49 protein-coding genes, 1 pseudogene and 1 riboswitch (1 of these 51 running past the window's edge) are annotated in these 57,671 nt (G+C 66.2%); of the genes and pseudogenes, 29 read left to right on the top strand and 21 right to left on the bottom strand.

Annotation, left to right across the window (positions count from 1 at the left end; translation table 11 throughout):
• Together ACXR2W_RS07000 and ACXR2W_RS06995 are read left to right on the top strand one after the other, a co-directional pair.
• Window positions 1-861 carry the 3' portion of a YihY/virulence factor BrkB family protein gene (locus ACXR2W_RS07000; protein WP_458813588.1) on the top strand. It extends 186 nt beyond the left edge of the window, so only the last 861 of its 1,047 coding nucleotides appear in the window; the start codon falls outside the window, past its left edge; it ends in the stop codon at window positions 859-861.
• 27 nt (window positions 862-888) lie between these two features.
• A complete protein-coding gene (locus ACXR2W_RS06995; protein WP_458813586.1) occupies window positions 889-3,171 on the top strand; it encodes a bifunctional alpha,alpha-trehalose-phosphate synthase (UDP-forming)/trehalose-phosphatase in 2,283 nt (760 codons plus the stop codon).
• A 120-nt stretch (window positions 3,172-3,291) separates the two neighbouring features.
• Here the strand turns inward: ACXR2W_RS06995 and ACXR2W_RS06990 are convergent, their stop codons facing one another.
• The 3 genes from ACXR2W_RS06990 to ACXR2W_RS06980 are packed head-to-tail and all read right to left on the bottom strand — an operon-like array spanning window position 3,292 to window position 8,530.
• A complete protein-coding gene (locus ACXR2W_RS06990) occupies window positions 3,292-5,847 on the bottom strand; it encodes an ATP-binding cassette domain-containing protein (RefSeq protein ID WP_458813584.1) in 2,556 nt (851 codons plus the stop codon).
• Window positions 5,844-6,860 carry an ABC transporter permease gene (locus ACXR2W_RS06985; protein ID WP_458813582.1) on the bottom strand — a complete coding sequence of 339 codons (1,017 nt, stop codon included), beginning with the start codon at window positions 6,858-6,860 and terminating at the stop codon, window positions 5,844-5,846. The genes ACXR2W_RS06990 and ACXR2W_RS06985 overlap by 4 nt, the downstream gene beginning before the upstream one ends.
• Window positions 6,861-6,868: 8 nt before the next feature.
• The gene (locus tag ACXR2W_RS06980) at window positions 6,869-8,530 is read right to left on the bottom strand and encodes an ABC transporter substrate-binding protein (RefSeq protein WP_458813580.1); all 1,662 of its coding nucleotides are present in this window, start codon (window positions 8,528-8,530) and stop codon (window positions 6,869-6,871) included.
• Window positions 8,531-8,627: 97 nt separating this feature from the next.
• Between ACXR2W_RS06980 and ACXR2W_RS06975 the strand changes: the two genes are divergently transcribed.
• Window positions 8,628-9,224 (top strand): TetR/AcrR family transcriptional regulator, encoded by a 597-nt coding sequence (locus ACXR2W_RS06975; RefSeq protein ID WP_458813578.1) that lies wholly within the window; start codon window positions 8,628-8,630, stop codon window positions 9,222-9,224.
• Here ACXR2W_RS06975 and ACXR2W_RS06970 read toward each other — a convergent pair.
• From ACXR2W_RS06970 to ACXR2W_RS06955, 4 genes are all read right to left on the bottom strand, one after another.
• Entirely contained in the window at window positions 9,181-10,656 is a 1,476-nt protein-coding gene (locus ACXR2W_RS06970) for an MFS transporter (RefSeq protein ID WP_458813576.1), read from the bottom strand. The genes ACXR2W_RS06975 and ACXR2W_RS06970 overlap by 44 nt on opposite strands.
• Window positions 10,653-12,020: a M20/M25/M40 family metallo-hydrolase gene (locus ACXR2W_RS06965; RefSeq protein ID WP_458813574.1), complete on the bottom strand. Its 1,368-nt coding sequence runs from the start codon at window positions 12,018-12,020 to the stop codon at window positions 10,653-10,655. Before ACXR2W_RS06965 ends, ACXR2W_RS06970 begins: the two co-directional genes overlap by 4 nt.
• 9 nt (window positions 12,021-12,029) lie before the next feature.
• Window positions 12,030-14,093 (bottom strand): oxidoreductase, encoded by a 2,064-nt coding sequence (locus ACXR2W_RS06960; protein WP_458813572.1) that lies wholly within the window; start codon window positions 14,091-14,093, stop codon window positions 12,030-12,032.
• Between the two features lie 156 nt (window positions 14,094-14,249).
• On the bottom strand, window positions 14,250-14,453 hold the full coding sequence (locus ACXR2W_RS06955; RefSeq protein ID WP_458813570.1) for a cold-shock protein: 204 nt from the start codon (window positions 14,451-14,453) through the stop codon (window positions 14,250-14,252).
• Between the two features lie 383 nt (window positions 14,454-14,836).
• Between ACXR2W_RS06955 and ACXR2W_RS06950 the strand changes: the two genes are divergently transcribed.
• The 5 genes from ACXR2W_RS06950 to ACXR2W_RS06930 all read left to right on the top strand — a co-directional run bounded on the left by ACXR2W_RS06950 (window position 14,837) and on the right by ACXR2W_RS06930 (window position 20,764).
• Window positions 14,837-15,733, top strand: coding sequence for an NUDIX hydrolase (locus ACXR2W_RS06950; RefSeq protein WP_458813568.1), 897 nt, complete (start codon window positions 14,837-14,839; stop codon window positions 15,731-15,733).
• Between the two features lie 90 nt (window positions 15,734-15,823).
• Window positions 15,824-17,194, top strand: a complete 1,371-nt coding sequence (nadA, locus tag ACXR2W_RS06945; RefSeq protein WP_458813566.1) for a quinolinate synthase NadA — start codon at window positions 15,824-15,826, stop codon at window positions 17,192-17,194.
• Entirely contained in the window at window positions 17,191-18,777 is a 1,587-nt protein-coding gene (locus ACXR2W_RS06940; protein WP_458813564.1) for an L-aspartate oxidase, read from the top strand. The genes nadA and ACXR2W_RS06940 overlap by 4 nt, the downstream gene beginning before the upstream one ends.
• On the top strand, window positions 18,771-19,619 hold the full coding sequence (gene nadC, locus ACXR2W_RS06935) for a carboxylating nicotinate-nucleotide diphosphorylase (RefSeq protein ID WP_458813562.1): 849 nt from the start codon (window positions 18,771-18,773) through the stop codon (window positions 19,617-19,619). Before ACXR2W_RS06940 ends, nadC begins: the two co-directional genes overlap by 7 nt.
• Window positions 19,616-20,764 carry a cysteine desulfurase family protein gene (locus tag ACXR2W_RS06930; protein WP_458813560.1) on the top strand — a complete coding sequence of 383 codons (1,149 nt, stop codon included), beginning with the start codon at window positions 19,616-19,618 and terminating at the stop codon, window positions 20,762-20,764. Before nadC ends, ACXR2W_RS06930 begins: the two co-directional genes overlap by 4 nt.
• On the opposite strand, the gene ACXR2W_RS06925 is transcribed toward ACXR2W_RS06930, so the two are convergent.
• The 3 genes from ACXR2W_RS06925 to ACXR2W_RS06915 all read right to left on the bottom strand — a co-directional run bounded on the left by ACXR2W_RS06925 (window position 20,730) and on the right by ACXR2W_RS06915 (window position 23,865).
• The gene (locus ACXR2W_RS06925; protein ID WP_458813558.1) at window positions 20,730-21,935 is read right to left on the bottom strand and encodes a DUF4192 family protein; all 1,206 of its coding nucleotides are present in this window, start codon (window positions 21,933-21,935) and stop codon (window positions 20,730-20,732) included. The genes ACXR2W_RS06930 and ACXR2W_RS06925 overlap by 35 nt on opposite strands.
• Window positions 21,936-22,102: 167 nt before the next feature.
• Complete coding sequence (gene sufU, locus ACXR2W_RS06920; RefSeq protein WP_458813556.1) at window positions 22,103-22,573, bottom strand: Fe-S cluster assembly sulfur transfer protein SufU; 471 nt, start codon at window positions 22,571-22,573, stop codon at window positions 22,103-22,105.
• A complete protein-coding gene (locus ACXR2W_RS06915) occupies window positions 22,570-23,865 on the bottom strand; it encodes an aminotransferase class V-fold PLP-dependent enzyme (RefSeq protein WP_458813554.1) in 1,296 nt (431 codons plus the stop codon). The genes sufU and ACXR2W_RS06915 overlap by 4 nt, the downstream gene beginning before the upstream one ends.
• 82 nt (window positions 23,866-23,947) lie before the next feature.
• On the opposite strand from ACXR2W_RS06915, the gene ACXR2W_RS06910 reads away from it, so the two are divergent.
• Window positions 23,948-24,580 carry a trimeric intracellular cation channel family protein gene (locus ACXR2W_RS06910; protein ID WP_458813552.1) on the top strand — a complete coding sequence of 211 codons (633 nt, stop codon included), beginning with the start codon at window positions 23,948-23,950 and terminating at the stop codon, window positions 24,578-24,580.
• Window positions 24,581-24,647: 67 nt separating this feature from the next.
• Here the strand turns inward: ACXR2W_RS06910 and ACXR2W_RS06905 are convergent, their stop codons facing one another.
• Both ACXR2W_RS06905 and ACXR2W_RS06900 read right to left on the bottom strand, forming a co-directional pair.
• Window positions 24,648-25,892: an MFS transporter gene (locus tag ACXR2W_RS06905; RefSeq protein ID WP_458813550.1), complete on the bottom strand. Its 1,245-nt coding sequence runs from the start codon at window positions 25,890-25,892 to the stop codon at window positions 24,648-24,650.
• A gap of 46 nt (window positions 25,893-25,938) precedes the next feature.
• Window positions 25,939-27,048, bottom strand: a complete 1,110-nt coding sequence (locus ACXR2W_RS06900) for a DsbA family protein (protein WP_458813548.1) — start codon at window positions 27,046-27,048, stop codon at window positions 25,939-25,941.
• A 63-nt stretch (window positions 27,049-27,111) separates the two neighbouring features.
• Between ACXR2W_RS06900 and rsmI the strand changes: the two genes are divergently transcribed.
• The 7 genes from rsmI (at window position 27,112) to ACXR2W_RS06865 (ending at window position 34,534) form a co-directional block, all read left to right on the top strand.
• Entirely contained in the window at window positions 27,112-27,927 is an 816-nt protein-coding gene (gene rsmI / locus ACXR2W_RS06895; RefSeq protein ID WP_458813546.1) for a 16S rRNA (cytidine(1402)-2'-O)-methyltransferase, read from the top strand.
• 48 nt (window positions 27,928-27,975) lie between these two features.
• On the top strand, window positions 27,976-28,446 hold the full coding sequence (locus tag ACXR2W_RS06890) for a hypothetical protein (protein WP_458813544.1): 471 nt from the start codon (window positions 27,976-27,978) through the stop codon (window positions 28,444-28,446).
• A gap of 114 nt (window positions 28,447-28,560) precedes the next feature.
• Window positions 28,561-29,592, top strand: coding sequence for an FKBP-type peptidyl-prolyl cis-trans isomerase (locus ACXR2W_RS06885; protein WP_458813542.1), 1,032 nt, complete (start codon window positions 28,561-28,563; stop codon window positions 29,590-29,592).
• A gap of 102 nt (window positions 29,593-29,694) precedes the next feature.
• Window positions 29,695-30,783: a 1-deoxy-D-xylulose-5-phosphate reductoisomerase gene (dxr, locus tag ACXR2W_RS06880; protein ID WP_458813540.1), complete on the top strand. Its 1,089-nt coding sequence runs from the start codon at window positions 29,695-29,697 to the stop codon at window positions 30,781-30,783.
• A 59-nt stretch (window positions 30,784-30,842) separates the two neighbouring features.
• Window positions 30,843-32,216 carry a M50 family metallopeptidase gene (locus ACXR2W_RS06875; protein WP_458813538.1) on the top strand — a complete coding sequence of 458 codons (1,374 nt, stop codon included), beginning with the start codon at window positions 30,843-30,845 and terminating at the stop codon, window positions 32,214-32,216.
• Window positions 32,217-32,334: 118 nt separating this feature from the next.
• The gene (gene ispG / locus ACXR2W_RS06870) at window positions 32,335-33,465 is read left to right on the top strand and encodes a flavodoxin-dependent (E)-4-hydroxy-3-methylbut-2-enyl-diphosphate synthase (RefSeq protein WP_458813594.1); all 1,131 of its coding nucleotides are present in this window, start codon (window positions 32,335-32,337) and stop codon (window positions 33,463-33,465) included.
• 16 nt (window positions 33,466-33,481) lie between these two features.
• Window positions 33,482-34,534, top strand: coding sequence for an LOG family protein (locus ACXR2W_RS06865; RefSeq protein ID WP_458813536.1), 1,053 nt, complete (start codon window positions 33,482-33,484; stop codon window positions 34,532-34,534).
• Here ACXR2W_RS06865 and ACXR2W_RS06860 read toward each other — a convergent pair.
• Entirely contained in the window at window positions 34,524-36,887 is a 2,364-nt protein-coding gene (locus ACXR2W_RS06860; protein WP_458813534.1) for an ATP-binding cassette domain-containing protein, read from the bottom strand. The two genes, ACXR2W_RS06865 and ACXR2W_RS06860, sit on opposite strands and share 11 nt — an antisense overlap.
• Before the next feature lie 93 nt (window positions 36,888-36,980).
• Between ACXR2W_RS06860 and ACXR2W_RS06855 the strand changes: the two genes are divergently transcribed.
• A complete protein-coding gene (locus ACXR2W_RS06855; RefSeq protein ID WP_458813532.1) occupies window positions 36,981-37,889 on the top strand; it encodes a CPBP family intramembrane glutamic endopeptidase in 909 nt (302 codons plus the stop codon).
• 76 nt (window positions 37,890-37,965) lie between these two features.
• Here the strand turns inward: ACXR2W_RS06855 and aroQ are convergent, their stop codons facing one another.
• A complete protein-coding gene (gene aroQ / locus ACXR2W_RS06850) occupies window positions 37,966-38,406 on the bottom strand; it encodes a type II 3-dehydroquinate dehydratase (RefSeq protein ID WP_458813530.1) in 441 nt (146 codons plus the stop codon).
• A 78-nt stretch (window positions 38,407-38,484) separates the two neighbouring features.
• Here aroQ and trmB point away from each other — a divergent pair, with 78 nt between their 5' ends.
• The 9 genes from trmB to ACXR2W_RS06805 all read left to right on the top strand — a co-directional run bounded on the left by trmB (window position 38,485) and on the right by ACXR2W_RS06805 (window position 49,931).
• Window positions 38,485-39,231 (top strand): tRNA (guanosine(46)-N7)-methyltransferase TrmB, encoded by a 747-nt coding sequence (gene trmB, locus ACXR2W_RS06845; protein ID WP_458813528.1) that lies wholly within the window; start codon window positions 38,485-38,487, stop codon window positions 39,229-39,231.
• 741 nt (window positions 39,232-39,972) lie between these two features.
• On the top strand, window positions 39,973-40,383 hold the full coding sequence (locus ACXR2W_RS06840) for a putative endonuclease domain-containing protein (protein WP_458813526.1): 411 nt from the start codon (window positions 39,973-39,975) through the stop codon (window positions 40,381-40,383).
• A gap of 84 nt (window positions 40,384-40,467) precedes the next feature.
• Entirely contained in the window at window positions 40,468-41,295 is an 828-nt protein-coding gene (locus ACXR2W_RS06835; protein WP_458813524.1) for a flavin reductase family protein, read from the top strand.
• The gene (locus tag ACXR2W_RS06830; RefSeq protein ID WP_458813522.1) at window positions 41,292-42,290 is read left to right on the top strand and encodes an NAD(P)H-dependent flavin oxidoreductase; all 999 of its coding nucleotides are present in this window, start codon (window positions 41,292-41,294) and stop codon (window positions 42,288-42,290) included. The genes ACXR2W_RS06835 and ACXR2W_RS06830 overlap by 4 nt, the downstream gene beginning before the upstream one ends.
• 43 nt (window positions 42,291-42,333) lie before the next feature.
• A riboswitch (glycine riboswitch) is annotated at window positions 42,334-42,428 on the top strand.
• A gap of 165 nt (window positions 42,429-42,593) precedes the next feature.
• Window positions 42,594-45,461, top strand: a complete 2,868-nt coding sequence (gene gcvP / locus ACXR2W_RS06825) for an aminomethyl-transferring glycine dehydrogenase (RefSeq protein WP_458813520.1) — start codon at window positions 42,594-42,596, stop codon at window positions 45,459-45,461.
• Window positions 45,462-45,492: 31 nt separating this feature from the next.
• The gene (gene gcvT, locus ACXR2W_RS06820; protein WP_458813518.1) at window positions 45,493-46,617 is read left to right on the top strand and encodes a glycine cleavage system aminomethyltransferase GcvT; all 1,125 of its coding nucleotides are present in this window, start codon (window positions 45,493-45,495) and stop codon (window positions 46,615-46,617) included.
• Window positions 46,618-46,674: 57 nt separating this feature from the next.
• A complete protein-coding gene (gene gcvH, locus ACXR2W_RS06815) occupies window positions 46,675-47,055 on the top strand; it encodes a glycine cleavage system protein GcvH (protein ID WP_458813516.1) in 381 nt (126 codons plus the stop codon).
• 26 nt (window positions 47,056-47,081) lie between these two features.
• Window positions 47,082-48,503: an L-serine ammonia-lyase gene (locus tag ACXR2W_RS06810; RefSeq protein WP_458813514.1), complete on the top strand. Its 1,422-nt coding sequence runs from the start codon at window positions 47,082-47,084 to the stop codon at window positions 48,501-48,503.
• A 30-nt stretch (window positions 48,504-48,533) separates the two neighbouring features.
• The gene (locus ACXR2W_RS06805) at window positions 48,534-49,931 is read left to right on the top strand and encodes an MFS transporter (RefSeq protein ID WP_458813512.1); all 1,398 of its coding nucleotides are present in this window, start codon (window positions 48,534-48,536) and stop codon (window positions 49,929-49,931) included.
• A 34-nt stretch (window positions 49,932-49,965) separates the two neighbouring features.
• Here ACXR2W_RS06805 and ACXR2W_RS06800 read toward each other — a convergent pair.
• The 5 genes and pseudogenes from ACXR2W_RS06800 to ACXR2W_RS06780 all read right to left on the bottom strand — a co-directional run.
• Window positions 49,966-50,577 (bottom strand): annotated as a pseudogene (locus tag ACXR2W_RS06800) (sulfite exporter TauE/SafE family protein); the annotation flags it as partial.
• A 110-nt stretch (window positions 50,578-50,687) separates the two neighbouring features.
• Window positions 50,688-51,878 (bottom strand): ABC transporter permease, encoded by a 1,191-nt coding sequence (locus ACXR2W_RS06795; protein WP_458813510.1) that lies wholly within the window; start codon window positions 51,876-51,878, stop codon window positions 50,688-50,690.
• Entirely contained in the window at window positions 51,871-52,584 is a 714-nt protein-coding gene (locus ACXR2W_RS06790; RefSeq protein WP_458813508.1) for an ABC transporter ATP-binding protein, read from the bottom strand. Before ACXR2W_RS06790 ends, ACXR2W_RS06795 begins: the two co-directional genes overlap by 8 nt.
• Window positions 52,581-53,633, bottom strand: coding sequence for a peptidoglycan-binding protein (locus tag ACXR2W_RS06785; RefSeq protein ID WP_458813506.1), 1,053 nt, complete (start codon window positions 53,631-53,633; stop codon window positions 52,581-52,583). Before ACXR2W_RS06785 ends, ACXR2W_RS06790 begins: the two co-directional genes overlap by 4 nt.
• On the bottom strand, window positions 53,630-54,190 hold the full coding sequence (locus ACXR2W_RS06780) for a hypothetical protein (RefSeq protein WP_458813504.1): 561 nt from the start codon (window positions 54,188-54,190) through the stop codon (window positions 53,630-53,632). The genes ACXR2W_RS06785 and ACXR2W_RS06780 overlap by 4 nt, the downstream gene beginning before the upstream one ends.
• Window positions 54,191-54,423: 233 nt before the next feature.
• Between ACXR2W_RS06780 and ACXR2W_RS06775 the strand changes: the two genes are divergently transcribed.
• Window positions 54,424-55,110, top strand: a complete 687-nt coding sequence (locus tag ACXR2W_RS06775) for a response regulator transcription factor (protein ID WP_458813502.1) — start codon at window positions 54,424-54,426, stop codon at window positions 55,108-55,110.
• The gene (locus ACXR2W_RS06770; RefSeq protein ID WP_458813500.1) at window positions 55,067-56,242 is read left to right on the top strand and encodes a sensor histidine kinase; all 1,176 of its coding nucleotides are present in this window, start codon (window positions 55,067-55,069) and stop codon (window positions 56,240-56,242) included. The genes ACXR2W_RS06775 and ACXR2W_RS06770 overlap by 44 nt, the downstream gene beginning before the upstream one ends.
• On the opposite strand, the gene ACXR2W_RS06765 is transcribed toward ACXR2W_RS06770, so the two are convergent.
• Entirely contained in the window at window positions 56,239-56,424 is a 186-nt protein-coding gene (locus tag ACXR2W_RS06765; RefSeq protein WP_458813498.1) for a DUF8730 family Cys-rich protein, read from the bottom strand. The two genes, ACXR2W_RS06770 and ACXR2W_RS06765, sit on opposite strands and share 4 nt — an antisense overlap.
• A gap of 115 nt (window positions 56,425-56,539) precedes the next feature.
• On the opposite strand from ACXR2W_RS06765, the gene ACXR2W_RS06760 reads away from it, so the two are divergent.
• Entirely contained in the window at window positions 56,540-56,827 is a 288-nt protein-coding gene (locus ACXR2W_RS06760; RefSeq protein WP_458813496.1) for a metal-sensitive transcriptional regulator, read from the top strand.
• Here ACXR2W_RS06760 and ACXR2W_RS06755 read toward each other — a convergent pair.
• Window positions 56,811-57,461 (bottom strand): GNAT family N-acetyltransferase, encoded by a 651-nt coding sequence (locus ACXR2W_RS06755; protein ID WP_458813494.1) that lies wholly within the window; start codon window positions 57,459-57,461, stop codon window positions 56,811-56,813. The two genes, ACXR2W_RS06760 and ACXR2W_RS06755, sit on opposite strands and share 17 nt — an antisense overlap.
• Window positions 57,462-57,671: the final 210 nt, after the last annotated feature.

Genomic DNA, 57,671 nt, shown 5'->3' with positions numbered 1-57,671 from the left:
TGGCTCGGTAGCGACCACGATGCGCTCAAAGCGGTCGAACGTGCGCTCAACACCGTGATCCCGGGGCTCGCAGACATCGTCGACATGGAGCAGGCGACGGCTCCGATCGAGTTCACGATCGTGGGTATTATCTCGCTGCTCGGTCTCGTGGGCGCCGGTATCAGCGCAATTGCAAGCCTGCGCACCGCGCTCGGAGTGCTCGACGACCGCATCCATGACGAGGGCAACTTTGTGTGGGTGCTGCTGCGTAACCTGTTCGTGGGCATCGGGTTTGCGGGTCTTGTGGGCGCTGCCGCCGTGCTCAGCATCGGTGCCGACGAGATCGTGGCGTGGCTGCTGCCCGCAATGCAGATCGATGAGGGCTCGTTCATGGCACGGGCGATTACGCGCGTGGCCAGCGTGATCGTCGTACTCGTGATTGACGCGGTTGCGGTCGCGCTCGTGTTTCGAGTGCTGTCGGGTATTCGCCCGCGCCAGCGCGATCTGTGGAAGGGGGCGGTGCTGGGAGCGGTGGGACTGACGGTGCTGCAACAACTGTCGAGTCTGTTTGTGAGCGGGGCCACTTCTAACCCGTTGCTTGCCTCGTTTGCGGCGTTAATCGCGCTGCTGCTGTGGCTCAACCTGTCGGCGCAGGTGATCTTGATCGCCAGCTGTTACATCTTTACCGCGACGGCCGAGGCACACGACAAGACCGGCCTCGAGCAGGGCGCGCACACGCTCGCACAGCGGCGCCTTAAACGCGCAGAAGACATGATGCGCGTGTCCCTTGAAGAGCTCGAAGCTGCGCAGAAGGCCGAAGCCGACGAAGCTTCGCGTGCCGAGAAGAAAGCCGAACGAGCGGCTCAAAAGGCGGCCCGATAGACTGCCCCCAGAGCCCCTGGAGGTAAAGTGACCGCGAAGACGCTGCCTGTAGCCGAACAAACCGAGCGCGAGCTCGTGATGGTATCTAATCGACTCCCCGTTGACCGAGTAACGCTCGAAGACGGCACGACGAGCTGGCGTGCCTCGCCCGGCGGGCTTGTCACCGCCGTCGAACCCATCGTTGAGCAGCTCGGCTGCGTGTGGGTGGGTTGGGCGGGTGATGCGGGTGAGCAGATCGAGCCGTTTGATGTCGGGCGCATGCGGCTCGCCCCGGTGATGCTCAGCGAAGATGAGGTCGCCGAGTACTACGAGGGATTCTCGAACGGTACCCTCTGGCCGCTGTACCACGATGTAATCGCGAAACCCGAGTATCACCGCGAGTGGTGGGACCGGTACAGGATCGTCAATCAGAAATTTGCTGACCGGGTGGCACAAGAAGCAAGCCAGGGTGCGATTGTGTGGGTGCACGACTACCAGTTGCAGCTCGTGCCCGACATGCTGCGCGCCGCCCGCCCCGACCTGACGATCGCGTTCTTTCTGCACATCCCGTTTCCACCGCGGCGTATCTTCGCGCAGCTGCCCTGGCGCCGGCAGATCGTCGAGGGGCTCTTGGGCGCCGACGTGATCGGGTTTCAGCGCGTCGCCGACGCGATCAGTTTTCGCGCCGTCGCCGAACGGTACGCCAAGGCTCCCGCGATCGGCAACACCGTGGTGGCGCCCGCCCACAATGGCCACCCGAGCCACACCGCGCTGGCACAAGAATTTCCCATCTCGATCGATGCCGCGGCGTTCGCCGAGATCGCCTCACGCCCCGAGATTCAGGCGCGCGCACAAGAGATTCGCCACGACCTCGGTAACCCCAAGACGATCATGCTGGGGGTCGACCGGCTCGATTACACCAAGGGCATTCGGCACCGTCTTAAGGCGTTCGACGAGCTCATGGCTGATGGCGAACTTGACCCCACAGACGCCGTGCTCGTGCAGGTGGCGAGCCCCAGTCGCGAGCGCGTGGACGCGTACAGGTTGCTGCGCGACGAAGTCGAGGTGACCGTTGGCCGCATCAACGGCGAGCGCGGCACGATCGGCCGCTCGCCCGTCATCTACCTGCACCGCAGTTTCACGAAGGACGAGATGGTGGCGCTGTACCTGGCCGCCGATGTGCTGCTCGTGACACCGCTGCGCGACGGCATGAACCTCGTCGCAAAAGAGTACGTGGCCTGCCGCGATGACGAGCGCGGTGCGCTCGTGCTGAGTGAGTTCGCGGGCGCGGCCGATGAACTCAAAGACGCGCTACTCGTAAACCCGCACGACATCGAGGGGCTCAAGGCTGCGATCTTGCGCGCCGCGCACATGCCCGAGCGTGAGCAAGCCCGGCGCATGCGCGGTATGCGCCGGGCAGTGCACGACAACGACGTTGCGCACTGGGCGCAGAACTACCTGGGCGCGGTGCACGCGGCGGCCGACGCCCGCGCTGTTGCACGCCGAGGCGGCCGCACTGAACCCATTCAGGTGTCGGCGGCGTACGTGCCAAGGCCTGTGGACGACCGCATCAGGCGCCTCGCGGCATCGCCGACGCTCACCGTCGCGATTGACTTCGACGGCACGGTGTCTCCGATCGTGGCGCGGCCGCAAGACGCGCGCATTTTGCCGCGAGCGCAGCAGGCGCTCGACGTGTTGCACACCGCCCCGGGGGTACGGGTCGTACTGTTGACGGGGCGCTCTCTCGAGGGGCTCGCTGAGACACGGGTTTCGAGTGACGGCTGGGTGATCTCGGGCTCGCACGGCGCCGAACTTGAGGGGCTGCCAGAGCTGGCCGCCGAGCTGGGGCAGCCGCTCACCGATGCCGAGCGGGCGCAGCTGCACAAAGCGAAGCGGCGCGTGCAGCGTGCACTCGGGCAGGTGCCCGGTGTGCGGCTCGAAGATAAACCGTTTGGGTTCGCGGTGCACACGCGCGAGGTGGCTGATCCGGTCGAGGCTGACGAGCTGCTCACGGCGGCCGTCGAAATCGGTGAGGCGGCGGGCATGCACACACGGTCGGGCAAGTGCGTGCGCGAGATCGCGGTGCGCGAGAGCGACAAGGGGGCGGTGCTCGGCCGTATCCGCGCGCACCTGCCCGCGGCGCCCGTACTGTTCTTGGGCGACGATGTCACCGACGAAGACGTGTTCACGGTGCTCGGTCCCGACGATCTCGGCATCAAGGTGGGCGACGGCGAGACCGCCGCGAGTGAGCGCATCGCCGACCCCGAGAGCGCGGCCGCGGTGCTCGCGATGCTTGCCCAGCTGCGCACCGGCACCGTCATCGGCTCGTAATCAGCGCCGGATCAGGGCCGGGCAGGCCGGCCGGGTAGCGTCGCCAGCGCCCAAGCGCCGACGAGACTGCATCGAAACGACGAGCCGGTATCGAAAATGCGTATTTATCGGGCCGGCTCGTTACTTCGATGCCGACTCGTGGTCGCGGCGCTCCGGACTCGTCGCAGCGAGGCTCGCGATGATGTCTTCGGTGTCTCCCTGCTCGACGATGCGGCCGTCACTCATGACGGCGGTACGGTCGGCCACGAGGCGCACCGCCGCAAGATCGTGCGAGATAAACACGATGGACAGGTTGCATCGCTCTTGGAGGTCAGCCAGCAACGACAGCACCCCCTGCTGGGTCGTGACGTCGAGGGCCGAGACGGCCTCGTCGCACACGAGCACATCTGGTCTGGCGGCGAGGGCGCGCGCGATCGCGACGCGCTGGCGCTGCCCGCCCGACAGCTGCGCGGGGTGCGCATCAAGCACGCTGGCGTCGAGTCCCACGAGTGCGAGTAGTTGGGCGGGGGATTCGGCGTCATTGCTTGTGGTGGGCGCGGCACTCGTCGCGACTGTCGGGCTCTCCGCGCCCGCCGCAGCCGTCGCGCCCGCCGCAGCACGCTGCACACGGTGTAGCGAAGCTTCGAGGATCCGCTGCACGCGCCACCTCGGGTCGAAGCTTGCGAGCGGGTCCTGTGGAATCAGTCGCACGCGAGTGCCTGGAGCGAGGGTGCGGGTGCCACGCTCGGGGCTCTGGGCGCCGATGATGACGCGACCGAGTGTGGTCTTGCCTGCGCCCGATGCTCCGACAACGCCGAGCGTCTCGCCCCTGCGCAGGGTGAGATCGACGTCAAACATGCCGGCGCGGGTGCCCCCGGGCGCCACGAAACTGCGGCTGGCGCCCTGCAGCTGCAGCACGGGTTCAGCAGAAGGAGTGTGCTGGCGCGCGGGCTTGGGGCCCGTGGGTATCGCGGCGACAAGCGCGCGCGTGGCCGCGTGCTGCGGTGCTGAGAGTACCTGCGCGGTGCCACCCGTTTCGACGATGCGGCCGCGCTCAAGCACTGCGATGCGGTCGGCCACGTGTGCGACGCTGGGCAGGTCGTGGCTGATGAGCAGCACGCCCCGGCCGCCCTGCACGATCTCACGCAGCTGCTGCTGCACACGCAGCGAGGTGGCCGGATCGAGCGCGGTCGTCGGCTCGTCGGCGATGAGCACGGCGGGGGAGCCGATGAGTGCTGCGGCGATGAGGGCGCGCTGGCGCATACCGCCTGAAAGTTCGTGGGGCCGCTGCCTCAGGCGAGCACGACCGTCCGGTAAGCCTGCACGCTCGAGCGCCGAGACAACACTGGCCCGCAGCGCTGCACCGCGCACACCGCGTATGGCGAGTGTTTCACCCACCTCCGCTTCGATGGTGCGCAGCGGGTCGAGCGACTGCAGCGCGTCTTGCATGACGAGGGCGATGCCGGGGCCGCGCACCCGACGCCACGCCCTCGGTGAAGCGTGCGTGAGGTCAACGTGTGCGAACTCATTGCTCGAAAGGCTGAGTGCGCTCGCCGACACCCGCCACGAGGGGTCACCCTGGGTGAGGCCGAGCAGCGTACGCGCGAGCACCGACTTGCCCGCGCCAGACTCTCCCACGATCGCGAGGCACTCGCCCGGCGCGACCGTCAGTGCGACGCCTTCGAGCACCGGCACACCGTTCGACGTAGTGACGTGCAGCCCCGACACGTGCAACCCCGGCACCTGCAACCCCGGCACCTGCAGCCCCGGCACTTGCAGCCCTGCTGCTCCGGGCAGTGTCTGAGCGTACGCGGCAGCGGGCCGCGATCCGGTGCTGGCCAGACCCCGTGAGCGAGCCCAGCCCCGTGAGCGGGCCCTGCCCTGTGAACGGGGTGCGCCAGCGGCGCGGCCCAGCACGGTGAGGGCGCTCGCGACGGCGACGATCGCGAGGCCGGGAAACAGGGTCATCCACCAGGCCGAGGTGAGGTAGACGCGGCCCGCGTTGAGCATCGCGCCCCACTCGGGGGCGGGCGGGGCGGTGCCGAGGCCGAGAAATCCGAGTGATGACACCCAGATGATCGACTGGCCGACGCCGAGCGTTGCGGCGGCGGCGAGCGGCCACAGTGAGTTGGGGGCGATGTGGCGGGCGAAGACGCTCGCACGCCCCGCTCCGTCGAGCCGTGCCCACTCGACGTAGGCACTGCTGCGCACGCCGCGCACGCGGGCGCGCAGCATGCGGGCGTACCCGGGAATGGTGGCGATGCCGATCGCGAGCACCGAGGAGGCAGTGCCGCCGCCCATCACCGAGATGAACAACAGCGCAAGCACGAGCGTGGGCAGCGCGAACAGCACCTCGAAAAGCCTTGCAAGGGCGCGGTCGGCAAGCCGCGGGCCGAGGCCAGCCGCGAACCCTCCCATAGCGCCGATGCCCGCGCTGATGAGTGTCGCCGCGACGCCAATACCAACCGACGCGCGGGCGCCGTGCACCACGCGGGTGAGCACGTCGCGCCCTGACTCGTCGGTGCCGAAGGGGTGCGCGAGCGAGGGCTGCGCGAACGCCTCTGCTGGGTTGATCGCGAGCGGGTCTCCAGGCGCGAGGAGCGCGGGCGCGGCCACGGCCGCGAGCGTCACGGCGACGACCGTGATGCTCGCGGCGACGGGCCACGTGATGCGCCGGGCCGTGAATCGTGTGGTCATGCGACGACCTCCTGAGGGCGAGCGGGGCGAGCGCGGCGAGTACGGCGAGCACGGCGTGCGCGTCGGTCGGGGTGTGATCCGGAGAGCAGCCGCGGGTCTACCGCGATTTCGATCGCGTCAGTAACGAGCATGATCACCACGTACGACAGCGCGATGATTGCGACGCCGCCCACCACGACCGGCACGTCGCGGCCGGTCGCGGCCTCGAGCAGCAGCCGGCCGAGACCCGGCCGGGCAAAGAGTGCTTCAACGACGACGGCGCCGCTCAAGAGCGAGCCGTAGGCCCAGCCAGACAGCGCCAACGCCGGCAGGGCCGCGTGTCGGATAGTGTGGCGCAGCGCCACGCGCGCCTCAGACGCTCCGCGGGCGCGGGCCGAGAGCGCGAAGGACGCGCTATCTGCCTCGGCGAGCGATGCGTGCATGATGTGCGCGAGGTACCCCGCTACGGGCACCGCGAGCGTGATGACGGGCAGCACGAGGCCAGATGCGCCCGTGCCGGTGACGGGCAGCAGCCCGAGTCCGCTCGCGAATACGAGAATGAGCAGCGCGCCGAGAAAGAACTGCGGCATCACCGAGGCGATCGTTTCGATGCTGTGCAGCGCCCCGCGCACGAGCCGTGCGGCCCGGCCACGAGTGGTTTGCGCGATCAGCACGCCCGCGAGAGCGAGTGCCCAGGCGAGGGCCAGTGAGAGGGTGGCGAGCAGCATGGTCGGTGGAAAGCTCGCGGCGAGCAGCTCTACGACCGGTTGCTTGCGGGCGTACGAGTCGCCCAGCTGCAGTGTGGCGACCTGCCAGAGCTGGCGCAGGTACTGCAGTGCGAGTGGCTGGTCGAAGCCGTAGGCCTCGGCCGCCGCGGCCTGGGCCTCAGGGCTCGCCTGAGACCCGGGGCCGCCCATGACCGCCTCGAGGGGGTCACCCGTCGCGCGCAAAGCGACGAACACGATGGTGGCCGTCGCCCACACGACGAGCGCCGCCGAGCCGAGGCGCGCGAGAATGGCGCGGGCGCAGGTCACGTCTTCGCTTAGCCCTGGGTGAGCTGAGCGTTGATGAACGTGGGCGTGCCTACGGTGCCGAGCGTGGTGACTCCCCGAACGTTGTGTGTGAGAAAGTGGTTCTGCTGGTCGTAGAGCGGCAGCAGCGCGTAACCTGCGAGGATGCGCTCTTGTGCCCGGGCATAGATCGCGTCGCGCTCGGCGCCGGGGTTGGTGGCGGCAGCTTCGGTGAGCAGCGCGTCGACCTGATCGTCGCGCAGCTGCGCGAGATTCGCGAAGTAGCCCGACGGCGCGGGCTCGATGCTGTCGGAGTGGTAGATGATGCGCAGCACGTCGGGGCCCACCTTGGTGTACGGTGCGCTTACCGCCTCGTATTCGTGGGTCGCAAGCCGTTCGTACCAGGTCGACAGGTCGACGGGCTCGAGCTGCACGTCGAAGCCGACGGCGCGGGTGTTTGCCTGAATCTGCTCGAACAGCGACTGCTCTGCCGCGGTCGACTGGTTCGTGCTTACCGGAAAGCGCACCGTGAGGCGCTGGCCATCTTTCTCGCGCACGCCGTCTGCCGCGGGTTGCCAGCCCGCTTCGTCGAGCAGCTTCTTTGCTGCTGCCGGATCGGTGGCGAACAGCGCTTCGTCGCCCACGGCGGTGGGCTCGGTGCTGGCGAGCGGCGAGAACGTTTGCGTTGCGGTGCCGTTAAACAGGGTGTCAATGCCGGGGCCGGGATCGGCCGACTTCACGAACGCTTCGCGCACGCGCTGGTCGTCAAACGGAGCCTGGCTGCTGTTGAACTCGATGCGGGCGGCCGCTCCTGGCCGCGGCGCATTGATGTGCTCGATGCCGGGCTGCTGGGCCTGCTGTGCTTGCTCGGCCGCCGCGATATCGGTGGGAAGCGGGTTATCGATGACGTGCACCTCGCCCGAAGCGAGGGCGGCCTGGCGCGTGGCTGCATCGGGGATGAACCGCCACTCAATGCGCTCGATATGCGCCGGGCCCTCGTGGTCAGCCTCGGGGCCGCTCGTCGCGTAGTCATCGTTGCGTGTGAGGGTGACGCGCTGCTGCGGCTCCCATGTGTCAACGACGAAGGGGCCGGTGCCGATGGGTGCCTTGCAGTTGGCGTCCATGCCCCGCTCGATGCCCGCGGGCGACTGCATGGCCGTCCAGGGCTGGCTGAGCGACTCGAGCAGCGCCGAGTCAGGGGCTGAGAGCGTGAACTGCACATGAGCCGGGTCTACGACCTCGATGCCCGCAATCTTGGCGGTGGCCAGGTACCCCGTTGAAGACTGCGTGTCGGGGTCCTGTAGGTGCTCGATGTTGGCCTTCACCGCGGCCGCATCGAAGGGGGTGCCATCGGTGAACGTGACGTCGCTTGCGAGCGTAAGGTCCCAGGTGAGGCCGTCGTCACTTACCTGCCACGCCTCGGCCAACCAGGGCTGAATGCTGCCGTTTGCGTCACGACCCACGAGTGGCTCGAGGTATTGCGTCGAAATCAGCGCCTGCGGGTAGTTGCCGCCCACGTGCGGGTCGAGGCAGGTGGGTTCTGCGTCACCGGTCGCGTACACGAGGGTGCCGCCGTCCCCGGGCTCAGCCTGTGCGCCGTCTGCTTGGGGTGCGCATGAGGTGAGCGCGAGGGTGGCGATCACGCAGGCCGAGGTGATGGCGGCCGTGAGTGTCGAGGTGGGGCGAGACTGCATGTGTGTGGCTCTCTTCTGCGAAAACTTGCCAAATACGGCTTTGTTAGCTCGGGTATAACAAATGCGAGTGTAGCGGATGCGCCGATACAGTGGTGGCATGAGCACTCCCTCACGCGGCCGTCCGCCCGCCTCATCCCGCGAGGTGCTCGCCGACGCCGCGCTCGAACTCTTTCTTGAGTGCGGTTATGAGGCCACCTCGATTACCGAGATCACCCGCCGTGTTGGGGTGAGCCGCGCAAGCTTCTTCAACTACTTCACGAGCAAGCCCCAGACCCTGTGGTTTGTGCTCGATGAGCGCCTTGATGCGCTTGAGGTGGCCCTCGACGCACGGGACCTCACGTTCGAGGCTGCGCTCGCCGCCGCGGCGTCGGGTAATAGGCCCGATACACTCGCACTCGCGATCGTCGACGCACGCACGATGGGAGCAGAGGCAGAACTTGCCAGGGGCCGCGCCGACCGTCAACTGCGCGTGGCGCACGCGATCGCCGCACGGCTTGAACGGAGCGGCGCGCGCAGCCTTGACGCTCAGATTGCGGGCGGCGGGTACGCGGCGGCGTTATTTGCGGCGGTGTGGTCGTGGGCCGCGCGCGGTGCGGGCCGCCACAGTCTCAACGACGAGATCGCGGCGGCGCTCGCAGAGGCCAAGCGACTTATGCCGGGCGGCGATCTTGAAACGCGGTCTTCGGCACGATAAACAGCAGCGCGGCCGCCGCCACGATCGCAGACAACCCACACACGAGCCACACGGTGACATAGCCTGCGAATGATCCGGCGGTCGCGTCTGTTCCGGCCGCAGCACCGGTCGCGCCGTGCATGAGCGCGATCCCAAAGATGGCCGAGGCAACAGCCCCGCCCACGGTCTTCGTCGAGTTCGTGAGCCCGGTCGCGACGGCCGTCTGCGAATCGGGCGCGCCAGCGGCGGCGGCGGCGGGCAGCGCCGCGACGAGCGCGCCCGAGCCGATACCGGCGATAAACATGTTCGTGACGACCTGGCTAAACGAGCCGTGAAGCGGCACAAACATCAGGTAGCCCACCCCCACGAGCACCGCCGCGAAGGTGAGCGCGAGCCGCGGCGTCACAGCGCGCGCGATACGCGGAAACAGCAGCGCGCCTGTGATCATGCCGATCAGGTACACCCCGATCGCGAGCGACGTGGTGAAGCCGCCCGCGCCAATACCGTAGCCGTAGACCGCGGGGTCGGTGCGCATGAACGTCGACAGCGGAGCCTGGGCGCCGAGCACGCTCATGCCAAACAGGCCGGCCGTGAGGAATACCGGAGCAAGCGCCGGCGAGCGAAACATGCGCACATCGATGACCGGGTCTTTGTGGCGCAGCTCCCACATCGTAAACGGCCACACAAGCACGAGCCCGAGCGCAGTGACAATCCAGGCGAGGGGGCTCTCGACCCCGTTGAGGCGCATGAGGCTGAGCCCACCGGTGAACGCGAGAATCGCGAGCGACACGAGCACAATGCCTACCGTGTCGAGTGTGCCGCCGGTCTGATGCTCAGACTCTTGCACGCCAAACAAGATCACGCCAAAGCACACCACCACGAGCAGCCCAGGAATCAGCAGCACCGGCACCAGCGGCAGCGTGTCAATGAGCTGCCCACCAATGAGTGCCCCGCTGATCGCGCCCGCTTCGAGCGCCGCGACGAGAATTCCGGCCGCTTTTGCCGTAAGCGCGCCGCGCCCCTCGCGGCCGCGACTGCGCGACCAAACCAGAGCGATCTCAAGCGGCAACCACACGACGTAGAAACCTTGAATCGTCCAGCACGCGAGAAACACGGCGAAGTTGGGTGCAAAGGGCAGCGCGAGCGAGGCGAGCCCCGTGATCGCGGTCGACCACAGCAGAATGCGCCGGTGACCCACCATGTCGCCGAGCTTTGCGAGCGCTGGCACGACGAGCGCTGACAGCATCAGCTGCGACCCCTCGAGCCAGTTGACGTCGGCGTCGGGCACCCCCAGGTGGCGGGCGATGTCGGTGAGCATTGGCGTGTAATACCCCTGCAAGAACCCGCTCGTGTACTCGACGAACGCGAGAAATCCCACGACGCTCGCCAGCACGCCGAGGCGGGCCTTGCCGCCGGTTTTGCCTGCTGCTCCGGATCGGTGCCCTGCGGTCACTGGGCACCCCCTGGAATCGATTGGATAAGTGCGCGATGAAAAACCTCGCCGCGCACGAGTTCAGATATTTCGACGCGCTCGTCCACGCCGTGAATGGTGGCGCGCAGCTCGCCGGGCATAGCGAGCGGGGCGAATCGGTAGCAGGCCGGAGCAAAAGCGTGAAAGTAGCGGGAATCGGTGGCCGCCATCATCACGTACGGCACCGGCATCGCCTGCGGGTGCGACTCCGCCACGGCGGCAGACAGTAGGGCGAACTGCGCGTTCTCGGCGCTCGACTCGGGGGACGGCTCGCCCGCTTCGAGTACTTCGACCCGCACGTGCCGGTCACCGATGCGGCGGCGTAGCCGCCGCGCGGTGCCCGCGACGCTCTCGCCCAGGGCGATGCGCAGGTTGATGGTCGCAGACGCCTGCGCCGGCAGCACATTCTGGGCTGACCCGCCCGCGAGCATGGTGGGGGCTACGGTGGTGCGCACGAGGGCGGCGGGCTCGCCTCCGAGCCGCGTGAACAGCTTCGCGGTGAGCCACGGCGACGCTGCGAGGGATCGGTAGAACCACCGGGCCGGGCCACGCGTGCGGGTCGCAAACTTTGTGAGCATCGTTGACACTGCCAGCGGCGTGCGCGCCGCGAACATGCCGGGTGTGAGCCGTGACACGGCCCGTGCGACGCGCCCCACCGCGGTGATGCTGGGCGGCGCTGAGGCGTGGCCGCCCGCACCGCTGGCCGACAAACGTACGGTGGTGGCGCCCTTTTCGCCGACCCCGATCATCGCGGCCTCGCCGCGCACAAAGGGGAGGGGAGCCGCTACGACCGCACCGCCTTCGTCGAGCACGAGCCACGGTGTGAGCCCGCGGTCTTGAAACGTTTGTGCAATCGCTCGTGCGGCGTCGCCGTAGGACTCCTCGTTGCCGCCAAGCGAAAGATACACGTCGCGCTCGGGCGTAAACCCGGCTGCGAGTAGGTTCTCGACGGCCTCGAGCATGACGAGCAGAGGGCCCTTGTCATCGAGGGCGCCGCGCCCGTGTACGAAACCATCTTTGATGACGCCAGCAAACGGCGGCACGCCCCATCCGTCTGCCGCTGCCGCGGGCACGACGTCGAAGTGCGCCATCAGCACGACCGGGTCCGCGCTCGTGTCTCGGCCCTGCCACCGGTACAGCGCCCCGAGGTCGGTGATGCGCTCGCGCGACAGCCACTCGTGAACGAGCGGATACTCAGCCTCGAGTAGCTCCAAAAACTCGGCGAACGGTGCGAACTCTGAGTCGCTGGCCCCCAACTTGCCGAGCTCGGCCGAGACCGTGCGCAGCTGGATCATGCGCGAGAGCCGCTCGGCCGCGCCGGTTCGTGGGACGACAGTGTCTACCATGGCCCTAGGCTATAGCGTCGCGCCGAGTCTGGTGCCCTGCGCGATCGCGCGTTTTGCGTCGAGCTCGCCCGCCCGGTCGGCGCCGCCAATCAAGTGGGCCGAGACGCCGTCGGCCGCGAGCGCCGCGTGCAGCGTGCGATCCGAGTCCTGCCCAGTGCAGATCACGATCGTGTCGACCTCGAACGTGCGCAGCTTGCCGCCCACTCGTGCGGTGAGCCCGGCATCATCGATCGCTACATACTCGGCGCCGGGAATCATGAGCACATCACGGCGTGCGAGCTCGGCTCGGTGGATCCAACCGGTCGTCTTGCCAAGTCCTGCGCCCAGCTTGGTGTCTTTGCGCTGCAGCATGATCACTGAGCGGCGGGGCAGGCCGCGGGCAAGGCCGCCTGCGCCTTGCTGCTCGGCGAAGCCATCTGGCGACGCCGGATCAACGCCCCAGTGCGCGAGAAACGCGTCGATGTCGCGGGGGTCTGCGGGGTGCTCGTCGGTGAGAAACTCGGCGACGTCGAACCCGATGCCGCCCGCGCCCAAGATAGCGACGCGCTCGCCCACGGCGGCGCCGTGGCGCAGCACATCGATGTAGCTCACAACGCTCGCGTGATCGAGCCCGGGCACCGCGGGGAGGCGCGGTGTGACGCCTGTCGCGACAACGATCTCGTCGAAGCCTCGCAGATCGCCTGGGGTTGCGCGGTGGCCGAGTCGCACGGTGACGGCGCTCTCTGCCAGCTGCCCCGTAAAGTAGCGCAGTGTCTCGCGAAACTCGCTCTTGCCGGGCACCTTCAGGGCCATGTTCAGCTGTCCGCCCAGTTCGGTGGCAGCCTCGAACAGTGTGACGCGGTGCCCGCGGGCGGCGGCGGTGGCGGCACAGGCGAGCCCTGCGGGCCCCGCGCCCACAACCGCGATCGTTCTCGGGTGCGTGACCGGCTCGATCGTGAACTCGGTCTCGTGGCCAGCGCGCGGGTTGACGAGGCACGAGGCAGGTTTGCCCACGAACGCGTGATCGAGGCACGCCTGGTTGCAGGCAATGCAGGTGTTGATGCGCCAGGGGGTGCCCGCCCGTGCCTTCGCGACGAAATCGGGGTCGGCGAGAAACGGCCGTGCGAGTGATACCGCGTCGGCCGCGCCCTGTGCGAGCAAACTTTCTGCCTCGGCGGGCATATTAATGCGGTTTGCCGCGATGAGCGGCACACTCACCTCGCCCATGAGTCGCTTGGTCACCCACGCGAACGCACCGCGTGGCACAGGGCTCGCGATGGTCGGAACGCGGGCCTCATGCCAACCGATGCCAGTGTTGATGATGCTGGCGCCCGCGGCTTCAACGCGCTGAGCAAGCTCGATCACCTCGGGAAGTGTTGACCCGCCGGTTACCAGGTCGAGCATTGAAATGCGGGCCACGATAATGAAGGCGTCACCGCATGCCGCGCGCACGCGGCGCACGATTTCGGAGGGAAAACGTAACCGGTTCTCGAGGCTGCCGCCCCACCTGTCGGTGCGGTGGTTGGTGACCGGGGCGGTGAACTGATTGATCAGGTACCCCTCGGAGCCCATGATTTCGACCCCGTCGTAGCCTGCGGCCTGCGCGCGAAGCGCGGCGCTCACATAGTCGTCGACGGTGCGGTCCACCTCGGCGTCGCTGAGTGCGCGCGGAATGAGGGGTGAAATGGGGGCCTGAATGGCACTGGGCGCGACGAGGTTTTCATGCGCCGCGTAGCGACCAGCGTGCAATAGTTGCAGGGCGATGCGGCCGCCCACCTCGTGCACCGCGCTGGTGACGAGACGGTGGCCCGCGATGCCTGCATCTGAGTCGATTGCGCGTTCGCGCGGGCTGAGCCTGCCAGCAGCGTTGGGGGAGACACCGCCTGTGATGATCAAGGCGGGGCCCTGTGCGGCGCGCTCTCGATAGAACGCGGCGAGCTTTGCGTGCCCGCCCTCGGCGTCTTCAAAACCCAGGTGCATCGACCCCATGATGATGCGGTTGGGGAGCTTTGTGAACCCGAGATCGAGGGGTTCAAAGAGGCGGGGAAACTGCGGCCGCGGGGTGGGCGCGGCGAGAGGTGTCTTCGTTGACATAGGGTGTGCACCGTTCGTTCGGAATCTACTCGAACGTAGCGTGTGATGGGTGCCGGCGTCGAACACGATGTAGCGAGTGTACAAAACCTAAGGGGGTGGGGCCGAAGCCCCACCCCCTCGGTGTCAATCACTCACGCTGCGGTGAGCGGAAAGAACTTAGATGGCGCGGATGTTGCTCGCCTGCAGACCCTTGGGGCCCTGCTCGATGTCGAACTCGACGCGCTGCTCTTCGAAGAGGTCGCGACGGCCGTTGCCCTGGATGGCGCTGAAGTGTGCGAACACGTCAGACGAGCCCTCGTCGGGGGTGATGAAGCCGAAGCCCTTTTCAGAGTTGAACCATTTCACGGTGCCGGTGGCCATACTGTATTTCCTTTGTTATTGCTGGGCTTTGGAGCCCGTGGTGCCACGGCGACGGTGCCGACGTGGAGACTGGTGAAGCATTGCCACGCGAACGCGGCTTAAAACGTGCTGGAAGTTCCCTACGTTCGGCATTACTGGTCTTGCAGGTGAGCTTATCCTACGGTTCGTGTGCGGCGACAGTATCGTGACCCGTTTGTGTCTTTTCTTTTCACTTGTTGTGTGAATCCCGCGGTTTAGGGGCGGTATTTCGGCGTGTCGTGCGGCGGGCCGTGCGGGGCGTGGCAGGCGGCATTGCCGGGTGAAAGATTTTGACATCGCGAGCTGCGGGCGTATTGTTGTTCGCGTGACGAGCTTATGGTCAAGATGACTTTAAGTGTGAGCGAGTGGAGGCCAAGGTGGACTACGCGGCACTGAGTGCGAGTGAACGGCGGTTTTTGCCGCCCGCCGTTGCGGTCTCAACGATCGCGTTTGCACTCGCGCCGCCTGGGCACGCAGAGCCCCGGGGCGACGAACTCGGCTTGTGGCTGCCGCTCGTGCGGCGCACTCGCGCCCCATTTCTTGATCGGTGGGCGCTTCCTGGTGGCGCGACCCAGTGGGACGAGACCCTCTCGGACACCGCCCGACGAACGTTGACAGACGCTGTGGGCGGTGCCCCCGGATATTTGGAGCAGCTGTACTCGTTTGGGAGTGTCGAACGCTCGGCTGACGCACAGCGGTTGGTGACGATTGCGTACTGGGCGCTCTACAACGGACCCGCGTTGGCGCAGGCCGAGCGCCATGCCGCTGGGCGCAACGTGGCGTCGCCGAGTACGGCGCAGCGCTCAGCTCACGAGAACCGTGCACGGCGGTGGGACGATCCGGAGCCGCTGGAAAGCGAGTCGCCGGGGCAGCGCGACACAGCGCCTGAGCCCGCAATAGATACGCTGCAGCTGAGCTCGCTGCCCGATGAAGCCGCGAGCAACGTGGCCTGGTTTTCGACGAACAGACTGCCCCAGCTGGCGTTTGATCACGCAGAGATTGTGGCTCACGCGTTCGAACGTTTGCGCAGCAAGACAGAGTACGCGCAGGTCGCGCACCGGTTCTTGGGCGAGTCGTTTACGCTCGCGCAGCTGCGACGCGTGCACGAGGCGGTTCAGGGCCGCACGGTGGATCCGGCGAACTTTCGAAGGCAGGCCCTCGCGCAGGGCACGCTCGAGGAGACGGGGGGCGTCGAATCGGGTACGAGGCATCGCCCAGCTAAGCTCTACCGCTTTGCGGGCGGGCCGCCGGGTTCTCCGTAAGCACATGGCCTCACCCCAAGCTTCACCCCAGACTTCACAACAGATTTTCACATCAAGACTTCACATCAAGACTTCAACGAGGAGTATGCAATGACGAGCGTGCACGACCTGATCCAAGGCGCGGTTCACCGTGAGAACCAGCGCGAGGGGCAGCGCGAGAGCGCGACCCGCCCTCCGGGGCGGCCGCAGGCCCCTGCGCACCGCAAGCCCATCAAACTGGCGTCGACGGGCGCATCGACCTGCGGCACCGAGCTTGCCGACGACCCCTGGAGCATCGATCAGGCGCCGGGCTACGGGCCGGGCGCTTCGGTGGGCGACGGGATCCCGGCTGACGCCCCCCGTCAGGGCCCGCTGCCGGGGCGCTACACCGATGCGAGCGACGCTGAACTGCACGAGTGGATCGTCGCAGCGAAAGAAACCCTGGGCGACCGGGTGAACATTCTCGGCCATTTCTACCAGCGCGACGAAGTCGTGCAGTACGCCGACTTTGTGGGCGACTCGTTTATGCTCGCGCAGGCCGCCAAGGGCAGCCCCGCCGCCGAAGCGTTTGTGTTCTGCGGCGTGCACTTCATGGCCGAAACCGCCGATATCCTCTCGCGCGACGACCAAGCCGTCATCTTGCCGAACCTGGCAGCGGGGTGCTCGATGGCCGACATGGCGACGATCGACCAGGTCGAAGACTGCTGGCGCGAGCTCGCGGCGGCCCTCGAGTTGGACCCAGGCGCCGAGTACGCCGCAGGCGAGTTGCAGCCCGTGATTCCCGTCACCTACATGAACTCCTCGGCCGCGATTAAGGCGTTCTGCGGCCGCAACGGCGGCATTGTGTGCACCTCGTCAAATGCGCACACGGTGCTCGAGTGGGCGTTTGCGCGCGGCCAGCGCGTCGTTTTCTTCCCCGACCAGCACCTGGGCCGCAACACGGCCAAGGCCATGGGCGTTACCGAAGAGCAGATGCCGCTGTGGCGACCGCACCTCGCGCGCGGTGGCAACACCGTCGAGCAGCTGCAAGACGCCAGGGTGATCTTGTGGAACGGCTTCTGCTCGGTGCACAAGCGTTTCACCGTCGACCAGATCAATAAGGCTCGCGCCGACTACCCGGGTGTCCAGGTGATCGTGCACCCCGAGTGCCCCGCCCCGGTCGTCGATGCGGCCGACGGCGCAGGGTCGACCGAATACATTCGCAAGGCGGTCGAAGCGGCAAAGCCTGGTGAGGTGCTCGCGATCGGCACCGAGATCAACCTGGTGAACCGGTTGGCCGAGCAGCGCCCCGATCTCACGATCTTCTGCCTCGACCCGGTGATCTGCCCCTGCTCGACGATGTACCGCATTCACCCCGCCTACCTCGCGTGGACGCTCGAATCGCTCGTCGCGGGCGAGACGCCCAACCGCATCACCGTCGCAGACGATGTCTCGCGTGACGCGAGCGTTGCGCTCGAACGCATGCTCGCGGCCCGCCCGTGATTCTCGTCATCGGCGCGGGCGTCGCGGGTCTCACCGCGGCCCGCGCCGCACACGCCGCAGGCGCCGCGGTGACGCTCGTCACCGCGGGCACGCTCGCGCTCGGTGACGCCTGCAGCACGGCGATGGCGCAGGGCGGTGTCGCGGCGGCACTCGGCACGGGCGATAGTCCGGCAGATCACCTCGCCGACACCGTTGCGGCTGGCGCGGGGCTCGTCGACGCTGAAGCGGCGCGGGCGCTAGTTACCGACGGCGCGAGCGCGGTGCAGCGCATGATCGCGCGCGGTTTTGCGCCGGATCGTGCCCCCTCGGGCGATATCTCGCTCGGGCTCGAGGGTGCGCACGGTGCGCACAGGATCGTGCACGCGGGCGGTGATCGCACCGGCGCCGCCATGCAAGAACACCTCGTGGGGCAGCTTCCCAGCGACGTGCGTGTCGTCGAGCGTGCCGAGCTTGAGGGGCTGCTGGTCGCGTCGGGGGCCGTTGTGGGTGCCACCGTGCGATGCGAAGACGGCCGCGTTGAACATCTGGCTGCCTGCGCGGTCGTGCTCGCGACGGGCGGTTATGCGGCGCTGTACGATCGGACGTCGAACCACGCGGGCGCGCGCGGCACAGGGATCGCCGCGGCGGCCGTAGCGGGGGCGCTTGTCGCCGACCTCGAGTTTGTGCAGTTTCACCCCACCGTGCTCTCGGGCACCGGGCAACTCATCTCTGAGGCCGTGCGCGGCGCGGGCGCGGTGCTGCTCGACGAATCAGGTGATCGCTTTATGGTCGGAAAGCACCCCGCCGCAGAACTCGCGTCACGTGACGTCGTCTCGCGTGAGATTCACCGGGTGCAGCGCGACACAGGTGTAGACGGCGTATTTCTTGATGCACGCCCTATCGAGGCCCGACACGGCAGGGGCAGCCTTGGTCGACTATTTCCCGGCATCGACCGGGCCATGCAGCAGCACGGCTATGACTGGGCCGTGCAGCCTGTTCCCGTCACCCCCGCCGCCCACTACACGATGGGCGGTGTCGCGACCGACCTCGATGGCCGCTCGAGCGTGCCCGGCTTGTTCGTGGCCGGAGAGGCCTCATCTACGGGCGTGCACGGGGCGAACCGGCTCGCCTCTAACTCGCTGCTGGAAGGTCTCGTGTTTGGGCAGCGGGCGGGCGCGGCAGCCGCAGCTTTCACCGCCGATCACGCGTGGCGATATGCCGGCGGTGCGATGCCGAAGCTCGTTCGCGGCGCCGAGGCCGCCCAACTCGGCGCGCAGGTGACGGTGCCTGCGGGGCACGCGCCCGTCGCGGGCACACGTGCGCGTGTCGGGCGACTGCTGAGCACGGAGCTCGGAATCGAGCGCTCAGGTGCGGGGATCACGGTGGCCCACCGCGAGCTCGCCAGCCTGCCTGGACCCGCGGCACTGGTTGCCACGCTAATCGCACATGCCGCCCTGGCCCGCACCGAGTCGCGCGGTGGGCACCAGCGCACAGACCACCCCAGCCAAGACCTCGCACAGGCCCAGCGCCGAGCGTTTCGGGTCGCCACGACACCAGCCATTCACCCAGAAGATTTTGCTCGAAGGAGCCTTGCACCTTGCTAACTCGCACCATCATCGAACAGGTTGTCACCCACGCGCTCGCCGAGGACGCCCCGTGGGGCGACCTCACCGTTGAACTGACGATCCCCGAATCCCTCACGATGACCACCAGGCTGCAAGCGCGTGAACCCGGAGTGTTTGCCGGCGGCGATCTGGTGCGAGAAGCGTTTCGGCAGACGGATGCGCGCATCGAGGTGCAGGGGCTAGTGCCCGACGGCACCCCGTTTGTGGCGGGCGATACGCTCGGCGTGATCAGCGGCCCGGCCCGCGGCATTCTGACGGGGGAGCGCATCGCGCTGAACCTGAGCCAGCGCATGAGCGGCATAGCGACGCTCACCGCGAGCTTTGTGGCGGAGGTGGCGCACACCCGCGCGCGCATCGCCGACACACGCAAAACGACCCCGGGCCTGCGCGCGCTTGAAAAGCACGCCGTGCGGGTGGGCGGCGGCTCTAGCCACCGCTTTGGGCTGTCTGACGCCATCATGGTGAAAGATAACCACCTCGCCGCGCTCGGCGCCGTCGACGACGCCAGCACGACGAAAGCACTGCAGGGGCTGCGTGACCGCGCAGGACACACCACCTCGATCATCGTCGAGGTCGACCGGCTCGACCAGGTGCCCGCCGTGCTCGATGCGCGCGTCACCGGTGTTTTGCTCGACAACTTCTCGAACGAAGATCTCGTGCGCGCGGTTGAGGTTATCGACGGCCGTGCGATCGCCGAGGCGAGCGGTGGGGTGTCGCTTGCAACCGTGCGTGGTATCGCCGAGACGGGCGTCGATGTGATCTCGGTGGGACTCTTGACTCACGGGGCCAGGTCCCTCGACATTGGGCTCGATGCGGCGTGAACGATCGGTACCTAGACGCTGCCGCCACGGCGCCGCTTCGGCCCGAGGCGCGCGCCGCCATGAACGCCGTGTTTGACACCCCCGCCGCGAATGCATCGAGCGTGCACGCGGCGGGGCACGCGGCGGGCCTTACGGTCGCACAGGCGCGCGGCGACATCGCGGCGCACTTTGGGGCGCGACCCTCAGACGTCATTTTTACCTCGGGCGGCACCGAGGCCAATAACCTCGCCATCATCGGGCTGGCGCTCGCGTACCCGCGCGGCAGACACATCGTGACCACTGGTATCGAACATCCCTCGGTGCTCGAAACCTGCCGCTACCTGGAACGAGTGTTTGGCTACGAACTCACGACTGTGCCGGTTGACGAGCGCGGCCGTGTGAGCGCCGCGAACGTTGAGCGCGCGCTGCGACCCGAGACCACCCTCGTTACGATTGGGCTCGCAAATGCTGAGGTGGGCACGGTGCAGCCGCTGCCAGCTATCGCGGTCGCCGCGAAGGCGGCGGGTGCGCTCGTGCACACTGACGCGGTGCAGGCCGCGGCGGCACTGCCCGTGCACCTGGGGGAGGGGGGATGGCCGGGCGCACTCGTCGACGCCATCTCGGTCGCCTCGCACAAGTTCGGTGGACCGCAGGGTGTGGGCGCGCTCGTGGTGCGCGGCGGGCTCAAGCTCGAGCCCTTGTTGCACGGCGGTGGCCAAGAGCACGGCCGACGCTCGGGCACCTCGAACGTCGCTGGGGCAGCGGGTTTTGCCGCGGCGGTCACCGCGACCTCCGTCAGCCTCGGCACGCAGACCCTCGCAGTTCTGGCGAGTCGTGACGAGCTGGTGCGGCGCGTGCTCACCGAGATACCGGGAGCGCGACTCACCGGCCACGACACCGAGCGGCTGCCGGGGCACGCCTCGTTCGTGTTTGCCGGCGTCAGCGGTGAGTCATTGCTCGTCGCACTCGATGCCGCCGGCTTTGCGGTGTCGTCGGGGTCTGCGTGTGCGGCGGGGCACGACGAACCCTCACCCGCGCTAATCGCCATGGGCTTCGACCCCGAGGTCGCGCACACGGCGCTGCGCTTCACCCTCGCACAGCCACTTCAACCCGCCCACGCCCAGCGCATCGTCACGACACTGCAGCGCGAGACTGGCCGGGCGTAACCATTTGCCGCGCCAACACGGGCACGGCGACGAGTTTGCGCACCATGCGCGCCACGTCGTGCCCTGGCGCGAGTTCAAGAGCAGCATCGACCTGGTTGTTTGCGGTCGTCTGATTGCCGCACAGCCACCACACCAGCGCGCTGAGCGCAAACACTCCGGGCCGGGCGACCGCCGGCAGATCTGCGAGGGCACGCGCCAACCTGGGGCGCAGCGGGGCGAGCCGGTCACGCTCGGTGAACTCGGGTCCCACCGACGCAAACAGACTGAGCATCGAGCAGTTCGGCGCAACGAGTACCCCCTCGCTGCGTGCGGTCGGTGGGTCGTCAACGGGTAGCCTCCCGTCGGTGAGTAGCCCAAATTCGCGCTCCAACTGCGCGGGAAATTCTGGCCGCGTAATGACACCCATTGACACGTGCCACCAGCTACCGGGCTCGGCCAGCACGTGGGCGAGCACACCCGTGTCTTCGGGAGAAAGCGGCGTGCTGGGGCTGCGCAGCGCACGGGTCGCGTCGGGTGCGAGGCTCACACGGGTGCGCTGCGCTGCGAGCGCACCGAGGGCCCGGCCGCGAGCCTCGGCCTCGTGATCCAGGCGGGCGAGCGTGGCGGCGGCACGCTGCATACGATCCGGATCAGGGGGTGGAAGCGCGCCGAGCTCAGCGAGCGAGGGCACCCGTGCGTGCTCGGGGCAGGTCGCCGCAGCGACCGGGCTGCCAGTGATCTCTGTGAGGCTGCGCCCGCTGCGAGGCGCCGCGGGATCGAGGAAGCTGACCCAGCCGTCGGGCGCCTGCACACACAGCTCGCGCGGGTAGATGCGGTCGCGTTTGAGCCGGCGCTCGATGCGGCGGGCGAGGCGTTGCCAGGGCGGGCCGCTGCACTCGGCGAAGGTTTGGTCAGACATGATGGCGATGGCGGGCGCCGATGCGTGGCCGCTCGCAGTACCGAACGAGCGAATCGCGTAGCTCAAGAATTCGAGCAGGTCAGCGGTCTCGTGCGGGTCGTCGCCCGCCGGTAGATCGACCCGCATGGCCTCGCGGGTGCGAGCGCCGTCAAAGAACAGCACGAAGATACTGTGGGAGGCGGTGAACCCAGCGAGCTGGGGGAGGGCCGCGAGAAAATCGGCGGTGCCCGAACATTTGAGTACCTGGGGCGAGGTAGCAGTGTGATTGGTCATACCCCGATCCTGCGCTCAAAAATGCGCCTGTGCGGGTTATGCACAGGCAATCGCAGAACTCACCAAAATTCGTGAAATTTGGTGCCTGTGGACGAAGCTAATCCAACAGTAAAGCCGCGCCGCCCAACAGTATGGGGGCGCGGCTTTCTGACGTATTGGGGCGCGGGCTAGCTCGCCTGCGCCTCGACCTGCGTGATGTCGGCCTCGAGTGCCACCCAGCCGAGCATGGCGCACTTGACGCGCATCACGTACTTTGCGACTCCCTGCAGCGCAACAGCGTCGCCGAGCACCTCTTCGTCGGGCTCTTGTTCACCGCGCGTCTGAATCATCTCGCGAAACGCGGCGATCTTCTCGCGCGCAGCGTCCATCGTCAGTTCTTCGTCACGCACCAGCTGCGACAGGATCGACGCCGACGCCATCGAGATCGAACAGCCCTGGCCCTGCCAAGCGAGCTGCGAGATGCGCCCGGTGGCCGGGTCGACCGCGATGGACAGATCGATTTCGTCACCGCAGCTCGGATTGAACTCGTGGTGCGACGCCGTGCGGGCGCCGGGATGCTCAGCGAGCTCGCCCTTGCCGATGGGGCGCTTTGAATGGTCGAGAATAAGTTCTTGGTACAGACCGTCGAGCGCGCTCACGCCGACACCTCCACTCCGAAGTACCGCTGGGCGCCGCGGAGCGCGTCGAGGAACCGATCGACCTCGTCTTCTGTGGTGGTCAAGTGCACACTCGCCCGGGTGCTCGAGGCGATGCCAAAGGCGCGGTGCAGCGGCTGCGCGCAGTGGTGCCCCACGCGCACCAGCACGCCCTGCTCGTCAAGATACTGTCCCACGTCGTGCGCGTGCAGGTTATCGACCGACACCGCGGCCAAAGCGACACGATCAGTGGTGCCCTGCGGGCCGAGCAGCCGCAGCCCGGGCGTCTCAAGGATGCCGGCCACGAGCCGTTCGACGAGCTCGTGCTCGCGCGCGGCCGCCCGCTCCATCCCAACGTCAGAGAGAAACGAGACTGCGGCGCCGAGACCCACGACCTGCGACACCGGCTGCGTGCCCGGCTCAAACCGCAACGGCGCGGGCATGAACTCTGCGCTCTCCATGGTGACGCGCGTGATCGCTGACCCACCCGTGCGGGCGGGCGGCAGCGCCGCCAGCATTTCGGGGCGGCCATAGAGCACACCAATACCGTTGGGCCCGAGCATCTTGTGCCCTGAGAACGCGGCAAAGTCGACACCGAGTGCCGCAAAATCGACGGGAATGTGCGGCACCGACTGGCACGCATCGAGCACGGTGACGGCGCCCACCGAGCGCGCGAGTTCGACGACGCCTGCGACGGGTGCCACAAAACCGGTCACGTTCGAAACGTGCGCGAACGCCACGATGCGGGTGCGCTCGTTGATAGCGGCGCGAGCGTCATCCAGGCTCCACGTGCCGTGCTCGTTCACGGCAATGTAGCGCAGCGTCGCGCCCGTTTTCACAGCGAGTCGCTGCCACGGAATCAGGTTGGCATGGTGCTCAGCTTCGGTAACAAGAATCTCGTCACCGGCACCCAACGCATACCGCTCAGAACCCGCCACCCCGAGCCCGGCGTTCGCCTCACCGATTCCGAGCGCGACGATGTTGAGTGCGTCGGTGGCGTTCTCAGCCCACACGATCTGCTCGGGCGTCTCGGCCCCCACAAACCGTGCGACCGCCGCCCGCGCCCCCTCAAATGCGAGGGTCGCCTCGCCCACCGCTCCGCTCGTGCCGCGGTGTACTGCCGCGTTGTGGTGCTCCAAAAACTCGCGCTCGGCATCAAGCACCGCGGTGGGGCGCTGCGAGGTCGCTGCCGAGTCGAGGTATGCGGGGGTGAGCGCGCCCGAAGCGGGCTCAGAAGCGAAGTACGGGAATGCGGCGCGAAGGTCTACGACCTCAGCGGCGGTAAGGGCTGACATGTGTTCCATTCTTCCACTGACGGCTGACTCCTACTGTAACGAGGAGCAACATCAGACTATTCCGCCCGCTACAATCAACGTCGTGTTGGGCGTGATTGTGTATGAAGCATTGCAGCTAGTCGGAATCAGCGCGTTCGCAATCTCGGGCGCGCTCGTGGGCGTGCGCCGCGGGCTCGATCTGCTCGGCATTCTCGTCGTCGGTTCGGCCACTGGCATTGGCGGGGGCATCATCCGCGATCTGCTGCTCGGCGTGCACCCGCCCGTCTCGCTCACGCACTGGCCCTACCTCGCGACAGCGCTTGCTGCTTCACTCGCGGTGTTCTTCATTCACCCGGGCCTCGCTCGCATTCGCCGGTTTGAGATCGTGTTTGACGCGTTCGGGCTCGGGTTGTTCTCGGCTGGCAGCACGGTCGGTGCACTCACGACGGGCAGCGACCCGATCGTCGCCATCATGGTCGGCACGATCACCGCCGTGGGCGGCGGAGTCGTGCGCGATGTGCTTGTCAACACGGTGCCGGGCGTGCTCACCCGCGAACTCTATGCGGTATCGGCGATTCTGGGTGCCGCGATCGCCGCGGGCGCGCTGTCGCTCGGTGCCACCGCGAGCATCGCGACGATCGCAGGCGGCGCCTGCGCGATCGCGCTCCGACTGATCTCGGTCGCCCGCGGCTGGCACCTCCCCAAACCCAAAATGCGCGGTGAGCAGACGGGATGATCCGGCGCAACATCTTGCTGAGCAAGATCGGCGGCGAGAATACAGTGCCGGATCGGGGCCTGGCGCCCTAACCCGCGAGCGCGGGCTCGGGGCCCGCGGGCGTCAGAAACCAGTTGATGATACCCGCGCCGCAGGCGACGGCGGCCGAAACGAGTGGGAGTATCAGCGAGGCTTGCGTGCTGACCTGTTCGGCGACGACGCCGGTCGCGGCGGCCGAGAATGATTGGCCGACCATGATCCCGGTGCCGAGCATTGCCATCACGGTCGCGCCGCGGCCCGCCGGGGTACGGTGCGCGCCAAAGCTGTAGAGCGTCACGAGCAGCGGACCGATGCCAATGCCCATGACAGCGAGGGCTGCGATCATGCGGGGCAGATCGTGTGCGGTCTGCAAGAAGACAGCACCCCCAAGGATGAGCAGTGCGAATACGAGCCAGCGTGCACGCAGCGTGAATTTGGGCGACAGCCAAGCCACACCGATCGCAAAGATCGCAGATCCTATGCCCATTACACCATAGATCAGGCCGGCTTGCTCAGCGTCGCCCTGATCCTGCATAAACGACGTGAGCGAGGTGAGCATTGAGCCAAAAAACATGCCCACCCCAAAGATGCCGACGACGGTGACGAGCAGCGCAGGCCGCCACAGCTCGCTTACGGGCGAGACCTCTGGGGGTGCCGAGCCTGGCACCGGTTGAGCCTTGGCGCCGGTGGGGTGTAATGCGAACGCGGTCACGAAGATGAGGGTGAGCACACCCGCTCCAACGACGGGCGCCCACGCGCCGAGCGTCGTGGCGAGGAGTCCCACCGTCACAGGACCAAACACGAAGATGACCTCGTCGGCTGCCGACTCGTAGGCGAAGGTCGAAGTGAGGGTGCGTGACCGGTGCGCGACTGGAATGTCCTTCTGGATCACGCTCACGAGCCTGGCCCGCGACATCGGTGAGATCTGCGGCACAGTGGCGCCCACCAAGAACGACGACACAAACATGACCCACACGGGTAGGTCACTGAGCGCGACCCATGCGAGCAGCCCGAGCAGCAGCGAGTTCACCGCGGCCGTCGCGAGCAGCGTGGGCCGCTGCCCGAACCGGTCAGCAGCTGCCCCGATGAGCGGCCCGCAGCAGGCGACACCGAGGCCCACCACAGCCGAGTTGAAACCGCCGAGCTCGACAGAGTCGCGCGCCGACACGATCAGGGTGAGTACCCCAATAACCACCATCGCGAATGGCAGCCGCGCGACAAGCGCGATCGGAAAGTAGGCGAACCCCGTGCGCGAGATGACGGTGACGTTGGGCTGCGCGTTCGAATTCTCCATAGCCGAGCGAGTCTAACAGGCCGAGCCTACCCACAGGGCCTACGCGCTACCCGAGCGGCACCCCCTGCTGCTCGAGGAACTGGGTGAAGGCGCCGGGATCAGAGATGTCGCCGGTAAACGCGACCCCGTCCGCGAGCACGAGTGGTGTGCCCTCCACTCGCAGGTCGCTCGTCTCAGACCGCGGCACGGGGTTGGTGCTGATCCAATTGCTGAGGGCCTGCGCAAAGATGACGTGCTGTTCTTCAGCAATGCAGCGTCTGGCAGCACCGTTCAGCGCGCCGGCCGCGCCCTCGATACGGTCGATGACCGCGGCGTTATCGGGGCCTTCCGTGCCGCCCTCGGGTTGGAACTCGGGGCTCAAGAGTGCGACGTGCGCGCTCCAGGCGGCCGTGGGCTGGTGCTCGGCGACGCACGCCATCGCGCCCGAGACGCGTGACGAATAGTAGGTGCCAGCCGATGCGCTGTCGAGGAAAGTCAGGGGTTGTAGTTCGACGACCGCGCCAGCCCTGGCAGCCCGCTCCAGGGTGTCACCGTTGGCCGACTCAAAGGTGAGGCAGGCTGGGCAGCGGTAGTCAAGGTAGACCTGAATGCGGTTGGGCGCTACGCCGTCGGGCCCGGCCGGCAGCTCAGACACGTCGGGGAATGAGTTATCGGGCAGCGGCTCGCTTTCGATGACGCGCATCTCGCCATCCTTGCCGCCGGTGAACATGATGCCGCCGGTCGCAAAGTTAGCGGGCCACTCGACATTGGCGCTGGCTGGGTCGTCGGTATTGGCGTCAGTCTTACCTCCCATGTTGCCCATGTTGCCCATGTTGCCCATGCTCGCCTGTGAGGCCAAGCCCATGAGCGCGTGAAGCCCGAGGGTGCCGGCACCAAAAGCCACTGTGCTCACCGCAAGTGCGAGGGCCAAGGCTCCCGCCGTAAGCCCCGTGATGCCCGGCGCCCGCGGGCCGCGCTTCGCGATCGCGATGCCGCCAAATACGACCGCGGCGATAGCGAGGCCAGCACCAACGATGAGCATGAGCGGCAGATAGAACACCGCCACGAGCACGGTGACAAGGGCCGCGAGTCCCAGCGCCATCGCCGTGATAGCCGCGCCGCGCCCCGCAGCCGGTTTGAGGTGGGGGTGAATATCAGTTCCAACGGGGTCGCTCATGCTCTCAATTGTGGCAGGCGGGCGCTGCGCAAACGCTCACCGGGCAGCGCCTACGATGGAACCATGATCTTGCTCGCGGCCACCCCCATCGGCAACCTCGGCGACGCCTCTACGCGGCTGCGCGAAACCTTCGAGGCTGCGACGGTGATCGCGGCCGAAGACACCCGACATACGATTTCGCTGTTGCGCCTGCTCGGCATCGAGAACCGTCCAGAACTCGTGGCTCTCCACGACCACAACGAGCACGAACGCGCGGCAACGCTCGTCGAGCGCGCCCGCGACGAAGACATCGTGCTCGTGAGCGACGCGGGCATGCCCACCGTGTCAGACCCCGGCTTTCGAGTCGTGCAGCTCGCGGCAGAGGCGGGCGTCGACGTCACCTGCATTCCCGGCCCCAGCGCTGTCGTCACCGCGCTCGCCGTCTCGGGGCTGCCCACCGACCGCTTCGCGTTCGAGGGCTTCGTGCCGCGCAAAGCGGGGGAGCGCGCCCGGCTGCTCTCAGGCCTTAAGCACGAGCGCCGCACGCTCGTGTTCTTTGAATCACCCTCAAGGCTCGCCGCGACGCTCGCTGACTTTGCGACGCATCTGGGGCCGGATCGCCCCGCCGCCGTCTGCCGCGAGCTCACCAAGCTGCACGAAGAGGTCAAACGAGGTGGGCTCGAAGAGCTTGCAGGCTGGGCGGCAGCTGGTGTGAAGGGTGAGATTGTGATCGTCGTCGCTCCAGGGGAGGAGAAGGCCACCTCGCCCGAAGACGCCCTCGCCAGCGTGCAACAGCTCGTCGCTGCGGGAACTCGCCTAAAGGACGCTACCCGCGAAGTCGCCGAGGCCACGGGGCTCTCGGCACGCGACCTGTACGCCGCCGCGCTCGCCGCCAAGTAATTGCCGGCGTCGCAGAATCCACACCACCCCGAACTAACAGGAGCATTCATGCAAAAGAAGGCCGTAACCATCGAACTGTGGCGTCTTGTGCTGCCCGTTTTGTGGTTTGGCATGGTCGCCGCGATCTCGTTCATTGAAGCGCCGCTCAAGTTTCAAGCACCGGGCATCACCATTCCGCTGGGACTCGGAATTGGCAGACTCGTTTTCGCCGCGCTGAACGTGGCCGAGGGACTTGTGCTGTTTGCATTCACGGTGCTCTCATTCTGGCCCGCGGCCTACCGCATTGACGGCCGCAGACTCGCAGTGTGGGCTGGGCTTGCCGCAGTCTTTGTGGCAAAAGTCGTGTTTGTGCGCCCGCCGTTGAACGCTCGCACAGACCTCGTGCTCGCGGGAGCGAACCCAGGCGAATCGATGTGGCACTACGTATACATCGCGTGTGATGTGGCATCTCTCACGCTGCTCGTGGTCGCCGCCGTAATGGGCGCGCGTGCGCTGCTTGCTCAGATGACCAAACGCTGACCCTGCAGTGTTCGCTAAGCCGCCTCTCAGCATCAAGATAGGCGCGTGCGGAATACTCGAAACCACTGCGCCGGCGCGGCCGGCTCCCCTTCCATGAGTTAGGAATCCACTCACGTGAACATTACCCGCGCACTTCTGCCTGCGGCCCTCGCGGGCGCGCTGCTTGTCACCGGCTGCTCGGCGGGGGGTGGCACCGGAGGCGACGTTACGAAGGACGCTGCGGGCAAGGAATGCCTCGCCGCGGGCGATGCGAGCAAGGCGATCAAGATCTCGGGCGAAGTGGGCACCGATGCCAAGATCACGTCGAAGACACCGATCAAGGTGAAGGACATGCAGCGCACCGTGCTGAAGGCGGGCGAAGGTAAGGCCATCGAGAGCGGCCAGACGACTTCGGTGGCGATGTCGGTGCTGAACGGACGCGACGGGTCTGAGGTCGAGAAGGCTCCTGCCACCGATGCGGCGTACCAGACCGGGGCCTATTCGGGATGGCTTGAAGAAGCGATGCGCTGCGCGGTCTCGGGCCAGCAGGTTGCCGTCGTTGCACCGTACGCCGAGGTGTTTGGGGAGACGAAGCCCGCGGATCTGCCCGTCAAGGGCGTGAAAGACACGGACTCGTTCGTGTTCTTGCTCGAGTTCGGTGAAATCTCTGACACGCCAGCGGCGACGAACGAACCCGGCACCCTCGAGATGGAAGACCTGCTGAAGAAGGCCGAGGGCAAAGCGAAGGCCGCCCCCGAGGGATTCCCGACCGTGAAACTGGCGAAGAACGGTGAACCTACGATCACCATTCCCGAGGGCGTGAAGGCTCCCGAGAAGCTCGAGATCGCAACGGTCATCGAGGGCGACGGCGAGACCGTTGAGCCAGGCGACCGCGTCTACGTCAACTACCGCGGTGTGATTTGGAGCACAGGCGAAGAGTTTGACTCAAGCTGGAGCCGTGGCGAGCCCGCAATGTTTACCACGAACGGAGTGATCGGCGGGTTCCAGAAGGCGCTTGAAGGCCAGAAGGTCGGCTCACAGATCATCTCGGTTGTACCCGCAGAAGACGGCGGTTATGGTGCGGCCCAGCTCGAGAGCATGGGGCACAAGCCCGACGATGTGATGGTGTTCGTGCTCGATATCCTGGGCACCGTGCACGCAGAATAGCGCGCTGATCTTGTTACCGCCTCGCCCCTGGCTTCACTGCTGGGAGCGGGGCGGTTTTGCGTGGCCTAAGTGCGAGGCGGCCCGATCCGGCACAATAGGGGCATGAAGCGCGTCATTATTTTGGGGTCAACGGGTTCGATCGGTGAGCAGGCGCTCGACGTTATACGCGCGAATCCCGAGAAGTTTCAGATTGCGGGGCTCGTGGCGGGCACGAATGCTGCCCGCGTCGCCGAGCAGGCCGAAGAGTTCAATGTCGAGCACACGGGTCTCGGCGCGCACGAGGCCGTGCAGCTCATCGAAGACGTCGACGCCGACCTGGTGCTCAATGGCATCACCGGCTCCGTGGGGCTGGCACCGACCATCGCCGCGCTCAAGGCCGGGCGCACCCTTGCGCTGGCAAACAAAGAGTCGCTCATCGTGGGCGGCGACCTCGTGAAAGACTTCGCGGCGCCCGGGCAGATCGTGCCCGTCGACTCAGAACACTCCGCCATCGCGCAGGCCCTGCGCTCTGGCACGGCGGGCGAAGTGCGCAGGCTCGTGCTCACCGCTTCGGGCGGTCCGTTTCGTGGCCGCACGCGGGCCGAACTCGAACAGGTAACCCCGGCACAGGCACTGGCGCACCCCACCTGGGACATGGGCCGCGTGGTCACGACCAATTCGGCCACGCTCGTCAACAAGGGGCTCGAAGTGATCGAGGCTCACCTGCTGTTTGACGTGTCGTACGGGGACATTGACGTCGTAGTGCACCCGCAGTCAATTGTGCACTCGATGGTCGAGTTCATCGACGGTTCAACGATCGCGCAGGCATCACCGCCCGACATGCGGCTGCCCATTGCCCTGGGGCTCACCTGGCCCGACCGCCTGGGCGGTGTCGGCACGCCCCTGGATTGGACCACCGCGCAGACCTGGGAGTTTGAGCCGCTCGACGAGGCCGCGTTCCCCGCGGTCAACGTAGCCAAAGAGGTCGGCCGCGCCCGCAAGACGTTCCCCGCCGTGTTCAACGCTGCAAACGAGGAGGCCGTCGACGCGTTTCACGAGGGGCGCATTCCGTTCACCGGCATCGTTGACACGGTGCGTGAGGTGCTCGAAGCGCACGAGGCACCCGCCACACTCACGCTCGACACGCTCGCCGAGGCGGAGCGCTGGGCGCGCGAGCGGGCCGAGAAGGTGATTGCGGGCCACGCGGCGTAGGGTCTCGCCTCTCAGCGGGCTCACTGTCGCGCCACAGCACGGGCCAGTACGCTAAACGCGTGATTGACGTGCTGCTGTATGTGCTGGGGATCCTGATCATCCTCGTGGGTCTTGCCGTATCCATCGGGCTGCACGAGATCGGGCATCTGGTGCCTGCCAAGCTGTTTGGCGTGAAAGTGACGCAGTACATGGTCGGCTTCGGCAAGACCCTGTGGTCGCGCAAGAAGGGCGAAACCGAGTACGGAGTCAAAGCGATTCCGCTGGGCGGGTACGTGGCGATGACCGGCATGTACCCGCCACAAAAGCCGGGGGAGAAGCCCCGCGCTTCAACGACGGGGTTCTTGAACTCGGTGGTTGAAGAGGGTACGCCCGAGCGTCGCGGGCTCGCGGGCCTCGTGGACGACGCGCGCCTCGCGAGTGCTGAGACGATCGCGGAGGGCGAAGACCACCGCACGTTCTATCGGCTGCCGGTGTGGAAAAAGATCACCATCATGCTCGGTGGGCCGTTCATGAACCTTGTGCTCGCGTTTGTCTTCTTTGGCATCGTGCTCGTGGGATTTGGAGTGCCGCAGTACACGACGACGCTGGGGCATGTCAGTGAATGCCTGACCCCCGCTTCGAGCGATGCTACGACCTGTAGCTCGGCCGACCCCGCAGCGCCGGGCGCCGCGGCGGGTCTGCGTCCGGGCGACAAGATCCTCGAAGTTGACGGTACGCACATCGATAGCTGGGAACAGTTTCGGGCCATGGTCGGCAATGCCCCGGGTACTCCGCTCGCCGTCGTCATCGAGCGAGATGGCACTCAGGAGACCGTGAGGCTCACGCCCCAGCCCAACGAGCGCGCGGTCGTCGATGCGAACGGGCAGGCGGTCACCGACGCGAGCGGCGCCTACGTCACCGAACAGGTCGGCATGATCGGAGCCACGCCCGCTACTGAGCAGGTGCGGCAGCCGATCACGGCGCTGCCGCAGTTCGTCGGGCAAAACGTCGAGCAGGTGGTGGGCATCGTCGTGCGGCTGCCACAGCGTATGGTCGACGTGTGGAACGCCGCCTTTGGCGCCGAAGAGCGCGACCCCAACGGCCCCATCAGCGTAGTGGGTGTGGGGCGTATTGCAGGCGAGGTCGCGAGCGCAGATCATGTCGACGTTACAGACAGAGCCCAAGTGATGTTCGGTCTGCTCGGATCGCTCAACGTCGCGCTCTTCGTCTTTAACCTCGTGCCGCTCATGCCGCTCGACGGCGGGCACGTTGCGGGTGCCCTCTACGAGGGTGCCAAGCGTCGCATTGCGAAGTGGCGCGGTAAGCCAGACCCCGGCCCGGTAGACACCGCCAAAATGGTGCCCGTCACCTTTGCCGTGGTGGTAGTGCTCGGCGCGATGAGCGTGCTCTTGATCTACGCCGATCTCGTGAAACCTGTGTCGCTGTTCGGGTAACACACCCCGGCCCGATCCGGCGCGTGAGCGATCAGAGCCAGCTAGCCTCGCGCGCCACTGGGCGCGTACGCAGGTGGCGACGCTAGAATCTGTTCTCGTGGCTGCAATTAATCTCGGAATGCCGAAGGTACCTGAAGTTCTCGCCCCCCGGCGCAAGACCCGCAAGATCAAGGTGGGCTCTGTCATGGTCGGCGGTGACGCACCCGTATCGGTACAGTCGATGACCACGACGCCGACCACCAACATCAACGCAACGCTGCAGCAGATTGCCGAGCTGACGGCTGCCGGCTGCGACATTGTGCGCGTCGCCTGCCCGAGCCGCGATGACGCCGAGGCATTGCCGATCATCGCGATGAAGAGCCAGATTCCGGTGATCGCCGACATTCACTTTCAGCCGAACTACGTGTACGCCGCGATCGACGCAGGCTGCGCCGCCGTACGCGTGAACCCCGGCAACATTCGTAAGTTCGACGACCAGGTCGGCGAGATCGCGCGCCGCGCGAAGGCGGCAGGTGTTTCGCTGCGCATCGGTGTCAACGCGGGGTCACTCGACCCGCGCCTGCTGCAAAAGTATGGCAAGGCCACCCCCGAGGCGCTCGTTGAGAGTGCTGTGTGGGAGGCGTCACTGTTCGAAGAGCACGACTTTCACGACTTCAAGATTTCGGTGAAGCACAACGACCCGATCGTGATGGTAAAGGCGTACCGCATGCTCGCGGAGCGTGGCGACTGGCCGCTGCACCTCGGCGTGACCGAGGCGGGTCCCGCGTTCCAGGGCACCATTAAGAGCGCGACGGCGTTTGGTATTTTGCTGTCTGAGGGCATCGGCGACACGATTCGCGTCTCGCTCTCGGCTCCCCCCGTCGAAGAGGTCAAGGTGGGCCTGCAGATTCTGCAGTCGCTCAACCTGCGCGAGCGCAAGCTCGAGATCGTGTCGTGCCCGTCCTGTGGCCGCGCACAGGTCGACGTGTACACCCTTGCCGACGAGGTAACCAAGGGGCTCGAGGGCATGAGCGTGCCGCTGCGCGTGGCCGTGATGGGCTGCGTCGTGAACGGACCGGGCGAAGCGCGCGAGGCCGACCTTGGGGTTGCCTCGGGGAACGGTAAGGGGCAGATCTTTGTGAAGGGCGAGGTCATCAAGACCGTGCCCGAATCAGAAATCGTCGCCACCCTCATCGAAGAGGCGAACCGGATCGCCGACGAGATGGGTCATAACGCGCCGACGGGCACCCCCGAGGTTGTCACAGGCTAACGCCTAGACTGGGGGCGTGACACTGCCTCTAGAATCTCAGACCACCGCGACGACGCTGCGTGAAGAGCTCGACGCGATCATCACCGAGCACGGGGTCACGCACCAGCGTGCCCTCGTGCGCCGCATCCTCGAGTCGGGCGTCGGCCTCGGGCTCGACGAGACGAGCCGGCTCAACCTCAAGATCACGGCGGCCGCGGTCGAGGAGATGCGGGCCGCATTCAAACTGTTCGCCCCGTTTAACGGTGCCCCCAAGGTCACCGTGTTTGGGTCGGCGCGCACGCAGCCGCTCGATCCGCTGTGGCGGCTCACGGAGGACGTCGCCGAGCAGCTCGCCGCGCAGGGTTGGATGGTCGTGACCGGAGCGGGCCCCGGCATCATGGAGGCCGCGGCGACCGGCGCTGGCACGAAGAACTCGCTGGGCGTCTCGATTCGACTGCCGTTTGAAGAGGAGCTTGAGCTCGGCGCCGACTCAGTCGATGAGCAGCGCGTCGTGATGAAGTACTTCTTCACTCGTAAGCTGATGCTGGTCAAGGAGTCGCGCGGGTTCGTGTGCCTGCCCGGGGGCTTTGGCACCATGGACGAGGCGTTCGAACTGCTCACACTGCAGCAAACCGGCAAGATGGACCCGGTACCGATCGTGCTGCTCGACCGCCCCGGCGGGACGTACTGGACACGCTTTGCGAGCTTCATCACTGACGAGCTGGCCGGCGGGGGCTACATTGCCGAGGGGGACCTCGATCGCGTACTCGTCACCGACTCGGCCGAGGCTGCAACGAACGAGGTCACGGGCTTCTGGCACAACTACGACTCGCTGCGCTGGGTTGATCACCAGCTCGTGCTGCGGCTCAAGGCCACGCCCACCGACGACGAGATCGACGCGCTCAATGCTCAATTCTCTGGCCTGCTCGAAGAGGGCCGGATCAACGCAACCGGGCCACTCGCTCCCGAAGTGGCAGACAAAGACAAGCTCGATTTGCCGCGCATCGTGTTCACACCCAGGCGACGGGCGGTAGGTGATCTGCACCGCCTGATCAGGGCGCTGAACGCCCTCGCGAGCGCTACGGCGTAACGTACGCTCTGAGGTGCTGACCGGTGAGCGTCTTGGCGCTGGCGACAATTGCTGCAGGGGTGCCCTCGAACACGATAGTGCCGCCTTCGTGACCGGCGCCGGGACCGAGGTCGATGATCCAGTCGGCGTGCGCCATCACCGCCTGGTGATGCTCGATCACGATGACGCTCTTGCCGGCATCGACGAGCCGGTCGAGCAGCGTGAGCAGCTGTTCGACATCGGCGAGGTGCAGCCCGGTCGTCGGCTCGTCGAGCACGTACACGTCGGCATCCTCGAGCATGTGGATCGCAAGCTTCAAACGCTGCCGCTCGCCGCCCGACAGCGTCGATAGCGGCTGGCCCAACTTGATGTAGCCAATCCCCACGTCCACCAGTTTGGCGAGAATCTTCGCAGCCTTGGGCACCTTTGACTCGGCCCGGGCGAAGAACTCGTGCGCGTCGCTCATGGATAGGTCGAGCACCTCGGCGATGTTTTTACCGCCGAGCGTGTATTCGAGCACGGCGGCATCGAAGCGCTGACCGTCGCACACGGGGCACACGCTCTCCATCGTCGCCATCATGCCGAGGTCGGTGTAGATGATGCCCGCTCCCTTGCACTCGGGGCAGGCGCCCTCGGAGTTCGCGCTGAACAGCGCCGGCTTCACCCCGTTGGCTTTTGCGAAGGCGGTACGAACGGGGTCGAGCAGGCCCGTATAGGTGGCCGGGTTCGACCGGCGCGAGCCCTTAATCGCGCCCTGGTCGACCGTCACCACCCCTTCACGGCCCGACACCGAGCTGCGAATCAGCGAGCTTTTGCCCGATCCGGCGACGCCCGTGAACACGCAAAGCACGCCCAGCGGAACATCAACGTCGACGTTCTTGAGGTTGTTTTCGGTCGCCCCGCGCACCGCGATCGTGCCGGTCGCTGCTCGTACGGACTCCTTCACGCGGGCGCGGTCGTCGAGGTGCACACCGGTGAGCGTGCTCGAGGTGCGCAGCTGCTCGACGGTGCCCTCGAAGCAGATCTCGCCGCCGTGGCTGCCGGCCTGCGGCCCGAGATCGACGACGTGGTCGGCAATCTCGATCATCTCGGGTTTGTGCTCCACCACGAGCACCGTGTTGCCCTTGTCGCGCAGCTTGAGCAGCAGCTGATTCATGCGCTGAATGTCGTGCGGGTGGAGCCCAATCGACGGCTCATCGAATACGTAGGTTGCGTCGGTGAGGGCCGAGCCCAGGTGCCGAATCATCTTGGTGCGCTGCGACTCGCCCCCCGAGAGCGTACCGGTGGGGCGGTCGAGACTCAGGTACCCGAGCCCAATCTGCACGAAAGAATCGAGGGTCTCGATGAGCTTCTGCGTCAGCGGCGCAAGCCCCGGATCATCGATCTTGCGCACCCACTCGGTCAGGTCACTGATCTGCATCGCGCAGACATCGGCGATCGAGTGACCTGCGATGAGCGAGGAGCGGGCCGAGTCGTTGAGGCGCGTGCCGCCACAGGCGGGGCACGCGTGAAACACGATGGCGCGGTCCACGAATGCACGAATGTGGGGCTGCATCGCGTCACGATCTTTCGACAGCATCGACTTTTGAATGCGCGGTATGAGGCCCTCATAGGTGACGTTGACGCCATCGGCTTTCACCTTGAGTGGCTCCTTATAGAGCAGATCGTGCAGTTGCTCTTCGGTGAAGTCCTTGATGGGGGTGTCCATCGGCAACATCGCGCCGAACACGCGGCCGTACCAGCCGTCCATGCTGAAGCCGGGCACGGTGAGCGCGCCATCGTTCAGCGACTTCGATGAGTCGTACAGCTCTTCAAGGGCGAAGTCACTTACACTGCCGCGACCCTCACACTTGGCGCACATGCCCCCGAGCACTTCAAAGCTGCGGCGCTCCTTCACCTGCTTGCCACCCTTTTCGAGGGTGACGGCGCCCGCGCCGCTAATCGACGCAACGTTAAAGGAGAACGCTTGCGGGCCGCCAATGTGCGGCGCCCCGAGGCGCGAATACATGATCCGGAGCATCGCATTCACATCGGTCGCCGTGCCGACTGTCGAGCGTGGGTTCGCTCCCATGCGCTCTTGATCGACGATGATCGCGGTCGTGAGCCCCTCGAGCACGTCGACATCGGGGCGCGCCTGTTGCGGCATGAAGCCCTGCACAAAGGTGCTGTAGGTCTCGTTGATGAGCCGTTGAGACTCGGCCGCAATCGTGCTGAACACGAGCGAGCTCTTGCCCGATCCCGAGACCCCTGTAAACACGGTGAGACGGCGCTTGGGCAGGTCGATATTGACGCTTTTGAGGTTGTGCTCGCGGGCGCCGCGCACGCGAATGATGGTGTGGTCGTCGGCCGGGTGAACGTGCTGTGCGGGGTTCATATCGAAAGCGTAACGCGTGCCACCGACGTTGAGCAGGCTTCCCGGTCAACGAATGTCTAGCGGCGTGTCAGACGACAACCGTATGCTGGGCGGGTGGTCACCGCACCCCCGATTAAGCTCACCGTGAAACCCTGGCCGGCCATCGCCGCGCTGCTCACGGTGCTGGCCGCGCCCGCCTTCTTCGTGTTCGAGGACGTTTTCGCGGGGGCGCTGCTGCTCGTGCTGGGGCTCGCAGCGGCAAGCTACTCTGACCGCGGCGGCTGCGGGGCGGCCTGCTCGCTGCCGCTCACGCGCGACGAACGAAAGCTGTGGGCCGGCCGTGACACCGCGCCGCGACCGCGTTCGCTCCTGCGCGATCTATCGTTGATCGCGCTGGGCCTGGGTATCGTCAGGCTCATTCCGCTTGCCGCACAGCTCGACAACTGGGCGATGGTGCGCTTCACGCTCGCCCTCGGTGGCGCGGTACTCGTGCCCTACCTCGTCTCGCGCTTTATCTACCGCGACCGCGCGACCGGCTTCCCGTGGCGCGGCGGTGGCCGCTGGGGCCGGCTGCACTGGACCTGGCTCGTCGCGGTCGTTGCGCTCGCGTGGCTGTTGCTGCCTGTCTACTTCATGGGATCCGGCGTCTACCAGAACTGGCCCGCCGTCGATTCCCCCGATCAGATCGCTCGGCTCTTCGTTGGCGTCGGTGCCGTCGGTATTTGGGACGAACTGTTCTTCATCTGCACCGTGTTCGCGGCGCTGCTGCGCCACTTTCCGATGTGGGCCGCCAACATCTTGCAGGCAATCGTGTTCGTGTCGTTCCTCTGGGAGCTCGGCTACCGTTCGTGGGGGCCGCTGCTCACGATCCCGTTTGCGCTCGTGCAGGGGTACATCTTCGTGCGCACGCGCTCACTCGCATACGTCGTCACGGTGCACCTGATCTTTGACGCGATTGTGTTTGCGGTGCTCGTGCACGCGCACAATCCGAGCCTCTTTGACTGGTTTCCGCTCGCCGCGTAGCTCGCGGGCCGAGATCGGCCGCGGCAGGGTACTGATCCGGATCCGGAGCAGCCGTGGGCCGGGCCCGTGCCGCGCGTCAGCCCGCGAGCAGCGTGGCGAGGCGGCGCACCGCGAACTCGTAGCCCTGCACGCCGCAGCCCACGATTACGCACTCGGCAATGTCTGACACGTAGGAGTGGTGTCTGAAGGTCTCGCGAGCGTGCACGTTCGAGATGTGCACCTCGGCGACCGGCAGCGCGACGCCGGTGAGCGCGTCGCGGATCGCGACCGAGGTGTGCGTGAAGGCACCAGGGTTGATGATGATTGCGGCGCAGTCCTCGCGGGCGGCGTGGATCGCGTCGATGAGCTCGCCCTCGTGGTTGCTCTGCACGCTGCGCGTCTCGAGGCTGTACTCGTGGGCGACGCGCGCTACGAGCGCCTCGACGTCTGCGAGCGTCTCGGCTCCGTAGATTTCGGGTTCACGGGTGCCCAGCAGATTTAGGTTGGGGCCGTTTACCAGCAAAATGCGTCTCGTCATGGCGCCCTCTCATAATTGGTCTTGCCCCATCGTATCGGCGCAGGGCTTCGTGCAGCGACCGTAAGGTACCTTTGTGTGGTGACTGAACAGCAGCCTCAGACCCGCAAGCAGTACGACCCGTCGACCTTTCGCGATAAGCCCGTTTCGTTCGTGCGCCGCGGTGGCCGCATGACCGAGTCCCAGGATCGTGCCTGGAGCGACGACGACGGCCAGTACCTATTGCCGATTGAGCACGGCCCGGCGACGGCGAGCCTCGGTGAGGGGCAGACCGGTGACCCCGTCGAGCTGTATGGCCGCGATGCTCCGCTCACGGTCGAGGTGGGATCAGGACAGGGTCACGCGATTTTGCACGCCTGCCAGCAGCACCCCGACCGCAACTTTCTCGCTGTCGAGGTGTTTCAGGGCGGTCTCGCCCGCACGATTCTGGGGGCTGTTGAAGCGGGAGTGACCAACCTCAAGCTCGCTGAGGTGAATGCCCCTGAGCTGCTCGAGAAGTACCTGCCGGCGGGTTCGGTCGATGAGGTCTGGGTGTTCTTTCCGGATCCCTGGCACAAGGCCAAGCACAACAAGCGTCGCCTCATCAACCCTGATTTCGTGGCGATCGCGCACCGTGCGCTGCACGAGGGTGGCACGCTGCGCCTCGCGACCGACTGGCAGGAGTACGCCGACCAAATGCGTGAGGTGCTCGACGAGGCGCCCGAGTTTGTGCGCGCGTTCGAGGGGGAGTGGGCCGAGCGTTACGAGGGCCGCGTGATGACCGCCTTCGAGCGTAAGGGGCTCGACAAGGGACGCGACATTCGCGACCTCACGTACACGCGGGTGTAGGTTCGACCCTTGGCGACCTCTTGTTCCCAACAGCTCGAGCGCCTCAGATGCCCCAGTTTGTTTGATTTAGCTACCCGTAGCTCAAACAAACTGGGGCATTTGTGACTGATGTGAGCGGTGAATTAACTTCGTCCACAGGGGGCTAGAAGGCGGCATTATTGGTCACTTCAGCAGTGGGCTGTGGAGAACGATTTATAACGCTCCACGCAGTTTTAGCATCGGGCCATGCGACGGCTTACACCTATTCATGCTCCAGGCCTCGAAGCAGCAGTCGTGCACGTGAACGAACTGCGGGGCGCCGGTGTAAAACACTGGAGGGCAAATGCGGGGGACCTGGGCGTACCGATGCGCGGTACCCGAGCGAGGCCAGATATCGACGCGTCGAGTTTCGCGGCGCGTGTCACGGCTGCCCAACTGCTGATGAGCGAAGGGAAGTTCGTTTCACGCCGAAGCGCGGCTGAATGTCATGAGATCCCAGTGCCGCGCACCGGGCAGAGAATTGAAGTAGGCGCTGTGCGCCCGCATAAGCCGCTGAGAAGGCCTGAAGTTGCGGGTCATCAGATCCAAGACGGGGTGCTCCGTCAGCTACCAACCGGGCCACTGTGGCTACCGACACCCGCCGAAACCTGGGCACTATTGGCCGCTGTGTGTAGTGTCGATGAACTGATTGTTGCAGCGGATCACCTCATTTCGACGACCCGTCGAGGAGGTGCCCGGCCAGTTCCACTAGAGACGTTGTCGATGACGCTCGAACGTTTTGCTCGCTGCCAGGGGGTCCAGAAACTGAGAACAGCGATGGCTCATGTGCGGCATGGCGTTGCCTCACCACCAGAAACTCACCTGCGGCTACTCATTGTTCGATCGGGGTTTGAAGAACCGCTGACCAATTGTCCCGTCGTGACGCCCGAAGGGACACTTCACTCAGATCTTGGGTATCCGAAATGGCGCATAGCGATTGAATACGAGGGCGGTTACCACTTCGAGAATGGCCCCGGCCAGCGTAAGTTCGACAACGAGCGTTGCGAGCGAATGCGTGACGCAGGGTGGACGGTGCTCACCTTGACATCGATCGAACTCAAATCACCCGGCCGTTTTCTGCGACGGTTGGCACGTGCGATCGATCGAGCGCGACAGATGCCCCAAAATATTTGATGTAGGGGCAGCTAAACCGTACGCAGTGGGGCGTTTGTGACCGACAATGACGCCGAAGTCTCGAGGCAGGAGTAGCGTGGAGGCATGAGCGAAGCCGCTGCACACCGAGTGATCGACCCGAGTGTGCTGTACCTGGGCACACCGGCGTACCTGGTTGTGACGCAGAACCCCGACGGTTCAGTAAACCTCGCGCCCGCTTCGAGCCACTTCGCGCTGGGCCGCACGATTGTGCTGGGACTCGAAGAGGGCGGCCAGTCGCTCGATAACGCGAGGCGGCACGGCGAGATCACCGTGAACTTTCCGTCGGCCGATCAGTGGCAGCACGTTGAACGTCTCGCAGGAGTTACCGGCAAAGACCCGGTGCCCGTAGACAAGCCCGGCTACGAATACGAACCGCACAAGTTTGAGCGGGCGAAGCTCACCCCCACCCCATCCGACCTCGTCGACGTGCCGCGGGTAGCCGAGGCACCCATTCAACTGGAGGCACGCGTGCGCCGCATCACCGACGGCGTGCAGTACGACGGAGTGAGTGCCACCTATGGCATCGTCGAGGCCGAGGTGGTGCGGGTACACGCACGCAACGAGATCACCGTGCCCGGCACAGACCACCTCGACCCCGCAGCTTGGCACCCACTGCTTTACGCCTACCGCCACTTCTTCGACCGCGGCGCCGAGGTCGGCTGGACCCGCAAGAGCCCGGTCGCCCAGCTGCCCGCCGCCGTAGACCGGTGGGAGCTCAGCGGGGGCACGTGGCGCGTACACGGCGTCACCGACGCCCAAGCCATTGTCGAACTACGGCGCTGCGACGGCGGCGAAATCGCAGACCTTGTCACCCTCACCGACCCGCGAGAGCTGCGCTGGGCACGGGTGCAACTTGCCGCCCAACCCGCCCAACACGAGGAGAACCGATGACGACACCCGCAACCAACACCGCGTGGGCCAAAGCCCTGGGGCTCACAGCTCCCATCGTGTGCGCGCCGATGGGAGGAGCCGCGGGTGGGCGCCTCGCCGCTGCGGTTTCCCGTGCGGGTGGGCTCGGCATGATCGGTATGGGAAGCGCCGGGTCGGCCGTTGCCCTGGAGCGCGAGCTCGCCGCGTTTGAGCAAGCGCTCGCCGCAGACTCAGCGCTCGCCGCAGACCAGGCACCCGTCGCACCACCGCTCGGTATCGGCATGGTCGACTGGGGCATCGTCAAGCACCCCGATATGCTCGAGCGCGCGATCGCCGCGAAGCCCGCCCTCATTTCGGTGAGTTTTGGTGACTGGCGGCCCGGCGGCCAGACACCTAAATGGATCACGCAGGTGCAAGCAGCGGGGCTGCGCACCATCGCGCAGGTTGCGACCGTCGCAGAAGCACAAGCAGCCGCCGGTGCGGGCATCGACGCGGTAGTTGCACGCGGGCTCGAGGGTGGTGGCCACGGCGATCACGCCGAGCCGCTCGCGCGGCTGCTCGACGACGTGCTCGCAGCGGTAAAGGTTCCGGTGCTCGCCGCGGGCGCGATCACGACAACGACAGACGTGCAGCGTGTACTCAACGCGGGCGCCGCCGCGGCCTGGGTGGGCACCGCGTTTGCGGCCTGTGAGGAATCGCTCACCCCGCCCGCGGCGAGGGCCGCGATGATCGCGGCGCGCGGATCCGGCACGATGGTGACGCGCGTCTACGACGTCGCGCTCGACCGGCCCTGGCCTGCGAAGTTTCCTGAGCGGCTCATTCCGACGTCGTTTATCACCGAGTGGCAGGGGCGCGAAGCCGAGCTCGCGCGCGACGAAGTGGCCAAGCGCGAGTTCGCGGCCGCGTGCGCGGCGGGCGACTTCACCGTCGTGCCCGTCGACGCGGGGCAGGGAGTCGACGCCGTGACGCGCGTGCGGCCCGCCGCAGAGGTGCTGCGCGAACTCGCGGGGTGGTAACCGGGCGGTGCTAGACTGGGCCCATATTGTGAATATCGGCCATCAAGCTGTGGCGGGAGAGCTCGGGCATGCGTGCCCGGCGCCGTAGGAGCAAACCCTCCCCGGGAATCTCTCAGGCCCACGTACCGTCGCAGCGAGGCAACTCTGGAAAGCAGCGCGCTACAACGTGCTCACCGACGGTGCAAGGGCGCCGCGCTCCGGGCAACCAGCCCGGCCGCGACCCGAATCTCTCAGGTCCAGTAACAGAGCGGGGAGGATCCCACGCCCATTTGCGCGCCCGCGCACTTTCGAGACGAGATCCTCTTGAGCGTTACTCCTACCCACCGCACGTTCGCCGATCGCCACATGGGCGTCACGGCCGCCTCTGACCGCGCCGCAATGCTCGGCGCGCTCGGCCTCGATAGCCTCGAAGCGCTTGTAGACGCGGCAGTGCCCGCCGACATTCGTATGGACGCGCCGCTCGATTTGCCCGGCGCGCGCAGCGAAGAAGAGATCCTCGCTGACCTGCGTGAGCTCGCGAACCAGAACACGGTGAAGACGCAGATGATTGGGCAGGGGTTCTACGACACCCACACGCCGCCCGTCATTCGCCGCAACGTGCTCGAGAGCCCGGCCTGGTACACCGCGTACACGCCCTACCAGCCCGAGATCTCGCAGGGCCGTCTCGAAGCGCTACTCAACTTTCAGACCATGGTGTCTGACCTCACCGGCCTCGACGTCGCGAACGCGTCGATGCTCGACGAGTCATCGGCCGCGGCCGAAGCCGTGCTGCTGATGCGCCGCGCCAGCAAAGCGGCCCCCACGGCGAAGGCCGTGATCGACCAGAACCTCTTCCCGCAGACCATCAACGTGATCATGGGCCGCGCCGAGGCGCTCGACTTCACGGTCGAGGTCGCGGACCTCTCGCAGGGGTTGCCCGAGGGCGACATTTTTGGCATCGTGCTGCAGCAGCCCGGCGGTGACGGCGCGGTCGTCGACCACGCCGCGATCATCGCCGAGGCCAAAGCGCGCGGCGCGATGACCACGGTCATCGCCGACCTGCTCGCGCTCACGCTCATCACCTCGCCCGGTGAGCAGGGCGCCGACGTCGCCGTCGGCAACACTCAGCGTTTTGGCGTGCCGCTGTTCTATGGCGGGCCGCACGCCGCCTACCTCGCGATTCGGGCGGGCCTCGAGCGCGCGCTGCCCGGCCGCCTCGTGGGTGTCTCGCGCGACGCCGAGGGCCGCCAGGCGTACCGTCTCGCGCTGCAGACCCGCGAGCAGCACATTCGTCGCGAAAAGGCCACGAGCAACATCTGCACCGCGCAGGCCCTGCTCGCGATCACTGCCTCGATGTACGTGCTGTACCACGGCGCCTCGGGGCTCAAGGGCATCGCTGAGCGCGCCCACGCGCACGCCCGCACCATCGCGAACGGCCTCACCTCTGCTGGGATTAGCGTCGCGAGCGCCGCGTTCTTCGACACTGTCACGGCGATCGTGCCGGATCGCGCAGATGCCGTGATTGCGGCAGCGGCCGACCGCGGCATTAACCTGCGCAGCATCGACGCAGACACGGTGGGTATTTCGACCGACGAGACGACCACCGCGCAGCACGTGGCGAGCGTGCTCGAGGCGTTCGCGGCCGCGGGCTTCGACGTCGCAGTACCCGAAGCCGCAGAGCTGGGCGACTACAGCTTCGACGCGCAGCTCGCGCGCACGAGCGAGTACCTGACGCACCAGATCTTCCACGAGATGCGCTCTGAGACACAGATGCTGCGCTACCTGCGCCGCCTCGCAGACCGCGATCTGGCGCTTGACCGCACGATGATTCCGCTCGGTTCGTGCACCATGAAGCTTAACTCGACCGCCGAGATGGAGTCGATCTCATGGCCCGAGTTCGCGGGCATTCACCCGTACGCCCCGGCCGAGCAGACGGCGGGCTGGCGTGCGCTGTTCGAAGACCTTGAGCGCCGCCTCGTCGAGATCACGGGCTACGCGGGCGTCTCGGTGCAGCCGAACTCGGGTGCCCAGGGAGAGTATGCGGGTCTCAACGCGATTCGTGCCTACCACGTTGCGCGCGGTGAAGCCGAGCGTACGATCTGCCTGATTCCCGCCTCTGCTCACGGCACGAACGCGGCCTCGGCCGTGCTCGCGGGCATGAAGGTCGTCGTGGTGAAGAACACCGAGACCGGCACAATCGATATGGCTGACCTGAAAGCCAAGATCGAGAAGCACGCGAGCGAACTCGCCGCGATCATGATCACGTACCCGTCGACCTATGGCGTGTACGACACTGATGTGCGTGAGGTGTGCGCGCTCGTGCATGACGCGGGCGGCCAGGTGTACATTGACGGCGCCAACATGAACGCGCTCGTGGGCGTCGCCCAGCCCGGCAAATTTGGCGGCGACGTCTCGCACTTGAACCTGCACAAGACCTTCGCGATTCCGCACGGCGGCGGCGGCCCGGGCGTAGGTCCCATCGGCGTGGCTGAGCACCTGCTGCCCTACCTGCCCGCTGACCCGCGTGCTGCGGCGGGCGCGGCCGGCTCGGCGACCCCGGTGGTGGCCACGCTGTTTGGCTCGGCCGGTGTGCTGCCGATCTCGTACGCGTACATCGCGATGATGGGCGGCGAAGGCCTCACCGACGCGACTCGTCACGCGCTGCTCGGGGCGAACTACATTGCTGCGCGGCTGCGCGACCAGTTTCCCATTCTCTTCACCGGCCCGGGCGGGCTCGTCGCACACGAGTGCATTCTCGACCTGCGTGAGCTCACCAAGCTCTCGGGCGTCACCGCAGAAGATGTCGCGAAGCGGCTCATCGACTTTGGGTTCCACGCCCCGACGCTCGCGTTTCCCGTCGCGGGCACGCTGATGGTTGAGCCGACCGAGTCTGAGGCACTCGACGAGATCGAGCGGTTCATCGAGGCGATGGTGGCGATTCGCGCCGAGATTCAAGAAATCATCGACGGTCGTTTCGACGTCGCCGATTCACCGCTGCGTAACGCGCCGCACACCGCAGAGGGCGTCATTGCGGGGGAGTGGACCCGCCCGTACAGCCGCGAACAGGCCGCGTACCCGGTGGCACGGCTGCGCACCGACAAGTACTTTGCCCCCGTCGCCCGCATCGACGGCGCGTTTGGCGACCGCAACCTCGTGTGCGCCTGCCCCGCCCCCGAAGCGTTCGAAGACTAAGCACGACTCGACGAAGGAAGGCCACACACCGATGAGTGACCCGCAGAATGCCGTGAAGCAGACCCCGCTGCACGCTGAACACGAGGCGCTGGGCGCATCGTTTACCGACTTTGGCGGCTGGGACATGCCGCTCAAGTACGGCTCAGAGCTTGCCGAGCACCGCGCCGTGCGCGGCGCCGCCGGGCTCTTTGACCTCTCGCACATGGGCGAGGTGCGCGTGAGCGGCCCCGAGGCCGCGACGTTCTTGAACACCGCGCTCGTGGGCAACCTCGCCGTCATGGCGGTGGGCCGCGCAAAATACTCGGTGATCTGCAACGCCGAGGGCGGCATCATTGATGACCTGATCAGCTACCGGCTCGCAGACGACGAGTACCTCGTGGTGCCCAACGCGGGTAACGCCGCCGCGGTGTTTGCCGAGTTCGAAGAGCGCGCCCAGGGCTTCGACGTGACCCTTGTCGATGAGACGTTGTCGACCGCGCTCGTTGCAGTGCAGGGCCCCGCGGCCGCCGAAATCTTGCTTGCGCTTGTCGGCGAGGGCGACCGCGACGCCGTGCGCGACATGAAGTACTACGCCGCGGCACCCGTAGAAGTGCTGGGGGCAGTGGCGCTCGTCGCCCGCACGGGGTACACCGGCGAGGACGGCTTCGAGGTGTACGTGCCGAACGACCGTGCCGCCGAGTTGTGGCGCGCACTGCTTGAAGCGGGCGCAAGCCACGGGCTGATTCCGGCAGGCCTCGCGGCCCGTGATTCGCTGCGCCTCGAGGCGGGCATGCCGCTCTACGGTAACGAGCTCGGTGTCGACACGACCCCGTTTGAGGCTGGCCTTGGCAGCATCGTCTCGTTTAAGAAAACCGAACAGTTCGTGGGGCGCGAAACGCTCGAGGCGCTGCGCGAGCAGAGCCCCACACGCGTGCTCGTAGGGCTTACGGGCGCGGGCCGTCGTGCGGGCCGCGGCGGTTACGCCGTCTCGGTGAACGGTGAACAGGTGGGCGAGATCACAAGCGGCCAGCCGAGCCCCACGCTCGGTCACCCGATTGCCCTCGCCTACGTCGCACCCGAGCACGCCGCGGTCGGTACAGCCGTCGAGGTCGACCTGCGGGGTAAGCCCGAACCGTTCGAGGTCGTCGCGCTGCCCTTCTACAAGCGCGGCGCGTAGCACGCCTACCCATCGCACAAACTTCAACACACCATCACACACCTTAAGGAATCAACTATGAGCACTGTAAAGACCGGACTGCGTTACTCAGCCGAGCACGAGTGGCTGACGAGCGAGAGCCCCGCCACGATCGGTATTTCTGAGGTCGCGGCTGACGCTCTCGGTGAGATCGTCTACGTCGACCTGCCCGAGGTGGGCACCGCCGTCACTGCGGGCGAGGTGTGCGGCGAGGTCGAGTCGACCAAGTCGGTGTCTGAGATCTACTCGCCCGTGACCGGTGAGGTCGTTGAGCGCAACGAGGCCGCGATCGAAGACCCCGCCCTCATCAACTCCGACCCCTACGGCGCCGCGTGGCTGTTTAAGGTTGCCGTCACCGAAGAGGGCCCGCTGCTCACTCCCGAGGAGTACGCGGCCGAGAACGACGCGCAGGTCGCGTAGCCGGTTCACCATACTAAGGAGGCAGCGTGGCCGTTAGCGTGTTCGACCTGTTCAAGGTAGGCATAGGCCCATCAAGCTCGCACACCGTCGGGCCGATGCGGGCCGCACACCACTTTGTGGCGCGCCTCGCCCACGCTCGCCTCCTCACCCGCGCCCGGTCGCTCGACGTGCACCTCTACGGTTCGCTCGCGGCGACCGGGCGCGGCCACGGCACCCTCACTGCCGTGCTGCTCGGGCTCGAGGGATTCGACCCAGAGCAGGTGCTGCCCACAGAGGTCGATGCCGCACTGGGCCGCATCGAATCAAGCGGCGAGATTCGCGTGGGGGCGCAGCTGAATCCCACCGGCACAAGCGCACCCATGATCCGGATCAGCACGAACGATCTCGTGCTGCACCCGCTTACGGTGCTCGCGCGACACACGAACGGCATGCGCCTTGCCGCGTTCGATGCCGCGGGTGACCTGCTCGACGAGCAGACCTACTTCTCAGTAGGCGGCGGGTTCGTCGTGCGCGAGGGCGCAGAGGACGACGTACGCGACCGGCTTGAGGCTGCGGTCGCAGCCCAGCCGTACCCGTTTACGACCGCGCGTGAGCTGCTCGCGCACGCGCGCGCGACGGGGCTTTCGATCGCGGGCGTCATGCGCGCGAACGAGCGCGTCACGCGCAGCGACGAAGAGATTGACGCGGGGCTTGCGCACCTGTGGCTCGTAATGGAGGCGTGCAAAGACTCGGCCCTCACTCGCACCGGCACGCTACCCGGCGGACTCGAAGTGCGCAGGCGCGCGCCCGAGTGGCACCGTCGCATGCGAGAGCGCGACCCGCACCGCGACCCCGAGTTTTGGCAGGAGTGGATCAATCTCGTCGCGCTCGCTGTGAACGAGGAGAACGCGTCGGGTGGGCGCGTGGTGACGGCCCCCACGAACGGGGCGGCGGGCATTATTCCGGCCGTGCTGTTCTATGCGGTGCACTACGCCCCCGGCGCGCGTGACTGGAGCGAAGCCCATAAAGCGCGAGTCATCGCCGAGTTTCTGCTGACGGCGGCGGCCGTCGGCGTGCTGTACAAAGAACAGGCATCGATCTCGGGCGCTGAGGTGGGCTGCCAGGGCGAGGTTGGGTCGGCGTCTTCGATGGCGGCAGCGGGCCTCGCGCACGCGCTGGGCGGCACCCCCGAGCAGGTTGAGAACGCCGCCGAGATCGCGATGGAGCACAATCTCGGGCTCACCTGTGACCCGGTCGGTGGGCTCGTGCAGATTCCATGCATTGAACGCAACGCGATTGCCGCGTCGAAGGCGGTGAACGCCGCGAAGATGTCCCTCATGGGCGACGGTTCGCACCACGTCACGCTCGACCAGGTGATTGCGACAATGCGCGATACCGGCCGTGACATGAGCGATAAGTACAAGGAAACCTCGCGCGGTGGGCTCGCCGTGAATGTCATCGAGTGTTAGCGGCGTCGCGGGCGTCATACGATTGATCGCATGAGTGAAACCCCGCGGCCCACTATTGCCGAGCGTCTCGACGCACTCCCGTTTACGCGCAAGCACCGCAAAGTGCTTACGGGCTCGGGCATCGGGTGGGCGCTCGACGCGATGGACGTGGGGCTGATCTCGTTCATCATTGCGGCGCTCACGCAGCACTGGGGTATCACGAGCGGCGAAGCCGGGCTCATCGCATCGATCGGCTTTGTTGGCATGGCGATCGGTGCGAGCCTCGGCGGGCTGCTCGCCGACCGGTTCGGCCGCCGCCAGATCTTTGCCATCACGCTGCTGATCTACGGCATCGCGACGGGCGCGAGCGCACTCGCGGGCGGCGTGGCGATCTTGCTCGTGCTGCGGTTCTTTGTTGGCCTCGGCCTCGGTGCCGAGCTGCCCGTCGCCTCCACCTATGTCAGCGAGTTCGCACCCGCCCGCATTCGCGGCCGCATCATCGTGATCCTTGAAGCATTCTGGGCGGTCGGTTGGACGGCCTCGGCACTTATCGGTTACTTCGTGGTGCCGGCGTCTGAGCACGGTTGGCGCTGGGCGTTCGCACTTGGTGCGATCCCCGCTGTCTGGGCCATGGTCGTGCGTTGGGCGCTGCCCGAGTCGCCCCGCTGGTTGGGCGGCCGCGGCCGCACGGCAGAAGCAGAGCAGGTCGTGGCAAGCTTCGAGGCTGCGGCGGCTGCCTCCCCGGGTCATTCTGCGATGGCTGCCTCCCCGGGTCATTCTGCGGCGGCTGTCTCCCCGGGTCATTCTGCGGCGGCGCAGCCGATCGCAGAATCCACCCCCGCCCCACGCACGGGCTCGCGTGTCGCCGCGCTCTGGTCACGTGAGCTGCGCGGCCGCACACTCGCCATCTGGACGGTCTGGTTCTGCGTCAACTTCGCGTACTACGGTGCGTTTATCTGGATCCCGAGTATCCTCGTCGACGCGGGGTTCAGCCTCGTACGCTCCTTCGGATTCACCCTCATCATCACGCTCGCGCAGCTGCCGGGTTACGCCGTGGCGGCGTGGCTCATCGAAGTCTGGGGGCGCAGGCTCACACTGTCGGTGTTTCTTGCGGGCTCAGCCGTCTCGGCGATCCTGTTCGGCACGGTGCACGCAGAGGGCGCGATCATCGCGACGGGCATGGCGCTATCATTCTTCAACCTCGGCGCGTGGGGCGCGCTGTACGCGGTGACGCCCGAGCTGTACCCGACCTCGCTGCGTGGCACGGGCGCCGGCTGGGCTGCAGGGTTCGGCCGCATCGCATCGATCATCGCCCCGCTCACCGTGCCGGTGATGCTCGCGGCCGGCGGATCCGGCCTTACATTCGCGGTTTTCGCGATCTTCTTCGTCGTCGCGGCCGCAGCCACCTGGGGGCTCGTCGATCGCCGCGGCGCGGCGCTCGAAGACTAACTGCGCTGGCGCTTCGCTCCGGATCAAGCCGGTGTTACAGGGCGGCGAAAGTAGTGACGAGAAGTGTGATGCCGAAGCCGGTGAGCGCACCGCCCGTGATGCGGCTGAGGAGTTTGCGTGGCAGGCGCACGGCGGTCCAGGCGCCAATGACAACGCCAACCGCAGCGATCGACCCGATCATGGCGCCGACTCCGATATTGATCGCGCCAACCTGGGCGTACCCGGTCACCGCAAATAGGGTGAGCGGAATCTGAATGACCTGGCTCGCTGCGATAGCGGGAAGTGCTGGCACGCGCAGCATGAGTAGAGCTGGCACGAGAAACACCGGGCCGCCCGTGCCGGTGAGGGCCGAGGCGAAGCCGACGAGCACACCAATGGTGACGATGCGCGGGGTGGGAATCGTCGTGATCGGCCGGTCAGGCGCAGCGCCGGGCCGGGCGAGGCGCCTGAGGTGGAGCAAGCCGGCGCCCGTCACCAACACTGCCAGCGGCATGAGGGCGACAGCATCGGGTAACCATTGATTGGAAAATGCTCCTACAAGTGCGCCCGGCGCGATGCCGAGTGTCAGCCGCCATACGAACGGCCATGACATTTCGGCATGACGGGCGTACATTACAGTGCCCACGACTCCAGTGAACAAGAACGCCCAGCTGCTCGTTTGCTACCTCAACAAAAACTTTGGTGCAAAGGTTGTGGGGATTCGTGGAATCCGCCTCAACCTTTGCACCAGTACCCTGATCCGGAGCCTGCCGGCACCTAGGCCGCGAGCGCCTCGGTGGGGGAGACCTTGGCGGCGCGCATGGCGGGTAGCATGCCCGCGATCGCCCCCACGATGATCGTGACGCCGATTCCGAGGGCCACAATAGCGGGCGGTATCGTCGCGGTCCAGCCGTTCGCCGCGGCGACGCCGGCGGTGATGCCGATACCGAGCACGGCACCCACGAGTCCGCCGTATGCCGACAGCAGCACGGCCTCCACGAGAAACTGGTGCCTGATGTGGCGTCGGGTGGCGCCGAGGGAGCGCCTCAGCCCAATCTCACGGCGACGCTCGAGCACCGTGATGACCATGGTGTTGGCCACGCCGATGCCGCCGACGAGCAACGCGATCGATCCGACACCGACGAGCAAGCCGGTGAACTCCTGATCGATGGTGTTCTGCGCGGCGAGCGCATCGGACGGGCGACTCACCTGCACCTCGCCCGGTGCCTGTGGGCTCACGGTCGCGGGAATCAGCTCTCGAATCGCGCCGACCCGATCTTCAGCTGACCGCTCGTAGATCGTGGTGGGGTGGCCAGCGAAGCCTAGGTCGGAAGCCGCCTGCTTCTGGCCGATGAGGGCCATTGTGTCGAGTTCGGGGGCGAGCGGGCTGGGCGCAAGTAACCCTGCGACGGTGTAACTTTTGCCGTCAATTGTGACGGTAGAACCGGGCACAGTGATGCCCAGGCGCTTTGCCGCGGTCGCCCCGAGAACCGTCACTGGGTACTGCGACGTTGCCTCGTTGAGCCAAACGCCGCGAGCGAGCGTGGCCGAAGTCGCCTCGGGCAGGGTCTGGCCGGCCGCAGCAACCTTGAGCCCAGATGTCTCACCCGGGTCAATGAAACCGTTGCGGTACACGCCCACGTCTTTGAGCTCAGCGATCCAGCCGACCTCTGTGACACCTTCAACGCGTTTGAGTCGTTCGGGGGAGTCTGCGGGGAGCTTGGCCTGCTCGCCGGTGATTGACTTGCCCGCCTGCACAGTCAGCTGATTCGTGCCAAGCGCGGCGAGCTTCTCTTGCACCTTCGCCTCACTCGACATCGAAATGCCGATGACCGAGATCATCGCGGCAATACCAATCGCGATACCGAGCGCAGAAAGCGTGGCGCGCATGGGGTGCGCGCGAAGCCCTTGAATGCCCAGACGCATAAGGTCTGAGACCCGCAAACGCGAGCGTGTCGGCTCAGACAAGAGCCACCTCCCTCGAATCAGATTGGATCACGCCGTCGCGCACCGCGATCCGGCGCGGCAGCTGGGCCGCGAGATCACGGTCGTGCGTGATGACCAGCACGGTCGTGCCGTCGGCGTTCAAGCTGCGCAGCACGTCCATGACCTGAGCGCCCGACTGGGTGTCGAGCGCCCCAGTGGGCTCATCAGCGAGAATGAGCGGTGGGTCGCCGATCACAGCGCGCGCGATGGCGACGCGCTGCCGCTGGCCGCCCGAAAGCTGTTTGGGTTTGTGATCGGCGCGGTCTTCGAGCCCGACACGACCGAGCGCTACGCGAGCGCGCTCCCGCCGTTCAGCGAGCGGCACACCAGAATAGAGCAGGCCGGTCGCGACGTTATCGGTCGCGCTCAAACTGTCTTCGAGGTGGTACTGCTGAAACACAAACCCGATGGTGCGCGAACGAAGAGCCGATAATTGAGCGTCCCCGAGATCAGACACCCGACTGCCGCCGATCGTGACTTCGCCGCTCGAAGGGCGGTCGAGCGTGCCGATCAGGTTGAGGAGCGTCGACTTGCCCGAACCGCTGGGGCCGGTGATCGCCACCATTTCGCCCGCGTCGATCTGAAAGCTCACACTGTCGAGCGCCACGGTGGGCGGGGCGCCGTACTCACGACTAACTCCGCTGAGCTCAATGAGCGGCTCAGCTGCGCCGGTGTGTGGCGTTGTCATTCAGACACCACCACGTTGTCGCCCTTGCGCAGTTTTCCGCCTGTGACCTCGACATTGCCGCTCGCAAACGCGCCAAGCTCGACCGGCACACGCTTGATCTTTGTACCCGTCTGCACATCAACGGCGTAGCCGCCGCCGGGCTGGGCAAGCAGTGCGCGCACGGGCACAGTGAGTGCGTTTTCACGCACCGTCTTCGTGACGCTGAGTCCTACACTCACATCAGAAAAGGCTTCGGCGGCCGCCTGGTCAGCGAGTGCGACCGTGACGGGCAGCTTGAGGGACTTCTGCCCCGACTTGTCCTCGCGTTCAACGGGGGCACCCACGGAGCTCACGGTGCCCTTGGTCTGCGTACCGTCGGGCAAAGCCAGATCAACCTCAGTGCCCTCCTGTAGCAGGTCGCGCAGTTCGGGCGCGACATCGGCCGTAACCGTCTTGACGGTACCGGTTGCTGTGAACGCACTGGCCGAAGCAGCGCTTCCCTCACGCGACTTTTGCTCGGCAACACGCAGATCGCCTGGGCTAAACACGACGCGACCAAGATCTATCTTGCCGGTGCGGGGCATACCTAGGGCCTCCTCCCAATTGCCGATCGCATACTGTGTGTTCCAGTCAAAAATGTCATCGGGCTCGTACTCGAAGAACCCGAGAGCCGCGAGATTCTGTTCGAGCTGCTGTACGTCCTTGCCGCGCGTCATGCCCGGTTCGAGTGTGCGCCAGGCAGGCAACGCGCCGTGCATGAGCGTGACGGGCTTGTCGTCCACCCGCATCAGCTCGTTGCCCAACCCGATTAGGGATCCCGCCTTCGGCATCGACGTGATTGTGCCCTGTAACTGGGTGCCCACCTCTTGTGCGCCGCCAAACGATAGCTTGCCCTTTGCTTCGACCCGCTCGGTGAGGGCGCCCTCCTCTGCCGCCACTGTTTCTGTGGTGGGCTGGGCAGCGTCGGCCTCGGGCGCGGGCTGTGCCAGCAGCGCGGTCACACCAGCGCCAGCTCCCAGCGCAAGCACGGCAGCCCCCGCGATGATCACAGTTTTGCGCTTCGTGCTCATTCTGCCGACCCCGATGCGCCCTCGGTGTCGCCCTCGGCGCCGCCCTGCGCGGGCGAAGCGAGACCGGCCTCGACTGTGCAGCGCTCAATATCTGCCGGATCAGCGTCGGGCACACCCCACTGCTGCACACTCATGCCGCTCGACGAATCGACGGGCTTGGGATCTGGCATGTCATAGCCGGCTGCGCGCATGCACTTGGCCATGTCGAGCATCATGCTCGTGAGCTCGGCGTCATCGGGTACATCAGAGGCGACAGGGGCGGCGCCGAGCTTTGTGGTGCAGGCGGTCTGCGCGGCACCGTAGTCGCCGCCCTCGCTTGCACCCGGGGCAACCCCGCTCGTGTCGGCATTCATGGGAATACCCGCGTCAAGGTCGACGCCCTCGGCCTTCATGCACTTCTCAAATTCGTGCTGCCACTCTTCAGCGCCCATCTCGGCTGTCTTGGCGAGATCACCGGTAGTGCCGGGTGAAGCCTGCGTGCTGCATCCCGCCAGTGTGGCCACAGCGGTCAGGCCAATGAGCGCGATTGCGGCGGGGGTCATACGTGAATCAGTCACAGTGAGATCCTTCGTTCGAAGTGGGGGTGAAATCGCGACCCAAGAGGCGAGCCGCGCCCTGCCGTGTTTGGCGGGGATGAATCCATCTCATCGAACGTGAGGTTGCGACGGGGTAAAGGTAGACACTTACCTTTTCTTTACCGGCCGCGTGCTTAACTGCGTGATTGACTTGCATAAGAAACACGAACCCGATGCAGCCGCCATAGAAAGCCGCCATAGAAAGTGAGACACTCGTGCGTGTACTGATCGTCGAAGACGAGCCCTACCTGGCAGACGCCATCAAGGCGGGGCTTGCGCTCCAGTCGATCGCCTCAGACATCGCCCAGCGCGGTGATGAAGCGCTCGCTGCCGTCGAACTTGGTTCGTACGATGTGGTGCTGCTCGACCGTGACCTGCCTGGCCTGAGCGGTGACGATGTGTGCCGTGAACTCAATGCGCGTGAGACACGCCCAGCCATTCTCATGGTCACGGCCGCCAGGCGCCTCGGCGACAAAGTCGATGGTTTCGAACTCGGCGCAGACGACTATCTTGCAAAACCTTTTGATTTTGAAGAGCTTGTGGCGCGCGTGCGTGCACTCGGTCGCCGCAAATTCACCACGCTCCCGCCGCAGCTGCACGCGGCGGGCGTTACGCTCGACCCATTTCGCCACGAGGTCTATCGCAACGGTCGGTTTGTTCGGCTTAGTCGCAAAGAGTTTGCCGTGCTCGACGTGCTCATGCGTGACCCGGGTCGCGTGGTGAGCGCCGAAACACTGCTCGAAAAGGCATGGGACGAGAATGCAAACCCCTTCACCCAATCAGTGAAGGTGACGATCAGCACGCTGCGCCGCAAGCTTGGTGAGCCCTGGGTGATCCGCACTGAGCCGGGCGTGGGGTATGCGATCGATCTCAACACAGATTCGACAGACGCCCGTGGCTGAGCTGGTGAGACGGCGCAGGCTCACAGTGCGTGCGCGGCTCGCGCTCTCGTATGCGCTGCTCGTCACGATCTGTGGCGCGGTTCTGATCACCATTGTGACGGTGTTTATGAGCATGGTGCCCAGCTACTCGTTTGGTGCCACGGGGCTGCAAATTCAGCTCGAACCGGGGGTGCAGCTCGACCCCGACGCAGGGATCAGGGTTGCAACACAAGACGACATGTTGCGCGTGCTCGTGACGGTTTCCGTGGTGGCGCTCGCAGTGCTCGCGCTTGCGACCGCGGCCGTGGCCTGGCTGCTGGCAGGTCGCATGCTGCAGCCGCTCGCCGAGGTCAACGAAGCGGCGAAGCGCGCGGCGACGGGTGAACTCGATCACCGTATCGGGGCAACCGGGCCGCGTGATGAAATCTCTGAGCTCGCCGACACGTTCGACACGATGCTTGCCGAGATTGAGCGCTCGGTCGAAGCACATCGGCGGTTTGCCGCGAACGCGTCGCACGAGCTGCGCACGCCACTCGCGACGACACGCACGATGCTCGACGTCGCGCTGGTCACGCCCGGAGGGCCCGACCGTGCGCTGCTCACTCGCCTGCGTGAGGTCAATGAGCGCAGCGTCGAGACCGTCGAGGCGCTGCTCGATCTCGCCGAGATCGAGGGCACGGGCCAGGGAGCCCCGGCCGAGCTGGTCGATCTCGTGCCGCTCGTTGCTGGTGAGGCTTCGCGCTGTTCTGATCTGGCGAGCGCGCACGACGTCACCGTGCAGGTGGCCACGCGGGCTCCGGATCAGCCAGCGCCCGTGCGTGGCAGCGCCGTGCTGCTGCGGCAGCTCGTGCAAAACCTCGTGCAGAACGCGGTGCAGCACAATGTGCCGGGTGGCAGCGTACAAGTGGAGGTGAGCCGCGAAGGGGAGTTCGCGGTGTTGCGTGTGTCGAACACTGGCGCTGAGCTGCGAGACACGGCGCTGGAGCGGTTGCTTGAGCCCTTCGCTCGCGGGGAAGACCGGGTCGGCGGTGGCCGGCGCGGGTTGGGGCTATCGATTGTGCGTGCAATCGTGGCCCGCCACGGGGGGAGCCTCGCGCTGCATGCCAGAACCGGTGGTGGTCTCACCGCAGAGGTGCGACTGCCCGCGGGTTAGCGGCCGAACAGGCGCGCGAACAACCCTGGGCGGGCTGTGCGGGCGGCGTCGACCTCGGCCTGGGAGTGCTTGCCACTGCACCAGTTAGATGCGGGCACGCTCTTCTTAACCATTGCGACGTGCTGGCCACAGCCAGCCCACGTCGTCTTCTGGCAGGTGCGGCAAGTGGTGGGTCGGCACATGGGGCGCTCCGATCGGGTAGATGGGTCATTGAATACCTGCGGGGGTATTTGTGGACTAACTATACCCCCTCGGGTATTGTTGGTGTCAAGAGCAATAAGCGCGGAGGACATTGTCATGGAAATTGAATCGCAGCAGGATGCGCGGCATGATGCGCAGACCAAACGCAAGATTGTCAACCGGTTGCGCCGTGCCCAGGGGCAGCTGGGGGCAGTGATCGACGCGATTGAGCGAGACGAGCACTGCCGAGATGTCGTGCAGCAGTTATCGGCGGTATCAAAAGCGATCGACCGTGCGGGATTCCTGGTGATCTCGACGGCGCTTCAAGAGTGCCTTACTAACCCCGATGCAGAGGGTGCACCCGACAAAGAAGAACTCGAGAAGCTGTTTATGTCGCTGGCGTAGCGGGGGTGTGCGGTTCGCGCCAGAATGTGCTGAGCGTGAGGCCCGAGGGCAGCTCGATCGAGCCGTGGCGTTCGTAGCCGAGAGTCATGTAGCGCAGGTCATTTGCCGGGTTTGACGACTCTAGATAGGTTGGTGCCTCAAGCGAATCGAAATGCGCGAGGTTCGCGGCGAGTAGCCCCATGCCGAGATTGTGCCCTCGGTGATCGGGGTGCGTGGCGAGCAAGCTCAAATAGTAATGCGGTTCGGTTGGGTGTGCGGCTTCGAAGCGCTCAGAAGCCAAGAAGAGTTCATCGCGCTTAGCCATACCGAGAAGCTGTGCCGCAAAATCGCTAAAGTTGGCGTCTTCAGTCTCAGACAGCTCTGCGCCGCCCGGCGGTAGCCACACCGTGGTGGCGGCCACGGGTGAGGTTCCAGGTGGTGTCGGCGCGGGCGGGGCTGCGACGTAAGTGTGGGGGTACCGCTGTGCGCTCGTTACAAATAGTTTCCAGTACTGCCGTGCGACAGACAGGTCGCCGGCCAATGGTCCCGCCAGCATCGGCCCCCACATCGGGTCGCCTGCAAACGCGAGGGTGATTGTCTCGATGATCGCGTCCACGCGATCTGCCGGATGCGGTGCGAGTAGCTGCTGCGTCATTGAAACTCCTTGTGCCTGCGCGAGCGGTAACCTCGAACATATCAGCGTGCCGTGAGCCAGAACATAGATCTAGAACGGCCGTTCTTTGGGTACGCTGCGGGCGGCCCTGCGCTCGTATTCTGCACGGAGCTCTGTGCCGCAGTCGCGGTCGCAGAACTCGGGGTAGTTGCAGCCGCAGGTGATGGCGTGCTTCTCGAGGGCGGTGAGCCG

The organism is Leucobacter faecis, assembly GCF_054456695.2.
This window is presented reverse-complemented; position numbering and strand designations above follow the sequence as displayed.

Excerpts from the sequence above, each read along its gene's own strand:
- ACXR2W_RS06835 (WP_458813524.1), top strand. The coding sequence starts at position 40,468 with ATGAGCGAAGCCGCTGCACACCGAGTGATCGACCCGAGTGTGCTGTAC.
- ACXR2W_RS06965 (WP_458813574.1), bottom strand. The coding sequence starts at position 12,020 with ATGGTAGACACTGTCGTCCCACGAACCGGCGCGGCCGAGCGGCTCTCG.
- ACXR2W_RS06860 (WP_458813534.1), bottom strand. The coding sequence starts at position 36,887 with ATGAACCCCGCACAGCACGTTCACCCGGCCGACGACCACACCATCATT.
- ACXR2W_RS06760 (WP_458813496.1), top strand. The coding sequence starts at position 56,540 with ATGGAAATTGAATCGCAGCAGGATGCGCGGCATGATGCGCAGACCAAA.
- ACXR2W_RS06915 (WP_458813554.1), bottom strand. The coding sequence starts at position 23,865 with ATGTCAGCCCTTACCGCCGCTGAGGTCGTAGACCTTCGCGCCGCATTC.
- ACXR2W_RS06890 (WP_458813544.1), top strand. The coding sequence starts at position 27,976 with ATGCAAAAGAAGGCCGTAACCATCGAACTGTGGCGTCTTGTGCTGCCC.
- ACXR2W_RS06755 (WP_458813494.1), bottom strand. The coding sequence starts at position 57,461 with ATGACGCAGCAGCTACTCGCACCGCATCCGGCAGATCGCGTGGACGCG.
- ACXR2W_RS06900 (WP_458813548.1), bottom strand. The coding sequence starts at position 27,048 with ATGAGCGACCCCGTTGGAACTGATATTCACCCCCACCTCAAACCGGCT.
- ACXR2W_RS06925 (WP_458813558.1), bottom strand. The coding sequence starts at position 21,935 with ATGACCAATCACACTGCTACCTCGCCCCAGGTACTCAAATGTTCGGGC.
- ACXR2W_RS06990 (WP_458813584.1), bottom strand. The coding sequence starts at position 5,847 with ATGACCACACGATTCACGGCCCGGCGCATCACGTGGCCCGTCGCCGCG.
- ACXR2W_RS06785 (WP_458813506.1), bottom strand. The coding sequence starts at position 53,633 with ATGAGCACGAAGCGCAAAACTGTGATCATCGCGGGGGCTGCCGTGCTT.
- nadA (WP_458813566.1), top strand. The coding sequence starts at position 15,824 with ATGACGAGCGTGCACGACCTGATCCAAGGCGCGGTTCACCGTGAGAAC.
- ACXR2W_RS06980 (WP_458813580.1), bottom strand. The coding sequence starts at position 8,530 with ATGCAGTCTCGCCCCACCTCGACACTCACGGCCGCCATCACCTCGGCC.
- ACXR2W_RS06975 (WP_458813578.1), top strand. The coding sequence starts at position 8,628 with ATGAGCACTCCCTCACGCGGCCGTCCGCCCGCCTCATCCCGCGAGGTG.
- ACXR2W_RS06830 (WP_458813522.1), top strand. The coding sequence starts at position 41,292 with ATGACGACACCCGCAACCAACACCGCGTGGGCCAAAGCCCTGGGGCTC.
- gcvT (WP_458813518.1), top strand. The coding sequence starts at position 45,493 with ATGAGTGACCCGCAGAATGCCGTGAAGCAGACCCCGCTGCACGCTGAA.
- ACXR2W_RS06805 (WP_458813512.1), top strand. The coding sequence starts at position 48,534 with ATGAGTGAAACCCCGCGGCCCACTATTGCCGAGCGTCTCGACGCACTC.
- ACXR2W_RS06770 (WP_458813500.1), top strand. The coding sequence starts at position 55,067 with ATGCGATCGATCTCAACACAGATTCGACAGACGCCCGTGGCTGAGCTG.
- ACXR2W_RS06955 (WP_458813570.1), bottom strand. The coding sequence starts at position 14,453 with ATGGCCACCGGCACCGTGAAATGGTTCAACTCTGAAAAGGGCTTCGGC.
- aroQ (WP_458813530.1), bottom strand. The coding sequence starts at position 38,406 with ATGACGAGACGCATTTTGCTGGTAAACGGCCCCAACCTAAATCTGCTG.
- ispG (WP_458813594.1), top strand. The coding sequence starts at position 32,335 with ATGCCGAAGGTACCTGAAGTTCTCGCCCCCCGGCGCAAGACCCGCAAG.
- gcvH (WP_458813516.1), top strand. The coding sequence starts at position 46,675 with ATGAGCACTGTAAAGACCGGACTGCGTTACTCAGCCGAGCACGAGTGG.
- rsmI (WP_458813546.1), top strand. The coding sequence starts at position 27,112 with ATGATCTTGCTCGCGGCCACCCCCATCGGCAACCTCGGCGACGCCTCT.
- dxr (WP_458813540.1), top strand. The coding sequence starts at position 29,695 with ATGAAGCGCGTCATTATTTTGGGGTCAACGGGTTCGATCGGTGAGCAG.
- ACXR2W_RS06790 (WP_458813508.1), bottom strand. The coding sequence starts at position 52,584 with ATGACAACGCCACACACCGGCGCAGCTGAGCCGCTCATTGAGCTCAGC.
- ACXR2W_RS06765 (WP_458813498.1), bottom strand. The coding sequence starts at position 56,424 with ATGTGCCGACCCACCACTTGCCGCACCTGCCAGAAGACGACGTGGGCT.
- ACXR2W_RS06960 (WP_458813572.1), bottom strand. The coding sequence starts at position 14,093 with ATGTCAACGAAGACACCTCTCGCCGCGCCCACCCCGCGGCCGCAGTTT.
- ACXR2W_RS06905 (WP_458813550.1), bottom strand. The coding sequence starts at position 25,892 with ATGGAGAATTCGAACGCGCAGCCCAACGTCACCGTCATCTCGCGCACG.
- ACXR2W_RS06840 (WP_458813526.1), top strand. The coding sequence starts at position 39,973 with ATGACGCTCGAACGTTTTGCTCGCTGCCAGGGGGTCCAGAAACTGAGA.